We start from the raw sequence: 57,671 nt of genomic DNA, 5'->3' as shown, positions 1-57,671 counted from the left end.
AGTTAAATTATAATTTCACTTAACATTTGATGACAAATAAAAAAGCGCATTCACTTCAAAGGTACACCTCTTACAAGATATATCTTTCTTTGAAATGAAAACGCCATTGTTTTCTACAAAATTATATATTTTTCTTATTAATGTTATTAGTTTACTATCATCGATTTTCTATGTCAATATAAAATGTAAAATTTTTTTCATATTGTATTGATATTTGTATTTTTATATTTCAATTCACAAGTACTATGTATATTATCATGAAATTTCATTATAATTTCTTCAAGGAATAAAAAAGATACTTATAATAACTTTTCAATTATTATAGATATCTTCGTTTTCTATAATCTTCACTTACCATAGTTTTCTTTTCAATTAGATTATTTGCTCTCTATTTTCAGTTGAAAATTCTTCTCCTGGATTAATATCTAAAACAACACGTCTAGGCTCTGCAATTGATATTTCATGCTGGCATTCCCATTCATCATTTTCTGAAATTCCTTGTATTATTTTTATATCTGCAACAGCATCTCCCTTATCAAAAATATAGTATCCATAAGAATATAAAATGTTTGCTATTTCATTTGGATCTAAATTTTTAAAATGACATTGTAAATCATATAATCCTATTGCTGAAAGACCTAGTGTATCCATCAAATATTCTTTTTCATTTCCTTCAATATTAAAAAGCCTCACATTTAATATACCAAATAAAGGGTCATAATCATCATCTAATGGATTATTTTTTAAATAATCCTCTCTGCTTATTACTTGTTCTGAAATGTAATAATTTATTCCTTCACATTGTATTAATTCTACTATAGCATAAAGTGCTTTTTGAAAAAGTTCTATTCTTTTAGCATAATCTAGCCCAACAGCCATTGTATCTGTTACTAAAACATTATATTTACACTTTGCAATTAATTCTTTCTTATTATCATAATTCCATGATTGCTCTAATGATCTTTTCAATTTCTCATTTTGTGAATCTTCATCACATAAGCTAATTGTTATAGCAACAGGAAGACTTGCATTTTTATATTCCATAATGTACTCTAAAAACCCAAATGTAATTGATGTCTCTTGTTTAGATATAATTTCAATTTTTCCACAATACTTTTTTAAATTTTCTAATAAATTATCTTCTAAATTAATTGGTTGTTCTTCCATCCAAAGTTCAACGCCATACATTGCTACAAAAGCATCTGGTTCATCTTCTAATTTTCCTTCATCATTTACTTCAAATTTATTCATTACACAAACCTTCTTTCTTATTTGAATATATACTTTCATCTATTTGCATATAACCATGCTTGGCACACATAAAAAAGTTGTCTCAAAATATAATTACTTTGAGACAACTCTGCCTATTAAATATTAAATTAACAGTATTATACCATTATCTATATAAATTTAATACAAAAATAATCCTCTATATTTGATTTTTCTTCTGAAATATTACACACTTATATATTATTAGCCCCTTTAGTTGCAGGACCTTCCACCCAGTTTCCTTCATAATCAAACCTTGAGCCATGACAAGGACAATCCCAGGTTAATTCATCTGCATTCCAATGAAGTTCACAGCCTAAATGCGGACACTTTGTTGATATAGCAAATATCCTTCCATCATTATTCTTATATACTCCTGCCTTTTGACCTTTATATTCTATTATTCCCCCATGACCCTTTTCAATATTCCCCGTATGTTCTTCTGGAATATCAATTCTTTGAGCTATAAAATTCTTTGCTGTTATTACTAAATCCTTAGCTGCAGTTTTCATAGATGCAGACATATCAAAACGTCTTGGAGAAAATATTTCTGAAAAATCATTTTCCTTTTCAAGAATAATATCACTTATAATCATTGCAGATACCATCGAACTTGTCATTCCCCATTTCTTAAATCCAGTTGCAACATAAACATTTGGAAGACTTGATGAGTAACGTCCTATATATGGTATATCATCTAGTGTCATACAATCTTGTGCTGACCAATGATATTTTTCTATAGAATTAGGATATAGTTCTTTGGCCGCTTTTCTTAATTCCTCATAAGCTCCGCCCGACTCATTCTCCCCTGTTCGTTGAGCTGATCCTCCAAATAGCAACAAGTTTTTATAATTTCTAAAAGAATATCCTTTTTTATCACCAGATTTATACATGCCATCTACTTCTTGCGCATTTTCCAATGCAATAACATATGACCTTTCTTGATGCATTCTCATGAAATAATACCCTGGAACATTTAAAAATGGATAATGTGTTGCAACTATAATATGACTTGCTTTAATTTCTCCACCTTCTACAATTACTTTATTTTCTTTAATATCTATAGCTCTAGTATTTTCATATATAGTTAACTTTTCAGAAATTGGCTTTAGAAATTTTAATGGATTAAATTGAGCTTGATTTTTAAATTTTAATGCACTTTTAATCTCAAAAGGAAGGTTTACTGACTCTGCTAATTCTGCATCAATCCCTAACTTTTTAGCTGCATTATATTCTTTTTCAATATTTTCAGCACTTTCTAGAGAATATACATATGAATCTTTACATTCAAAATCACATTCTATTTTTTCTTCATCTATTATTTCCTTATACCTCTTTATAGCAAGTTCATTTGCCTTAGCATATTGCCTAGCTCCTTCTTCTCCAAATTCCTTAAATAAAGTATCATAAATTAATTTATGCTGACTTGTTATTTTGGCTGTAGTATTCTTTGTATTTCCACTTGCAATGCTTTTTGCATCAATAACTACTACATTTCTTCCACTTTTGTTAAGCATATATGCTGTTAACAATCCAGTAATGCCTGCACCTATAATAACAATGTCACATTCTAAATTTTGATCTAATTTTTCTCTTTCTTTAAACTTTACTTCTGAACTCCATATACTTTCCACAATATTCACCTCGTCATTAGTGTCCCTTACTTCTCTAATAATATACAATTAATTAATACTGAATGATTTGTGTTGAAATTCTATACATGAAAAAATTAGGGTTTGCTTTGCAAACCCTAATTATCTATAAACTCCATATTCCAATTGAAATATCCTGTTTCCTCATTCTTTTCGTATTTAAAATATGCTGAAAAAGTATTTCCCTTTTTACTTTTCAAATTTCTAAAGCCTACTTTGCCGTTTTTAAGTAAAAGTTCTACCATTTCTTTTGATACGTTTTTTCCAAAGGATCTAATATATTTATCATCCTTCCAAATAGTGAACTTACAACCATTTTTCCAATTGCTGCAACCAAAACTTTTTTCACCTTCAACTACTGGATTTCCACATACAGGACAAGCTCCAACGCTTTCAGTTCCCTTTGGTATTTCTACTTTAAATCTCGATAGAGCACCAGTATCATTTTTTATTAACTCTACAGATTTTACAGTAAAGTCAATTATCAACTTCATGAAATCGCTTTTAGCAAATTTACCTTTTTCAATATCTGATAGAGTTTTTTCTAATCTTCCTGTATATTCTAAATCAAGTAAATCCCTTACTGGAAATATTTCAACAATATTTCTACCAAGTTCTGTACACATAAGGCTTTTTCCTTTTGTTTTTAAGTACCCTATATCTTTTAGTTTTTTTATAGTTTCAGCTCTAGTTGCAGGCGTTCCTATACTAAAACCACTTAAAATAGCCTGCATCATTTCATCTGAATCTTCATCTTTATCTTCAAGGCCCTTTCCGCAGGTTTCCATAACTCTTAGTAAAGTCTTTTCAGTATGATATTTAGGTGGTTTCTTAGTAACCGCATTTACCTTAGCTTCTATAATATCAACATTTTCATTTATTTCAACTTTTGGGAGGATTACATCTTTACTTTCTATTTTTTCTACTACCTTCCAGCCTTCAACCAGCTTTACTTTTCCTTTTGAAATAAATTCACCATTAACCTCTGGATTATTAACCTTTAAGGTTACTTTTGTTTCTTCAAACTCAGCTATAGGCATAAACTGCATTATGAATCTGTTCTTTATAGCTTCATATACTATATTTTCATCTGCTGACAAACCTGTTGGCTTAATATATGTTGGTGTTATAGCACTATGGCTTTCAACCTTTGAGCTATCAAAAATTCTTTTAGAGGTGGTAAATTTAATATCCTTCTCATAAGGTAATCCTGACTTTAAGGTATCTAAAACTTTTTTAGCTCTGTCTTTTAAACTTTCTTCTAACACTACACTTGCTGTTCTTGGATAAGTTGTGAATTTCTTTTCATAAAGAGATTGTGCAACCTTAAGAACTTTATCAGAGGTCCACCCCTTGTATTTACTAGTAATATATCCTTGTAAATTAGATAAATTAAATAAATATGGAGGATATTCTTTTTTTAACTCTGTCTGCTTGTCAACAATCCTAGCCGTTGCCCCTTTGAGTAAAGGTAGAAGTTTATCAAGATCTTCTTTTTGCTCAAATTTCTCAGATTCATTTTCATAATATAATCCTTCAAATTCTTCATTTCCTGAATTCTTGAAATTTGATACCAATTTATAATAAGTAGTTGCTGTAAAATTTTCTATCTCTTTGTCTCTATCATAAATGATCTTTAATGTAGGAAGAAGAACCCTTCCTATATTAATAGTCTTATTTTCTTCAAACTTATATTTTAAAGTACTTACTGAAGTTAGATTTATTCCAATAATCCAATCACTCCATTGCCTTCCTATCCCTGCATCTTGAAGTGGCTGCATTTCTTTATTATCTTTTAATGCTTCCATCCCATTTTTAACTTCATCAGGTGTCCATTCATTTAAAAGTAATCTGTATATTGGTTTTTTCACATCAAAATAACCAAATAATTCATCAGCTATAACTTGACCTTCCCTATCAAAGTCAGTAGCTGAAATTATTCCATCAACCTCTTCTTTATCAATTAGAGCTTTAATTATTCCAAGCTGCTTTTTAGCACCCTTATCTTCTGCTGTTCTATCTATACTATCACATTTTACTTTATATAAAAAATTTTCAGGAATAAATGGAAATTTTTCAAATCTCCATCCCTTCATGCTTTCATCATAATCTTTTGCATCATAAAGCTGTATGAGATGTCCAAATGCCCATGTTATATAATAACCATTACCTTCAAAATATCCATCTTTTCTAGTTTTTATTTTAAATGCATCAGCAATATTTTTAGCAACAGATGGCTTTTCTGCAATTATAACCTTCGCCATAATATCTTTTCCTCCTTATTACTTTCAGCATTATCTATCTTATCATTAAATCAAATTTTAAACCAGCATAAATCTATTTACAATTGTCAATTATAAATTAATGTTAATATCTTCAAGTTTTCGATATATATAATTAATATTTTACATATCAATTCAAGAAATTCAGAAAGACAAGTGTATATAAAATAAGTGAAAATGCAACATTCTCCTTAAAGCTTTCATAGTTAACTGACATGACAATTAAACATTGATAATTATAGCATATATGCGCGCAATGAAAAAAATAATAGGCCAACACTACACTGGTCTACTACTTTTTCACTATACTCACTCTCAACAACTGTAAATTGTACACTGTGAACTGTAAATTGCCCTAAACTCTGTTTCTCTTTTCACCTCTATTAAATGCACTTATATTTTCAAGCAAGTCAGCAAATAATCTATTTCTAGCTTCCTCACTTGCCCAAGCTATATGAGGGGTTAAAACTAATCTTTCTTTATTTTTAGTTTTCAAAAGTGGATTATCTCCTGGAATTGGCTCTACTTTAAATACATCTAAAGCCGCTCCTCCTATTATTTCTTCATCTAAAGCTCTAGACAAATCTTCATCGACTACTATAGGCCCTCTTCCAACATTAATTAATACTGCATCTTTTCTCATTTTAGTAAAGGCTTCGTAATTAAATAATCCTTCTGTTTTCTCATTTAGAGGAGCATGGATAGAAATTATATCACATTGCTTTAACAATGATTCAAATTCCACTCTAGCATAATCAGAATCTGCATTTTTGCCTGAAGTTGAGTAATACACTACCCTTGCGCCAAAGGCCTGAGCAATTCTTGCAACTCTCTTTCCAATGTTTCCAAGACCTACTATTCCCCATACCTTTCCACATAAATCTCTATATGGTACTTCTATATTAGTAAACATATTATGTTTAGAATATTCTCCTGACTTAACAAAATGATCGAAATAACTAATATTATCATATAAGTGTAATAACATTGCAAAAGTATGTTGAGCCACTGTAGTTGTCGAATACCCACTAACATTAGTTACTGTAATATTTTTTTCTTTGCAATATTTTATATCTATATTATTAAAGCCCGTTGCCATTTCGCATATTAATTCTAATTCAGAAGCCTCTTTTAAGTTGTCTTCATTTAAAGCCACTTTATTAGTTAATACTATATTTGCATCTTTAATTCTTTCTGCAACCTCTTCTTTTAAAGTTAAATCATAATAAACTACTTGGCCAAATTCGTTCAATTTAATATAGTCTACATTACCTAATGTTTTACCATCTAATACTACTATTTTTTTCATATTCAATCCCCTTTCTAACTTTAAAATACTCAAATTATTATACAAATAAATCCCTAAATCTTAACTTAACTATATTAATAATACAAGAATTTAAGGCAAATGTAAACTTTAACTTCCTTATTTTTACATATCAAAAAATAAGACTTATAAATACAAAACAAAGTTTTATATTTGTAAGTCCTAAGTAAAATTTATTATAGATATCCAACTTATAAATGGAATATACATGCATCATTGAGAAATTATAATCGTAACACTACACTAGAAATTAGATACCTATTTGTGCAAGCGGCATATGAAATTAAGCTGTGATGGTTGTTAGTGGAAGGTTGTTCCATTTTCTGCTTGTCATAAATTTATTTTAGGAACATGCAGAAATGGGTGCAACCTTCCACTTAGAACCTATCCAGCGAAAATTTCACTAGTCCGCTGTAATAAATATGTGTTTAATTTCGGTAAGTTCCGCATATGTCTGATTCTCGCTTTTGGTATCTTTATTATTCTACTGATGCTGGTTTTATATTCCAAATTTCATCTGAATATTGTTTTATAGTCCTATCACTTGAGAATACTCCAGAACTATAAAGATTTGCAAAACATTTCTTCGCCCATTTCTTTTTATCCTTATAATCTTCAAATACCTTTTCCTGTGCTTCCTTAAATAGTTCAAAATCAGCAAGTAAATAGTATTGGTCTCTTTCCTCTATTAATGCATTGTATAAATCTTCAAAATATCCAGTTCCGCCATCATCTAAAGTACCATTAATTAATGTATCCACAACTCTCTTTATGCTTTCATTTTGGTGATAATATTCTTTAGGATCATAGTCATGCTTAATCTTTTCAATATCCTCAACTTTAAGACCAAAAATATAATTATTTTCTTCTCCACTAGCCTCAACAATTTCTATATTGGCTCCATCATAAGTTCCAAATGTAGGTGTTGCATTTAACATAAACTTCATATTTCCAGTTCCAGAAGCCTCTTTCCCTGCAGTAGAAATTTGTTTAGATAAATCAGAACCTGGGAAAAGTTTTTGCGCATAGGAAACTCTATAATTATGTACAAATACAACTTTAATTTTCTTAGATGCTTGTTCATCTCTATCAATTAGTCTTGCTATTTCATTGATAAATTTAACAATTCCTTTAGCTCGTCTATACCCTGGAAATGCCTTAGCACCAAATATGAATGTAGTTTTAGGAATATCTAAATCTGGATTTTCCTTAATTCTGTAATATAAATCTAAAATGTATAAAGCATTTAATAATTGTCTCTTATATTCATGCAATCTCTTAATTTGAATATCAAAGAATGAATCAGGATCAATAATAATTCCCTCTTCCTGCTTAATGAATTCAGCTAACTGAACTTTCTTTTCACGTTTTATTTCCATTAATGTTTTCAATACTTGATCATCGTCACTATATTCTTCTAGATTCTTAAGTAAAGATAAATCTTTAACCCAATCCTCATTGCCTAATAAATCAGTGATAAATTCTGATAACTCTGAATTACAAAGTCTAAGCCATCTTCTTGGTGTGATACCATTTGTTTTATTTTGAAATTTGTTTGGATATAAATTATACCAGTTGTTTAATTCTACCTTCTTCAATATTTCAGTATGAAGAGCAGCAACACCATTTACAGCTCTACTCACATAAATAGCTAAATTAGCCATTCTAATTTGATTATTAGCAACAATTCTAAAGTTCCAAATTTCTCCTTCATCATAGCCCTTTTGTCTTAATTCATTCATTAATGCATCGTCAATTTCATATGCAATTTGTAGAAGCCTTGGGAATAATCTTTCTATTAATCTAATGTCCCATTTTTCTAAAGCCTCTGCAAGTATAGTATGATTTGTGTACCCAAAAAATTCTTTTACTATTGCTAAAGCGCTTACGAATTCAACATTTTCTTCATCTACCAATATTCTCATAAATTCAAGAATAGATATTGTTGGATGTGTATCATTTAATTGTGCAACATTATTTTTTGCAAATTCTGAGAAATCACTTCCAAATTTTGTTTTATGCTTTTTAATTATATCTTTCATTGATGCACTTGAGAAAAAGTATTGTTGTCTAAGCCTTAATATTTTTCCTGCTTCTGCTGTATCATTAGGATATAACACTCTTGAAATATCTTCTGCTTTATTTCTAGCTGATACTGCCTCAATATATTGTTGATTATTAAATAAATTAAAATCAAACTCCCTTAATGCTTCACATTGCCATAATCTCAATGTATTAATATTTTTAGTCTTATACCCAATTATAGGTACATCATAAGGAACAGCCTTTACTGTCATATCAGAAAATTTAATTATTTGAATTTCATCGTCTTTTCTGATACTCCAGGCTTCTCCAAATTTTAACCAAGTATCTTCACATTCAGTTTGAAATCCATTTTCTATATTTTGCTTAAATAATCCATTGCTATATCTTATACCATAACCAACTAAAGGCATATTTAATGTTGCTGCTGACTCTACAAAACATGCAGCAAGTCTACCAAGACCACCATTTCCAAGTCCAGCATCTTCTTCAATTTCTTCTATTCTATTTAAATCTATTTTTAACTCTGCTAATACTTCCTTAACTTCATCATATAAACCTAAATTAATCAAATTGTTTCCTAGTGCTCTTCCCATTAGATATTCTGCTGATAAATAATAAGCCATCCTACCTCTATTATAAGTATCACTAGTTTCATTCCAATCATCAACAATCTCTTCTAATATCGTTAATGACAATGCATTAAAAATCTCATAATCTTTTGCATCTTTAAGTTTTACTCCATGTTTTACTTTTAAATATCTTTCTATACCTTCTACAATTCTTTTCTTCTCCAATACTATTCACACCTTCCATAAAGTTTAGTCATTCTACGTATTTTTTTTGCTAATTCATCACTAAGTGTGCCTTCTTCCATTCTCCACACCCAATTATTTCCTATAGTAGAAGGCAAATTAATCCTCGTTTCATTACCAAGATTTAAAAAATCCTGCATAAGTGCAATCGAAGTATCTGCAACACTGCTCCATACACCTCTAATAAATCCCCAGTTGTACCCCTCCTCTTCAGTTAATTTTAAATATTTAATTGCATTTTGCACTTCTTTCTTACTTCCTGTTGTTTCAACCCATCCTCGTACAGTATCATTATCGTGAGTTCCTGTATAGGCTACACAATTTTTCTCATAGTTATGTGGTAAATATAAATTCTTGCTACCACCAGAAAAAGCAAAAGCTAAAACTTTCATTCCTGGAAAGCCAGTCTTATCTTTAAATTTTCTAGTTGCTTTTGTTAATATTCCTAAATCTTCTGCTATTATATTCACATCTCCAAGTTCACTTTTTATTGCATCAAACAACTTCATCTCAGGTCCCTTTACCCATTCTCCATTTTGAGCTGTTTCTGAACCATAAGGTATAGACCAATAAGCCTCAAAACCTCTAAAATGATCTATTCTAATTACATCATATAGCTTTAGGCTATGTTTAATCCTGCTTATCCACCACCTATACTCAGTCTCTTCGAGATAATCCCAATTATAAATGGGATTCCCCCAAAGCTGCCCTGTTTCTGAAAATGCATCTGGAGGACATCCCGCAACCTTCTTTGGAATCAAGGTCTCTTCTTCCAATTGAAATAACTTAGGATTACTCCATAAATCAGCACTATCTTCTGCTACATATATTGGTATATCACCTATAATTTTAATTCCCAATTTATTAACATATTTTTTCAATTCATCCCATTGATTAAAAAATTCATACTGTATAAATTTCCAAAAAGCAATTTCATCTGCAAGCAACTGTTTATAATTTTCCAAAGTCTTATCAACTCTTAACCTAATATCATTCTCCCAAGTTTGAAAACTCTTCAAATCAAATTCAGTTTTCAAAGCCATAAAAAAAGAATAATCCTCTAACCAAAAAGCTTCTGCTTCTTGAAAATGATTAAAATTCTGATCATCATACTTTTTAAAATTTTTATATGCTAATCTTAATACTTTCATTTTTTCTATAAATATTGTTTCATAAGAAATATTATTTTGATTATTTCCAAATTTCCGCTTATTATAATCACTTTTCCTTAACAACTTTTTACTAGCTAATACATCAAAATCAATAAAATATGGATTTCCAGCAAATGCTGAAAATGATTGATACGGTGAATCACCATAACTTGTTTGACCAATCGGAAGTATCTGCCAATAACTTTGTCCTGCTTTCTTTAAAAAATCTGCAAACTCATAAGCTTCCTTTCCAAATGTCCCAATCCCGTATTTTCCTGGTAATGATGCAATATGCATTATTATTCCACTACCTCTTTTCATTTTCATTCCTCCCACCCTTAATACCCAATAATAAAATTTCTAGTAAATCTGTATTACTTATTTATTGAATCAATGCAAAAAAGAAAAGCCCAAATACTATAACTATATTTTCAAAGTATCTGGATATATTTTTCATAATTATGGTAATATTTTACTATTATTATTTAAACTTATAATATTATATTCGTATCATGTTTAAATAAACTAATTTATTTTGTCTGAATTTAATAATATTTTAACAAATTCAGAATATTTATACAATATTTTTTCCATATTTTATTATTTTCGTGTTTTAATCACTTACCTATTCTTAATTTCTCATACGACAAAAAAACCTTTTCAATAAAATTTTTAATATTTTATTGAAAAGGACTTATTCTAACTTATATTTTATTTCTTTGTTTCCAAATAAAAAATGCCATTTTAAATAAAACTGCATCATTAAATTTTCTTATGTCATAACCAGTATACTTTTCTATTTTGTCCAATCTGTAAATTAAAGTATTTCTGTGAACATATAAACCTTTTGATGCTTCACTCAAGTTCAAATCTAGTTTTAAGAAAACTTCTATAGTCTTAATCATATCGTCGTCTAATTTAGAAAAGCTTTTGTCAAAGTCACTTAATATCTTTTCTTTTGTTTCTTGATTTAACTTATCCATAATTTCTTCAAACAAAAGGCTATTAGGACTAAATACCATTGTTGTTAAATTATATTTTCTCGCTAAATTAATTTTATTAACATTTTCATTATATAAATTAAGTATAGTTTCATATTCTTCAATAGGGGAATAACTTAGATAACATTTTTCATAAAGGGAAACGTATATTGTTTCACTTATACTAGAAATATGTTCATTTATATCCTCAAAAGCTCCTATTAAAACTATAGTATCTTCATAATTTAAAATAATAACATCTATGTCATTATATATATTTTTTAGCACATCCAAAGCTTCGATTAATTTATCCTGTAAATTAATCGTAATTAAATATGTATCATCTTTTATTTCAGGCATAATTTCTTTTATCTTATCTCTAGATACGCTTAATTTTTGCAACAATTGATTAAGAATTTTTTCTCTCTTATTTGTATCCTCTTTATATTTATCTCTAACACAAAACTCTAATAACTTTATGGAATTTTTATAACTTTGTTCTACTACTATTACAAAATTCTTTAATCCTATTGAAAATCTGTTTTCCAGTAATTCTCCTTTAAGATTATTGGGATGAGATTTAAATACAATTTCATCATCTGCATAAACTTCAAAAGGTATTTCACAGTTTTCATATATTTCTTGTAGATATTTTTCTAATCCCTTCACACATTTTCACCTCTATTTTTAATTATTAATGCATAATGCACAATTCACATATTTCAATTATCCATTGTGAATTGTGCATTTTTAATTAATTTAGCTAGACTATAAAAATCGAACTAAAAAATTATTTTTAATTACACTTTATATTAACATATTCTCAATTCTGTTTCTTTGTCAAATACATGAATATTTTCATGTTCTACAAATAATTTAATTTTGTCTTTAGGTTCACATTCAGTACTTCCATCAACTCTTGCTGTCATATTATTATTTCCTGATTTAAAGTAAATATAACTTTCAGCTCCCATACGTTCAACAACTTCTACATCTCCAGTCAATGTTGCTGCAGGATTGCTTTCAATTAACTCTTTACTATCATCTAAATGTTCTGGTCTAATACCAAATACTACTTCCTTATTAGCATAACCTTTTTCTTTTAATATTGCTGCCTTTTCTTGAGGTAATAATATATTATTTTCTTCAAATTTGCAATATAATTTTCCGTCATTTTCTGCAACTGTACCAGTAACTAAATTCATTTGAGGGCTTCCAATAAATCCTGCAACAAATAAATTAGTTGGTGTATTGTAGATGTTAAGTGGTGTATCTACTTGTTGAATTATACCATCTTTCATTACTACAATTCTAGTACCCATTGTTAATGCTTCAACTTGGTCATGAGTTACGTAAATAAATGTTGTTCCTAAACTTTGGTAAAGTTTTGAAATTTCTGTTCTCATTTGAACTCTTAATTTTGCATCAAGATTTGATAAAGGCTCGTCCATTAAGAATACCTTTGGTTCTCTGACAATAGCACGTCCTAATGCAACTCTTTGTCTTTGACCTCCTGATAAAGCCTTTGGTTTTCTTTCTAATAAATGTTCAATATCTAATCTCTTTGCTGCTTCTCTAACTTTTTTATCTATTTCATCTTTTGGAGCTTTTCTTAATTTTAAAGCAAAAGCCATGTTATCATAAACTGTCATATGTGGATATAACGCATAGTTTTGGAATACCATCGCTATATCTCTTTCTTTAGGTTCTACATCATTAACAAGTTTTCCGCCAATATATAATTCACCTTTTGATATTTCTTCAAGTCCTGCAATCATTCTTAAAGTTGTTGACTTACCACAACCTGATGGTCCAACAAAAACTATAAATTCTTTATCTGCAATTTCTAGGTTAAAATCTTTTACTGCAGTTACATCTCCTTCATAAATTTTATAAATATGTCTTAATGATAAATCTGCCATACTTACTTCCTCCCTTTATATATATAACTTTAATTTATATTTCATTAATCTTTGCTACAAAATTATTTTACTACATGCAATCATTTATATACTATACTGAGAATTTACAAAACTCTATTATCTTTTTTGTGAAATAATATAAAAAGCAGTATATCTAAGACATCTAGATATATCATCGAATTAAATATAGCTTGTATTAGGTTAAAATGAAGTTCAAAACTACGTCTTAACCTCACTTATCCTAAAGCATACTTTCAAACATTTTTACTACATCTAATAGTCCATATCCCCACTGTGGATTTGGATAAACCTCCCCACCTCTCTCATCAACCCCTCTCTGAATGTATGTCTTTATAGTTTGAGAGTATATATTAGGATCATTCCCCTCAACAATCCCCCATTGAAACAGCATAGCACATGCTCCAGCAAGCACCGCAGCAGATACACTTGTACCATTAACAACGGCAGTAGTATTATTTGGTGCTACTGTAAGTGCATTAACTCCACCAGCTGCAACATCTATTCTATCAACATAATCTTCTAAAAATGCCATTCCAGAATATTCTACAACCGTGTTATTATTCTGGTTATATGCTGCTGCAGTAAGTATGTAGGTTGATGTTGCTGGATTCATAATTGTTCCATAAGGATCAGAAGGAATAAATGCAGTTCCTCCAATACTTAAACCTGTTGGAGGCATCCATAAATTAAATTTTCCATCTAAAATTGATTCCCCCGTTAATCTAAATTTCCAAATCCCTTCTTTTATATTTCGAAATCTAATAGTAAAAGATTGATCTCCTGTCATTTCTTCTGGAAAATATGAGTTTATTAGTATAGTTGTATTTTCAAACAAAAAGGAATAGGTATTTACACCATTAATCAAAACTCTAATTTTCCCAGTATTTTCTCCAGAGGGTGATACTAGTTCCAAAGACATTATATTAGGCGAATCAACCCAAATTTGAATCAAACTATTTTTTTGCTCTGGTGATATATACATTTGTATTATTCTAGAATCATTCACTTGTGGTATTACTCCAGAAGCATGACAAGCACTTGCTCCTTGATTTCCCGAGCCTGTAACAAAAGCAACTCCACTCTTTGATGATACAGAATCTATATACTGCTCTAAAATTCCATTTCCCTTATGACTTCCTAAGTTACTTCCAAGAGGAAAATATATCACAATTGGTTTATTGGTAGTTAATGAATATCTATATAAAAATTCTATTGCTGGAAAAATAGAAAACAAATCATATGTAGGAACCATTAAATTAAATCGTTTCATTATTGTTATATATTCTATTAATTTTATGACTACAAAATCACAATCTGGAACCATGCCTTTTAAATTTGGATTTTTTCCTCGTGCCCCAATTATCCCAGCCATGTTTGTCCCGTGACCAACTTCATCTTTACTAGGGACAATTTCATAAGGAGATTGTCCATTTCTAGATGCAGCTATTGCTTGTTGTATTTGATCTTTATTATAAACTGTTCCAAATGGGACAATGCTCTGTTCATTTTTTTGAATTGGTTCTATTGTTTGATCCCAAATATATTCAATTTTTGTTTCTCCATTTTCTTTTATAAATTCTTCTTCTAAATAATCAATACCTGTATCTATTATTGCTACAGTTACTCCCCTTCCTGTCAATCTTAAAGGCAATTCTAATTGCAAAAATTCTGCTTGTGATGCTTGAACTGGTGAACTTTCTTGGAGTGTAAATAAATCGATAGGTGCAACATATACTATTGTTGTAAATATCTGACCTTCAATGTTTAATTGAACTTCCTTGTTTGTCGATACTATAGCATATTTTCCATTAATTATTGTTACATAATATCCTGGCACTTTAGTAACTTCTTCAATTATATTTCCTTCATATTCAACAACATAATGATAATAATTTGGATCAGAAAATAAATTTTGTGGTGCTCTAAAATTATTCTTCACTTAACTTCCCCCATATCTTTCCTCAGGAATCCTTATAAATAGATCATTGATATAATATTCTTTAAATTGATAATCTTTACTTACCTCATTGTTTAAATAATTACAATTTTCTGTATTGCCTTTACTCCTCCTATAGGTTCCAGCAATAGTATTAAAAGTTCCTAACAAATCAAAATCTCCATAACCAATTTCTCTGCTTGGATATTTTATAGATATATTTCTGTTGGCACCATACATTAAATAACTTCTCACTTTTTTTGTATATATAGTTCTATCATTTCCATCAATAATGCCCCATTGCAATAAAAGTGCACAGGCTCCAGTAACTACTGCTGAGGCTGCCGAGCTTCCTGAAAATGTAGTTGTCCCGCCTAAAACTTTTGTTGTTATTATATTTACCCCTATTGTTGCAATATCTGGATTAATTAAATTATTCGTATTAAAACCTTTCCCTGAAGCTGCAATTAAAGCATTGTTATTTCCATAATAAGCTACCGTAATTACATTAACTGCTTCCGATGGCATTGTTAATGTAGTATATGGATCAGATTCTAAAAATATTGTATTTTCGGGTAATGTACCTTTAGGAGAAAGCCATATATCATATCTTCCATTAGTTATATAGTTTCCTATTAAACTAAATCTCCATATTCCTGGTTTTATATTAGAAAATTCAATAAAAATCACTTCATGTCCAGTGAAATGTTCAGGATTATAATATCTGACTATCATATCTGTATCTAGAAATACAAATTTTACTGGTGCTATTTTATTAACTTTTGCTTGAATTATTGCTGAAGCTTCTCCAGTTGGTGATATTACATTTATTGATGCAATATTAGGCCTTCTTACCCATATATACATAGAAAAATATTTCATTTCCTTTGATACTCTTAAATCCACTACTTTGGTATCTCCAACATTTTTAATATAGCCAGATGCATGTCCTTGGGAATCACCTTCATTTCCAACTCCAGCCACAAAACATAATCCTCTACTGCTACCTATAGATGTAACGTATCTAGAAATTAAATTAGTACCATCATGACTTCCTTCTGAACTTCCGACTCCAAGATAAATTACCATAGGTTGTTTACGTTCCATTGCAAATCTTCTTAAATACTCTATTCCACCTACAATTTCAGAAGCATTGTATACGGGAATACTTTGCAGTCCATTCTCTGTCAACTGTCTTTTAAAATTGGCAGATTCAACAAGTTTCACTATTACAAAATCACAGTCTTGTGCTATTCCTTGGAAGCCTTTATTATATCCTCTTGCTCCTATAATTCCAGCTGCTTTAGTCCCATGACCAACTTCATCTCTAGAAGGTACAATTGCATATGGATCATTATTATTTCTGCGTGCAATAATCGCATTATTTATTTGTTCATTTGAATATGTCTGTCCAATATATACTGTCTTATCAGAGCTATTTGAAATGCTTTGATCCCATATGCTTATTACCCTTGATGTATCATCTTCTCTTATAAACTCCTCATTTAAATAGTCTATACCAGTATCCACTATTCCAACCAATACACCTCTTCCAGTTAAATTTAAATATGGATTAATTTTAATATTATTTATGTTATCTACAGATATTGGCGAAATATCTTGTAATACATACATAATTCTAAAATCAAAAAAAACAATTTCTGGCACTTCCTTTAAGAGTCTATCAAAATCTTTAGCTTTTACTGATACTACTCCTATTGTGTCTGTAATTGTATCCCCACAAGCATAAGTTATTTTATCTATTCTTTCTTTAAAATTTCCTTTATATTCTATTAAGTAATTTGCTGTATTGGGATCGTAATAAAACTTACATTCACGTGAAGTAGACATATTTATCTCCTAATATTAATTAGCTTCAATACTATTTATATTTTCATATTAATTATTTAATGATTGAAATTCTGATATAATAAAAAAATCGCAGGCGACTGTGGGAGCCGTAGATTTTTAATATTAAGTTCCGTATTGTGCTTCGCACTCTTTTTATAGGTGCGCATCTGCCTTTTCGAACGCATGTGAGAAAAATGTGCACCTTAGAAAGAGCAGCTATGCTGCATATGAGAACATTTTATGCAGGCGAATATGATTTGTTTTTTATTCTTTTCTTATACACAACTCAGTTAAATAGTCTTTTTTATATATTATCATCATATTTTACTGCATTATAAATTCCTAAAAGAATAAAAAAATCATATTGAATCACAAAACTCTTTAAGTTTCTTGTAATTCAATATGATATATAACTATCTTTTTAATGTTTATTTCTTCGTGATTCCAATCCTCCAAAGTTCAGGACCTTGCTCTAAATAATTCCACTCAAATTTATTTGGAAACATTACATTAAAATGATCATAAAGTGGACGTGGGTCATGATCATTTACCAATTCCATTGTCTCACCAATATTTATATTTTCAAAAGTTTTTAAAATAGTAGTTCTTTTATCTTTTGGTTCGTATATTCTAACATCTACAGTTGCTGCAAAATTAGACATCTGAATTCCTCCTTATTATTTTTCAACTAATTCTAAAATGAATCCTAACTACAAGCGTAATTAGGATTCTTTATTATAAATAATACTTTAGTTATTAATAGGGTGCATTTTTAATTAATATTATTCTCTTATGCTTCCATGAACATTTTCATGTCATCTTCTACATTAGTGATTCCACCAATTCCAAAGTTATCAACTAATACTTTAGCTACATTTGCTGAAAGGAAGGCTGGAAGTGTTGGCCCTAAGTGAATGTTCTTAACTCCTAAGTGTAATAATGATAATAATACTATTACAGCTTTTTGTTCATACCAAGCTATGTTGTATGATATAGGTAATTCATTAACACTCTTTAATCCAAATACTTCTTGAAGCTTAAGTGCTATAACAACTAATGAATATGAATCATTACATTGTCCTGCATCTAATACTCTTGGAATTCCCCCAATATCACCTAAGTTTAATTTATTATATTTATATTTTGCACAACCTGCTGTTAATATAACTGTATCCATTGGTAACTTTTGTGCAAATTCTGTGTAGTAATCTCTTGATTTTGCTCTTCCATCGCAACCTGCCATTACAAAGAATCTCTTTATAGCACCAGTTTTAACAGCATCTACAACTTTATCAGCTAAAGCTAATACTTGATTGTGAGCAAATCCACCAACTATTTGTCCTTTTTCAATCTCTGTAGGTGCCTTGCACTTCTTAGCCATTTCTATAACTTTAGAGAAATCTTTTGTTCCATCTGCTTTAGCTTCTATATGAGCACATCCTGGCATTCCTGTAGCACCTGTTGTAAATAATCTATTCTTGTAAGAATCCTTTGGTATAACTATACAATTTGTAGTCATAACAATTGGTCCATTGAATTTTTCAAATTCTTCTTTTTGTTTCCACCATGCATTTCCATAGTTTCCTGCAAAATGTTCGTACTTCTTAAATTTTGGATAATATTGTCCTGCAAGCATTTCACCATGAGTATAAACATCTACCCCTGTTCCTTTTGTTTGCTCAAGTAACATTTCTAAATCTTTTAAATCATGTCCTGAAATTAATATTCCTGGGTTAGTTCTAACACCAATATCAACAGTTGTTATTTCAGGATGTCCATAAGTTTCAGTATTAGCTTTATCAAGTAATGCCATACCATCTACACCAAACTTACCAGCTTCTAAAGCTAACGCTACTAAATCATCAACAGTTAAAGTATCATCTATTGTAGCTGCTAAGGCTTTTGCCATAAATGCATGAACTTCATCATTATCATATTTTAAATTCATTGCATGCTTCATATAAGCAGATAATCCCTTTAATCCGTAAGTGATAAGTTCTCTTAAGCTTCGTATATCTTCATTTTCTGTTGCAAGCACACCAACTTTTTCAGCTTTTGCATCAAATTCTATGGTATTATCAGCTGTCCAAGCTGCTGCTTCTGGCATAATCATTTCAGTAGTCTGCATTCCAAACATCTTCTTGAAGAAACCACCAGTTAATTTTACTTCTCCAACTTTTCCACCAGAACTAATTACTTTAGCTTTTAAAACTTCTCTTATATTTAAAGTTTCTTTTACTCTGTCTAAAATAGAATCTCTATCAAAATTAGCATTTGTAATTGTTGTAAATAAATTTTCTACTATAAATTTATCAACTTTACTATCTTTAACTCCAACTTTTCTTCCTTCATTGCTTACAATAGCTAATCCTTTAGTTACATATATTAATAAATCTTGAGCTTTTGCTACATTTTCATCTTTACCGCAAACCCCTACCTTAGTACAGCCCTTACATCCAGCTGTTTCTTGACATTGATAACAAAACATTGACATTTAATAATTCCACCTTTCAATTTTAAATATATATTCTAACTTATTTTAATTTTATTAATCAGCTCTTTGCTATGCTTTTATATTACTAAAACACTATGATTTATTCTGTAACAATGGTTACAAAGAAAAAAATAAAGACGGTATTTTTCACCGTCTTATAGCCAAAAGCCATTTTATAATTAAATTATTTTAATTTTTTCCCTACTGCAGCAAGATATATAACAAACTCTTCATCGCCATCAAGCTCTAAAAGTTCATCTATCATTTTTTGATCATATATACCTATAGCACAAGTTCCAGCACCAACAGATTCACTTGCTAGATAAAGATTTTGACATACATGTCCTATATCTATTAGAATTTTTTTATGAGCCGTAATATCAAATTTCCACTCAGAACGATATGGTGTTGTGCTCCATGCAAATATAACTGCTGCTTTTTTAGCAAAATTAGGCACAAAAGGTTGGTCAAGAGTGATTGCATCTATTTTAGAATCTATTCCTTCTGATTCAAATATAAATAAAAGTCTGTGCTCTATTGGATCATATCTATATACTCCTTTTTTTATTCCTTCTACATTCATAATGAATAAATATGTTTCAAAAGAATGTGTAGCACCGCTACATGGAACTGTTCTTAAAATAAGTCCTACTTTATTTGTACCAGTAATTCCTTGAGTTGCCCATAATAAATATGATAATTCTTCAATACTCATAGCTTCATCAGAATAAAATCTCGTACTTCTTCTTTCAGCAATACATTTGTAGATATTTGGATTTTTTAAAACCTCCTTATTTACTTGTGGTAAAGCAACAACTTCACACAATTTATCATATGGCTTTGTAGCATCTGGCTGTGGTATTCCTTTCATTTTATCTGTTTTTATGTTCTTAAATTCATTAAAGTTAGATTTTAAAAATTTTCTCTGCTCTTCATACCTTCCCATATTACTTTCCCTCCCTATTTCCAAAATTAAAATATTATTCTATAAAAAATAGCTATAACAACATATGCTATAGCTATTTTCTTTATAAATTATTTATTTAGTGCAACTAATAAGTCTTCTAAATTTAATCCATGCACTTGTGAAGCATCTTCAATTGTTTCTGCTTGAGAAGAAGGGCATCCAACACATCCCATTCCAAAACTCATTAAGATTTGAGCTGCATCTTCCTTTATTCTTAAAATTTCTCCAATTGTTAAGTCTTTAGTTATCATTATTAATCCTCTCCTTTACTTAATTGTAGTTATAAATTTACTTTATCTTATGCTTATATTTACGTTAATTAATTTAAATATTATATGTTTATGTTCTATAGCCTTATTATATTGATTTTCTAATTTTAAGTCTGTAACTTTTGTTACATGATTGATTTAATTGCATTTTTTATTTCTTCATAACCAGTACATCTACAAATATTCGATTGGAGCCATTCTTGTATTACATAATCATTTGCATCTGGATGTATATTAGCTAAAGCATGACAGACCATTAAAAAGCCTGAGGTACAATACCCACATTGAAATCCCCATTTTTCTGCAAAGGCTTTTTGTATTGGAGCATCTTCTAACCCTTCAACTGTCATTATTTTTTTCCCAATTGCCTCCACCGTAAGCATTAAACATGACTTTATTGGCCATCCATCAACGAGAATAGTGCACGAACCACAATCTCCATTTTCACAGCTTGGTTTAGCCCCTGTAAGTCCTAATTCATTCCTAAGAGTATTTAGCAATATATCTGATGGTTTTGCTGCAACTTCCTTATTTTCTCCATTTATATTCAACGTCATTATAGTTTTACCTAGAATATTAACCACTTAATCTTCCTCCATTTTCTCTAATACTTCTAAAAGCATTTTTTGAAGCATAAATTTTCTATATTCAGCTGAACCAGATAAATCATTTAGTATTAAGACTGGCATATTACAGATAATATTATTAATTCTTTCATTCACAGATAAACTTTTATCATTCAAATAATCTTCAATTACAGAAGATCTAAACGGATAATCACAAACTCCACTAAAAGCTATATTTATTTTCTTATCAACTTTAATGACTGCAAGCGTTATTAGTGGATAATCAATCTTATCATTTTTAGTTCTTTTTGCATGTAAATACTTTAAATCAAGATATTTATCTTCTACTATTACTTTTACGATGAAATCTCCAGGATCTAGTTTTGCCCTTTTATCAAATACATCTTTAAACGCAACTTGCTTTCTACCACTTAATCCTGCTATAACTACTTGACTATTACAGATTAAAAGTGGAAGTACAGATTCCCTATATATAATTGTACCTGCTATATTTCCTCCAAGAGTAATTTTATCTTGAATTGTATGATCTGCAATTCTTTTAACCGTTAGACTAAGCAAAGGAAATAAATTTGCTTCTGCTATTTGAGTAAGAGTGACGGCAGCTCCTATAATAAGTTTATTTTCATCTAACTCCATAACATTACATTCCGCAATGCCTTTTATATCAATTACTGCTTCTGTATATATGTTATAAGCTCTTGCCATACTTATTATCTCTGTGCCGCCACCATAATATAATGGTTTCTTTCCTTTATTATTTAATTCTTTATAAAGATTAACAGTCTCTTCTACCGTTTCTGGTTTATAATATTCAAAATCAAAGGGTATCATATTTTCCTCCTGTCTTAGCCTTCCAAATGACTTCTGGAGTTATAGGTAAACTATTAAATTCATGTTCTGCTGCAATGGAAATTGCATTTGCAAATGCTGCTGGTATTGCTATTATGCCATGTTCAGCAAATCCACGTGCTCCAAATGGCGCATCAATTTGTGGTGTTTCAATAAAATCAATTATATATTCTGGATTTTCACCAAATCTCATTGGCTTATATGTACGAAAAGTTGTATTTTGAAGTATAGCATTGCTATCATATATAAAAGCTTCTCTAGTGGCTAACCCAAATCCCATATTTATTCCTCCCATTACTAATCCTCTTGAAGTCTTTGGATTAATCAATTTACCCGCATCTATAACAGTAATTGCTTTTATAAGTCTATAGGTATAAGTTTTAGGATCATATTCAATTTCAACTCCCTGAACTCCTACAGTCCAAGCTGGTCCTGGTTTGCCTTTTCCACTTTCCTTATCTAAACCAGTGATATGACTCATTATATAACTGCCACGTCCAAGTATCTGTCCTTCCACAGCAAGGCCATTTGCTTCTTGATGTCCTCTAACTAAATCTTTAAATGAAACATATATCTCTGGATTTTGCTTTAAATAGACCTTTTCATTTTCAACTTCCAAATCTTCAGGTGGAGATTTCATAATAGTAGCAGCCAAACTTTTTAATTGCCTTATAATATCTTCTGCTGCTCTTATTACTGCTCTTCCTGCCATAAATGTGGTCATACTTGCAACAGTTTTCCAATGTTCTGGAGAAACTTGAGTATCTACTCCCATAAATAAATGAATTTTGCCTACATCCATTTTCAATTTTTCAGCAAGAATCTGTGCTAATGTCGTTTTAGTTCCTTGACCAATTTCAACTGCTCCACTATTAAGATTTATACTTCCATCTGTATTAAATGTAATTAAAACTCCAGATACAGCATTAGTAGGTGAATTAGATGTTTTCCAAAAGCAGCCTATCCCCTTCGCTTTAATCATTCCTTCTTCTGTTTTTGTTATTTGACCTTCATCCCATTTAGCTAGTTCCTTTAATTTATTAATGCAACCTAATAAACTTCCTATGTTACTTTCACTTGTCTTTACTTGCGTCTGAGTATATTGACCAGGTATTATGGCATTTTTAATTCTCAACTCTAATGGATCCATATTAAGTTTCTTTGCTAATCTATCCATCATTCTCTCCATGCAAAAAGTATATTCTGCATGACCAAAACCACGATAAGAAGTAGCATAGGTATGATTTGTATATACACATATTGAATCACACCATATATTATCAATATTATATGGACCTGAACAATCTACAGCTATAGCTTTAGCCATACGTGGCCCAATATCCGCATAAGCTCCTCCATCAACCATATAATTTGCTTCAAGAACTGTAATAATTCCATCTTTTGTGGCACCTAATTTTAAATTTGCTTCAACTCCTATTTTGCAGGGTGAAGTTTTTATATCTTCTTCTCTTGAATTTGCTATTTTTACAGTTTTTCCATTAACGGCCTTTGCTGCAAGATATGCTATTATCTCCAACTGCATTGGAGCTTTGCCTCCAAAACCTCCTCCTACAAATGGAACTTTAACAATTATATTTCCTTCTGGAATATTATAATATTTACTCAATAATTTTTTTACTGAATAAGGAGCTTGTGAAGAAGTGTAAATTACAACTCTTCCATCTGGCATAATTTCTGCTTTAGCACTTCTGGTTTCCATTGCTGCATGATCTGATTGTGGAAGTGAAAATTTTTCACACACTGCAACTTCACTTTCTTCCCATCCTTTTCTTAAGTCCCCTTTTCTTATTTTTATTCTATGAGAAATATTTGTATTTTCTTCTGGGTACACTTCCTGAACTGCATGTTTATAACTGCTTAACTTTTCATGAATAAGAACAGCATCTGCTTTTACTGCCTCACTCACTGAGTTAATAACAGTTAATGGTTCATATTCTACTTTTATTAATTTTAAAGCCTTCATTGCATTCTGTTCACTATTTGCAACTACTACTGCAACTGGTTCACCATAATAACGAACCTTATCGATTGCTATTGGAGGTCTATCCTCTATCATTGTTCCACAAAGTACTGGACAATAGTCCCCTGTAATTACAGCTTGAACACCTAATGCTTTCTGAGCTTCTGATATATCTATTGATTTAATTTTTGCATGAGCATATCGACTCGTAAGTATTTTTGCATGTAATATTCCAGTCTGAATCAAATCATCTGTATACTTTGCCTTTCCTGTTACTTTATCAAAGGCTTCCTTTCTAGGTATACTTACCCCAATTCCATTTGTTTCAGCCAAGTGCCTTTACCTCCCTCTATTCCATATACATATTCATTAACAATCTTTGCAAGCTTAACTATTTTCTATTTTTTCCATTAATCAATTATCTATTCACTGTTTTTCTTCTATATAAAAAGCATAGTTTATTTTGATTAAAAGAATGATAGATAACAAATCACAAAAATTTTGTAATTGAATAAAGAATAATTATTTATTAATTGGAAAATATAATTCTAATTCATCACTGTTATCTAGTAACTATAGATATCCAATTTAAGAATCAAACTTATAAATGGAATATACATGCATCATTGAGAAATTATAATCGTGACACTACACTAGAAATCAGATACATTTTTCTGGAAGCAGGCATGTGAAATTGAGCTGATGATGGTTCTTAATGGGGGCTTGTTTCATTTCAGCTTGTCTAGATTTTACATCTGGAACACGCTGAAATGATGACAAGCCGTCATTTAGAACCTTACAGCGAAAATTTCACTAGTCCTGTGGAAGATAAATGCATCTGATTTCGGTAATTGTTGCATAAGTCTAATTCTCTCTTTGGATATCTTTAGAAAATAAATTGAGGTGATAGCTTGAAAAAAATATTAATTACTGGCTGTGGTTCTGGCCTTGGATTTGAAGCAGCAATTGCTTTAGCTAATAGAGGACACTATGTATATGCAACGACGCATACTGAAGAGCAGGCAAACAAGTTAAACTCTCTAAATAAACGTTATAATCTTCCCCTTGAAAGTTTTAAATTAGATGTGCTATGCAAGAATGATAAAATGAAGGTACTTAAATTAAAAATTGATGTATTAATAAATAATGCTGCAATTGGAGATTCTGGTTCAGTAGCTGAAATAGATATTAATAAATATAGAGAGATATTTGAAACTAATGTTTTTGGTCCAATTGATTTAACTCAGCTTGTTTTAAAGCAAATGATTTCTAATAAAGAAGGACGAATAATTTTTTTGTCCTCCTTAGCAGGACGTTCCCCCTTACCATTCTTATCCCCTTATTGCGCAACTAAATTTGCACTTGAAGCCATAGTCCCTTCTTTGAATGAAGAATTGCAAGTACTACATGATGTTAATATTCCTGTTATATTAATTGAACCAGGAAGTTATGCAACAGGATTTAACCAAAAAAATATAGCTAAGCAGTTTGGCTGGATGAAAATTGATTCTTACTTTAAGAATTGTATACAACAACTTGAAAAAAAGCAGTATACATACTTTAAGCTTACTGAATCTACTAATATAAATTCTATTATTAATGAATATATTAAAGCAGTTGAAGATAAACATCCAAAGAAAAGATATATTGCTCCTACTTCTCAAAAAATCTTAATTAAAATTAAAAATACTTTTAGTAATAAATAAAAAATCCTTCTATAAATGCTTTTATAGAAGGACATTTTTTATATTTGTGAATCAATCATAGTTGAGATTATAATTTTAATTATTTTTAATTAACTAATACTTTTTATGCGTGAACACCTTCAGCACTTTGAGCTGCTTGTTCATTCTTATAATTCATAGCATCTAACTTCTTAAAGAATGGAAGATATATGAAAAATGACATTACTAAAACTAAGAATTGTAATATTGCAGTTCTAACTCCACCTACTAAAAGTCCTGAAATTATTGGAGGAGTTGTCCATGGAACCATTACTCCACCAAATGGTGGTACTATACCAGTTGCTATTGCAAAATAAAGAATCAATCCCGATAACATTGGTGTAATGATAAATGGTAATGCCATAAATGGATTCATTACTATTGGTGTTCCAAAGGTGATTGGTTCATTTATATTAAATATTGCTGGTAAAATTGCTAGCTTACCTAATTGTTTACATTGAGCTGATTTTGAGAATATTAACATGGCTGTTACAAGACCTATTGTCATACCAGCTCCTGTTACTGTCATAAATTGATCTAAAAACTGTTGAGTTACTATATGAGCACCATTTGCTACTGTTAACTCTTTTCCACTTGTAACTATAGCTGCATTATCTAATGTATTTGATGTTAATAGACTTCCCATTATACCACCTACAATTGTTGAACCATGAACTCCAAACCACCATAAAAATGGAATGGCAAATCCCATGAATAATACTCCACCCAATGAATCTGTCATACCTTGTAACGGTGTTTGTATTACTTTATATATAAACTCAATTAATGTTGTTTGTAGTCCCCAATGGAATATTGAAAAGACTACGGTTGCTCCAAGTATTATAACTGCTGCTGGAATTAATGCTGCGAATGAGTTAGCAACCCCTTGAGGTACACCTGCAGGCATTTTAATTGTTATCTTCTTTTCCATAAACCATGAATAAACTGCACCTACTATTAATCCTATTATAATTGCAGTTACCATTCCTTTTCCACCACACCATGCTGTTGGTATAACATCTCCTACTGTTTCTCCATCTTTAGTTATTACTGAAGAACTAGTTGTTAGTACAAAAACAACAAAGGCTATTACACCTGCTGAAAAAGGTTCATGTCCTTCATTTTTAGCATAAATATAAGCTATTCCCATTGTTCCCATAAGTGCAATTATATTAAAAGTAGCTCCAAATGCTTTCCATAATGGGTCTGTCCATCCTGCCCCTAATGTCACTGCTAACCAATCATTTAAAGGTTGATATGGTAATTGTGCTAGTAGTAGAAATACTGAACCTATTAATGTTAATGGTAATGTAAATAAAATACCATCCTTTAATGCAATAACTCCTTTTAAATTAACAAACTTCATAACAACAGGTATTACTTTTTCATTTAAATTGTCTTGAAATGATGACATAATAATTCCTCCTAAAGTTAATTATATATACTTAATGTTTCAAATCACATATAACTTCATAGCGCGCTTTATAAAGTTAATAATAGATCTGTAAACTAAATAAGTCTTGTTTGATTAAATATTTTCGCCTCTCTCTTCTATTATCTTTTTATACCAGTAACCTGATAATTTAATCTTTCTATTTAAATTATCTTTATGATCTACATATATAAATCCATATTGCTTTTTAAATCCATTTAACCAACTTAATAAATCGATTGCAGACCATGCATAATAGCCCTTAAGATTTATATTTTCTTCAATAGCCTTTTTTACAGCTTTTAAATGGGATTCAATATATTTTATTCTTGGAATATCTACTATTTCACCTTCAATAATAGGATCCTCATCTCCTAAACCATTTTCTGTAATATACATTTTTATATCCCCATAACTTTCTTTTAACATCCTAAGTCCATCTAAAAATGCATCTGGAGCAATCTCCCATCCCCATTTTGTATAGGTCTTATCCTCCATCATTACTGTTTTGTAAACACCATCAAACGAAGCATTACCTGGAGCTCCAGTAGAATTTTCTCTACTTCTTTCACTATTTTCATTTTGTATGTCATTTTTAGCAACTCTTTTTGGCTGATAATAATTAAGACCTATAAAATCATTTTTAGGCGCTGCTTCCTTAATCACTGACAGTTCAGCCTCTGTCCAATCTGGCGTCCAATCATTTTTTTCTAATTGTTTTACTACATATTCTGGATAATTTCCTTTTAATACTGGATCATAATACCAATTTATATCATGTTGATTAGCATGGTATGTTGCTTTTATATTCTCTTCTGCATCATCTACACTAAAGGCAGGAGAAAATACATGAGTTATTCCTATTTCACCAAATTGCTTCATTTCTTTATAGTTTTGTACTGCTTTAGCATGGGCTGTAAAAACATTATGAGTGACTTGAAAATACTTTTTAGGGTTATTTTTAATACCTGGTGGGTGTGCTCCGGCTAAATATCCTAATGCTGCAAAAACAACAGTTTCATTAAAGGTTATCCAATGCTTTACCCTATCCCCAAATGCATCAAAACATATATCTGCGTACTTTACAAAGGCATCAATAGTTTTCTTATTAGTCCATCCTCCTTCTTCCTCTAAGTTATTAGGCATATCCCAATGATATAAGGTTACAAAGGGAACTATTCCATACTTTAAGCATTCATCTATTATATTGTTATAAAATTCAATTCCTTTTTGATTTATTTCTCCATCACCATTTGGAATTATTCTAGGCCAAGAAACAGAAAATCTATATGATTCTAATCCAATTTCCGCCATAAGTTTTATATCTTCTTTATATCTGTGATAATGGTCTACAGCCACATCACCATTAGTTCCTTCAAAAGTTTTTCCTGGTATCTTGGAGAATACATCCCAATTCGATATACCTTTTCCATCCTCATTGTATGCTCCTTCTACTTGATATGAAGCAGATGCTGCTCCAAATAGAAAGTCTTTAGAAAATTTCATAGTTTAATTCTCCTTTAAATTTAATTTATTTATTACTCTTCTCAATTCAATTATTTGTTCAATTAAATTCTTCTCCGTTATTGCTGTCATCAAATGGTCCTGTGCATGAACAAATAAAACTGAAATATTTATTTTTTCACCATTTGCTTCTTTATGAAGAAACATTGTTTGTCCATCATGAGCTAATGCTAACGCATCATTTGCTAATTGCATTTCTTTTTCAGCTTCTTCATAAGTCCCTTCATTTACATAGTTAAGAGCCATATACGCATGATTTTTACAATCTCCTGCATTAACAATAATGTTCATAATTGCCATTTCTAATTCTTCCATTGCGCTCTCCTCCACTTTTTATTTTTCATTTGCGAATATTATACAAAGCAATCCAAATGCCAAACACTGAAAAAAAATTATAAAATATTATAATGTAAATAATTTCATCTTCCTAAATACTATTCAAAAGCTTCATAATTTCAATATTTTTCACAATTACTATATATTAAAAATATTTCTTAAAAATATTTTTATTTTTGAAAATATTTTTAAGAAGTATTTATCTTTTATATACATTTCTTATACTGTTTGAAAACCATCCAGTAGTGTTTTAATGTTTTAGTACTTTTAGCGCTAGTGTTTATAATATTATTGTAGTGTTTGTTTTTCATTCAAACGCTATACAATCATTACTTTCTCCAAATAAAAAACACATTATCTATTAAATCTATAATTAAAATAAATTTAATAGATAATGTGTTTTTATTTTCATTGCCCGTAAGAGATATGTTGGGCATAATAGTTAATCAAAATCTCCAAAAATACCATTACCACTGGTTGATTATTATATGCACCTGGTCTATAAAATTGTCCAACAGATGGTAGCTGAAAATAAAAATTAGCTTTATTTCTTAAAAGAGCTACATCATTTGTTGTTATTATTACAGTCGTTATTCCATTTTCATAAGCTTCTATAACTTGTTTATTAATTTCCTTACTTCTTCCACTATCAGTTATAGCAATTAGCATATCACCTTCTTCTGCTAAGCTACAACTTTCATCTATTTCAAACTTATTATCTAATGCCTCAATATTTCTACCATATTTAAAAATACGATATCTTAAATATTTAGCTGCCAATCCTGATGATCCAATTCCTATTACTCTAATATTCTTGCTATTCTTCATTTGCAATACAATTTTTTTAATTTCTTGTTCATCTAAGATATTTTCAAGAATGCTTAAAACTGATAAATATGTTGTAATACTTCTATTAACAATATGTTCTTCATTATCTTTTTCTTCTTTATTAAAGTAACTAGAAAAATCATATCTAAATTCTACATATCCTTTATACCCTAACTTTTTACAAAATCTTGTTATTGCTGAATTTGATACTTTAAGGTGATCTGAAAGTACTACAATTGTACTGTCCATAATCAAAGTTGGGTCAGACATCAATTTATTATAAATTTCAAGTTCAACTTTTGTATATGTAGAAGCCATTGATTTCATCAAACTAATTGGATCCAAATTTCCACCCCCATAATATTACTCCTTATTTATTGCATTATATCAATATTATAAGAAAAAAACTATACTCTACGTACTAAATCTAATTTATGTAAATTTCCAAACGGCAAATATCCTGCCAAATCCTTTATAAACAAAAAAAAGCAAGGGAAACTTAAGTGAAAATACAACTAGTGTATTCCTCAAATCCTTGCAATTACTTGTTGCGAGATAAGCCATAAGCCGAGTTCTGTACTAAGCAATCATCTATCTAGGCTTACTGTTACCAGTAAGCTCAAGCGACGCACCCAGAGGCGGGACGGGCAGCCCCTCATATGCCTCTCTATTCGGTCTTGCTCCAAGTGGGGTTTACATAGCCGCGAAGTCTCCAACGCGCTGGTGAGCTCTTACCATCACCTTTCCACCCTTACCTAAGAAAACTTAGGCGGTATATCTCTGTTGCACTTTCCTTCAAGTCGCCTTGACTGGACGTTATCCAGCACCCTGCCCTATGGAGCTCGGACTTTCCTCTCCTAGATCTAAGTCTAGCAGTGATTGCATGTCTCACTCGCAGACTATATGTTAACACAATTTTAACTAATATGCAAATGTTTTATAATAACTAAATTGCATTTTTTTACTATATTAATATAAATATCACTAATAATAATATTATTATTATTATTCCATATAGACTTACACCACAAAATAATAGTGTCAATAATATTATTCCTGCCACAATCAATTTAGGATAAAGCAAACATAATAATGGATTTTTATTAAAGAAAAATGGTGAAAATCCATTTCCCCAGCCCCAAGTCTTTCTTTTTGAGCTTCCTCCCCTAAAAAAATTTCTTACAGCTCTTTTGCTATGTTTAAAAAAATGTCCAAATTCTTTTTTAAAATCCTCTCCCGATTTATTATCTTCATCATTTCTACTCATGCTACACCACATATTATTATTACAATAATATTATATGCATAATTCTAATAAATTAGGAATATGAAAATAAATAACAAGTAAAAAATTGCCAATGTAAGTTCCGATGTTGCAGCATAGCTGCTCTTTTTATAGGTGCATGTTCTCAATAAATTAGTTAAGTACACTCAAGAAAATAATAAACAAAAACTCGCTAATATGAGTTCCGATATTGCAGAATAGTTCCGGATTGCAGCATAGCTGCTCTTTTCTAAAATTGATCCGTATTGCAGCATAGCTGCTCTTTTTAAAGGTGTATAATTTATATATATCGAATTTAAGAATCAAACTTATAAATGGAATATACATGCATCATTAAAAAATTATAATCGCAACTCTATACTAGAAATTAAATACATATTTGTGCAAGCGGCATATGAAATTAAGCTGTGATGGTTATTAGTGGAAGGTTGTTCCATTTTCTGCTTGTCATAAATTTACTTTAGGAACATGCAGAAATGGGTGCAACCTTCCACTTAGAACCCATCCAGCGAAAATTTCATAAGTCCGCTGTAATAAATATGTATCTAATTTCGGTAAGTTTCGCGTAAGTCTAATTCTTACGTTGTGTATCTATATAAATTCAAAGGGGTCATTGCACCTATTAGATTGAACAAATTCTATGTCCTTAAATTTAACCTTCAAAAATTCTAAAGAATTTATAAAAGCAATGAATTCAGTTGAAAAGTGTCCAGCATCGATTATACTTATTCCCATTTCTTTAAAATCAGAAGCAAAATGATAAGTTATGTCTCCTGAGATTATGCATTCAGCTCCAAGACTTTTTGCTTTGTAAAAATAATCTCCTCCGCTTCCATTAATTATTGCTAAAGTTTTAATTTTATTATTTCCTCTTACAACTCTCATGCTTTTTATATTTAATTTATTTTTAACATTTTGTATAATTTCATCCAATAAAATTTCTTCTTCAAACTTTATAAGCCTTCCTGTTCCTGCGCCAGGACAATTTTTAAATTCAGTTGGTTCTATTATTTTATATGAGTTATATCCTAATATACTCACCAAAATATCATTGATTCCATCCTTAGTGCTATCTAAATTCGTATGACAAGAATAAAGTGCAATATCCTTTTGAATTAATTTTATAATCTTATCTCCTTGCAAATCACCTGCTGTGATACTTTTAGGCTTTTTAAAAAGTAAAGGATGGTGAGATATTATTAACTGTGCATTTAGTTCTACTGCTTCCTCTATAACTTCTTTTGTACAATCCAAAGCTAATAAAACTTTTTTAACTTCCTTTTCTTCATCTCCTACCATTAAGCCTACATTATCATAGTCTTCCTTCAAAAATTCAGGTGCAACTTTTTCAATTTCATTTCCTATATCTAATACCTTAGTCAATAATTCCACCCCCTAAAAGTTTTTTAATATTTTTTCTAATTTTTCATTTTTGTCTTTTAATTCATTCCGTCTCATTATTGCATGTTCAGTATTATCAGTAATAAATTCTATTACCTTTTTATTTTTTTCTATTTTACTTTCTATATAAGCTTTTAGCAAAGGTAATTTTTTATTTAACATTAGAGGACTTATTTCATAAAATAAATTTTCTAATGAAATATAATCACCTTTTTTATATCTTACTTTAAATAATTCATAGTACTTATTATCATCTAAACAAATATCTTCATCAAGGATTTCATAATTATTTGTATATAAATATTCTCTTAACACTTCAGGATTTTGGGCTGGTTGAAGTATTAAGTATTCCAATTTTTTCACTTTATCAAAGTCATTTTCTAATATATCTCTAATTAGATTTCCACCCATTCCAGCTATTATAACAGCTTGTGCTTCATTATTTTTTAAAGGCTGCAAACCGCCTCCAAGTCTTAAATCTACTTTATCTGAAACACCATCTAAAGCTGCATTAATCTTAGCTTTTTTTAAAGGATCTTTGTTTATATCAGATGCAATAACTTTTTGAGCAATATTATTTTTCACTAAATAAATTGGAATATATCCATGATCAGTTCCTATATCCATTATTACTTGAACTTTATCTACCTTTTCAATAATCCAAGTTAATCTTTTACTTAATTCCATGCTTTACCTCTTTCAAAAATATAATCAAAATATACATGTTACAAAAGAATTATTCAAAATCCAAAAATTTCAAAAAGAAGTCAATATCCATTGATCATTGATGCCCTGAAAGGGTACCCTATGGTGAATTGAACATTTATAAATGTAACACATATAAATAACATTAAAACTTTTAATGCACAATGAACATTTTACAAGTCACAATTAAGGATTTATATTCATTACTTAATCCCTAATTGCGAATTATTCATTGTGCATTGTGCATTAATTTATAGGCTTTTCTAATATTCTAAAATATTTAATTCAGCTTACTACTTTTAAAAATATCTTCTTAAGTTTTTAGTCTAAATAATCTTTTAACTTTTTACTTCTTGATGGATGTCTTAGCTTTCTTAAAGCTTTCGCTTCAATTTGTCTAATTCTTTCTCTTGTTACGTTAAATTCTTTACCTACTTCTTCAAGAGTTCTTGCTCTTCCATCATCAAGTCCAAATCTCAATCTTAATACTTTTTCTTCTCTAGGTGTTAACGTATCTAATACGTTTATTAATTGTTCTTTAAGCATTGTAAATGCAGCTGCTTCAGCTGGTGCTGGTGCCTCATCATCTGGAATAAAATCTCCTAAATGTGAATCTTCTTCTTCACCTATTGGTGTTTCCAACGAAACTGGCTCTTGAGCAATTTTTTGAATTTCACGAACTTTATCTACTGGAAGCTCCATAACCTTTGAAATTTCTTCTGGAAAAGGATCTCTTCCTAGTTCTTGTAATAATTGCCTTTGCACTCTTATAAGCTTATTTATAGTTTCTACCATATGAACAGGAATTCTGATTGTTCTTGCTTGATCTGCAATAGCTCTTGTTATTGCTTGCCTAATCCACCATGTAGCATAAGTTGAAAACTTAAAGCCTTTCCTATAATCAAATTTTTCTACAGCTTTTATAAGCCCTAAGTTTCCTTCTTGTATCAAATCTAAGAACAACATTCCTCTTCCAACATATCTTTTTGCAATACTAACAACTAATCTTAAATTAGCTTCTGCTAATTTCTTTTTAGCTTTTTGATTACCTTCTTCTATTTCTCTAGCATAAATCATTTCTTGTTCAGAAGACAATAAAGGTACTTTTCCAATTTCTTTTAGATACATTCTTACTGGATCGTCTATCGCAATACCTTCTGGTACAGATAAATCTATTTCTTCTTCTTCAACAGTATTATCAGAAGGTTCTTCTCCTATAATCTCAACGCCTGTCATTTCTAAAACTTCATATATTTTTTCTATTTGTTCTGGACTTAAATCAATATGATCCATTGTTTCCATAATTTCTTTATATGTTAATGAACCATTTTTCTTTCCTTTGTCAATCAAGTCTTTTACAGCAGCCATTTTAGCATTTTTATCTTTTTTATCATCTTTTGGTTTTATTGCTTTTCCATTTGTTTTTTGTTCCATATTGTTATTGCCTCCTTCCGTCATAACCTTTAACCTCTCTCCTCAACCTTCAGTTCCTTCGATAATTTAGCAAGTTCTATTGCAATCTTTATAGATTCTTCTATTTTACCTTCTTTTTCAAACTTGTTTTGTTCCTTTTTTAAAGAATCAATTTGTAACTTAAGTTTAAATTTTTTAACTTCCTTTAGGTAATCGCTTATCAATCTACTTTTATCAGCAAACTCCAGAATTTCGTGTTCTTTTATTTTTGTTAATTCTTTGGAACTTTCTACATCATCACATCTATTCTCTATATACGATTCTATATTAATAGTATCCTCATTTTTACCTTCTAATATTAATGAATAAATTTTATTATGAGATTTCATTACAAAATCTCCAACCTTTATGATGTCTTTAAGTTCATCATAAAATTCATCATTAAGCATTAATTTTAATAAAGCTCTTTCAGCTTTTAAGTATGCTGGTTCTACATATAATTTTGTTCCATAAATTCCCTTTTTATTCACAAAATTATCTTCTTTTTGTTTTTTCGTTAATACTTGCGAAAGTAAGTCATATAACGCCTGCTCTTTAATCGATGTTTCTTCAGAAATCTTCTTTATATATACGTCTTTTTCTATTGGATTTAAGTCTGCTAAAATTTCAGCAAATTTTTCTCCATATTCTATTAAGTCGTTTTGATTTTTAAGATCGATTCCTTGGGCTGCTCGCTTAATTTTATAATCAATTAATGGTAAAGCCTCATTTATTAATCTTAAAAATGCATCTTTTCCGTTATTTCTCACAAATTCATCTGGATCTTTTCCTTCTGGTACTGTTAACACTTTCACATCAAGTCCAGCACTTCTTAAAATTTCTAATCCTCTTAATGTAGCAGTTTGCCCTGCAACATCAGCATCATAAGAAATTATTACTTTATTTACATATCTTCTTAAAAGTCTTACTTGATTTACGGTAAGTGCAGTTCCTAGAGATGCAACGGCATTTGTTATACCGTATTGGTGAAGTGCTATTAGATCCATATATCCTTCTACAATAATGATATAGTCCTCTTGTAGCTTATTTTTAACTGCAAAATTCAGTCCATAAAGATTAATTCCCTTTTGGAAAACCATGGTCTCTGGTGAATTTAAATATTTTGGTTTTGAATCATCTAAAACCCTGCCTCCAAAGCCAATTACTTTTCCTCTAACATCAAATACTGGAAACATAACACGATTTCTAAATTTATCATATATATTTCCACTTTTTTCACTTTTAGAAACTAATCCAGCTTCAAGTAACAAATCATTTTTATATCCTTTTCTTCTTAAATAATTTATTACTCCCTGCCACTCATCATTGGAATACCCTAATCCAAATCGCTTTATAGTTTCCTCTTTAATTCCTCGTTTAAGGAAATAATCTTTTGCTGTTCTATTCCTTTGTAAATTAGAAAAATAATATCTAGCTGCTTCTACATTTATTTTATATAAAAGTTCTTTTTTTCTAGAAATTTTACTATTTTCTGAATTTTCTATTTGCAATGGAATATTTGCCTTAGCAGCTAGGTATTTTGCTGCTTCTACAAAAGTGAGTTTCTTATATTTCATAACGAATGTAAATACATTTCCTGCTTCTCCACATGAAAAACATTTATATATTTGCTTTTCACTAGAAACACTAAATGATGGGGATTTATCATTATGAAATGGACATAACCCCATATAATTTCTGCCTGATTTTTTTAACCTTACATCTTCTGAAATAATATCAACAATATCATTCTGTTCTTTTATTTTCTGAATTACTTCTTCTGATACTTGCAAGGAGACATCTCCTTCCATTCTGCTTTTTCGCCAGTTATATATTATTCGACACGTTAATGAGTTTCCCTTCTATAATTTAAATAAAATTTAAAATTTATTTTTTTAGTTAACTCATTTAAGTAATATTCATCAAAAAATATTACTATGTATTAATTAATTCGTTTTTAAATAATAAAATCCTTTTTTATTTAAAATGATTTTATTATTTTAATTAATTTATTACTAATTTAGGCACAAATAAATTATTAAATAATGCTAAACAATAATCATCACTCATTCCTGCAACATAATCCGCAACACCTCTCTTAAGGCTTTCTGCTTTAGATATTTTTAAATACATATCTGGCATCTTTTCTGGATTTTTCTCGAAATATTTTATTATTTCATCTAATATAAATTTAGCTTTATTTCTCTCAACCTTTAAGGTATCCCCTAAATATATATTTTTAAACATAAACTTTCTAAGTTCTACCATTGCTTCATTAATTTCTTTACTCATTCCAACTTCTTTTTTACCATTATTTATGTTCTCATTTGAAGTTTTAACAAAATCTTTAATTAGAGTATTTAATCTTTCAGCTGAGTTATTACCTAAAACTCTGACTATTTCTTTTGGAATCTCTTCCTTTGTCAACAAACCTGCCCTTATTGAATCATCAATATCATGATTTAAATATGCCATTTTATCACTAAACTTAACTACCACACCTTCTAAAGTAATTATGTCTTTAACAGTACCAAGACCGCTATGATTTAATATTCCATTAATCACTTCTTTAGTTAAATTGAGGCCTAATCCATTATTTTCAAGCTTTGTAACTACCCTTACACTTTGTTCATTATGCCTAAATCCATTTTCTAAATAATCATTAAGAACTTCTTCTCCATTATGAGCAAATGCAACATGCCCTAAATCATGTCCTAAAGCTATAGCTTCAATTAGATTTTCATTTAACCCAATTCCAACCCCTATAGTTCTTGCAACTTGTGACACTTCTAAAGTATGAGTCAGCCTAGTTCTGTAATGATCTCCAAAAGTTTTTATATATACTTGCGTTTTATGTTTAAGACGCCTAAAAGATTTGCTTTGAATTATTCTATCTCTATCAACCATATAACATGTTCTTATGTCATCTTCTGTTTCTTCTATATTTCTTCCTAAAGTGTTTTTGGAAAATGCTGCTTCTTTAATCAATGTCAAGTTTTCAAAATTCTGAATTTTTTCTCTTACATCCATACATTTTCACCTCACTTTATGTATTCTACCTTTTTCATCATTTCCCTTTAATTTTTAGCCATATTTATTATTTGCAAATAATTAAAAAATAATATCTAAATTAATTAAAAATTTATTTTTAATAACACTCTTTAAGTATATTACTAATATTATTTTAATATTATTTAATAAAACAACTTTTCTTAATAGAAAATTTGTTTTATTAAATATTCACCATATAAAGGAGTGTTTTAATGGGGACTGAAATTTTATCTTTACAAGAATCTAATCTTTCACCTGAAATTATAAAGCAATATGTTTTGCCATACTATAGATTAGAGAACGCCCTTGTGTCAGTAATCAAATTTAAAGATACAGATAAGCAAAGAGCTGTATATAAAGTTCGTTTTAAAGAAAAAAATTATTGTTTAAAAAAAGTTTATTATAATATAAATGATTTACTTTATGTATATTCTGCCATCGAATGGTTATATAGAAACAACATAAGAGTCCCTAAACTTTTACCCACTATTGATAACAATAGATTTGTATCTTACCAAGGTATGCTTTTTATATTGACACCATGGATTGAAGGTGAAAAGTGCAATTTCGATAACATAAATCATGTTTTAATATCTGTCAAAAAACTTTCCACTATTCACTCACTGTCACGTAATTTTCAGCCTATTTTAGGAGGTTCTCAAAGAGAAGGATTTGATGATTTTTACATATCAACCTTAAAGCATTTTCAAGATTTGCTGAAAGCTTCGAATGAAGCATTTAAGTTTAAAGATACCTTTTCGAGATATTTTATTTCAAGTTTTGAAACAAATTTGCGTCTTGCACAAATTTCATTAGATATATCAAATAAAATTGATAATTCCAAGTTAAGTAAGTCTCTATGTCACGGTGATTATGTAAACAAAAATTTAATTTTCCCTCCTGATTCAGACCCGTGGATAATAGATTTTGACAAATGTAAAATGGATTATAGTTCAAAAGACTTGTCATATTTCATGCGTAGATTACTTAAACGTGAAAATACAAAATGGAATGTTGATTTAGCCTTATCAATATTAAAAACTTATAATGAATCTGCTCCATTAAATGAATCAGACTTAAGATATATATTATCTTATGTTTGTTTCCCACAAAAATATTGGAGAATATCAAGGGATTACTATAATAATATAAATAAATGTAATAAATCGGCTTTCTTAACTTTACTTTCAAATACAATTTCAAAATCAGATTCTCAATATGAATTTGCTTTAGAAATAATTAATGCTGTACAAAAAAATTTTAATGCAAATTTATAAAATTGACACTGAAAAACAAAGCTTTTTCAGTGTCCTAATTACTAATTTGTTTATATATAAAATTGTACAACTTACTAATTTTAATGTTAAAAATAATCCGAAAAATATGGTTTTTCTACTGGTATTAATTGTTCAAGAATTCTCAACATATAATATTCTGTTTTTATTCTTCCACACTCATATAGAAATGTAGGGCGCTTATAGCCCATTAACATAGTGGTTAAGGTTTGAATATCCATTTCTACCAAATTAGCTGCATATATGTCATCAGTCTTTTCGCAAATTGTTTCTTCCTCTTCCCAGTAAAGCATAAACACTCCATTATTCCATTCAGCAATTGGATCATTTATTTTTAAACTTATTTTTATCTTTTGAGATATCTCTAAGAATGTATATTGTAATATAAATTCTTTTACATTTATAATTCTTGCCATAAAATATGGCTCAATAGTTTCAACTATTTCACTATCTTCAAATAAAAATGCCATTGGTTCTCCTGAGAAATTATTTCCTTTTACTTCGCTTACCATAGAATAATGCGCACTTATATAATTCCAAATTCCATGCCGTGCTTCAGTATTTAAATAAACCATTTCTTTAATATAAAAGGTGTCATTCCTTATATAGTAAATAAGATAACCAAGTGGTTTATGATTTTTAGTATAATAAATAGCTGCAATAATATCATCACTATCCCAACGCCAATATTCATCCCAAGCTAATTTATCCCTAATCATTGCTCCATGGCGCTGCATAGAATAATAATCATGTACATTTAAGAGATCTTCACATTCTAAGTCTACCCTCTCCATCATACCATCTACAGGTCTTTTTTTAGGTAGCTGAGAATCTTTTATTCTAAAAGTTATTTTATCTGAAATAATTTCCCAACCATGTTTTCTATACAGAGGAATTGAGTAAGGATATAAGAATGAAATATATTGCCCCTCTTTCTGCATGTGAAAAATTGCATGTTTTATTAAGGAATGTATTAAGCCTTTACCTGTATACTCTGGATAAGTAGCAACTCCAGTTACTCCTCCCATTTTACAGATATTATCATGAATATTAACTTTCATTGAATATACCACAATCATCGAAGCTAATCTGTCATGATAAAACCACCCAAGCACATATGCATTTTTAAGAATAGGCATCTTTGCATGCATAATTTGATCCTCTGTCCATCCAGTATGCAAAAGTTCATCCATTGTTATCTGAAAAGCATAACGTAAAAGGCCATTAAACTGCTCTAAATCATCTTCAGTTAATTTTCGCATTTTAAAATCACCATATGCTTCAATGAAATTATCCTTATTTTCCATAACTCCTCCATGTTTTATATCAAAAATCAATACCAAATATAAGTATATAATTTATTATACCTTAATACTCACTATTATAGTTTACATTTTATAGAAAAATAAGAGATTAGAACTTAACTTATAATTTTCAAGTTCCAATCTCTTAATTTTTTTATACTAAAAATTTATTTATTCTAACTCATTTCCATTGGTTCCAATAACTTTTTTATACCAATTGAAAGATTTTTTCTTTGTTCTCTTAAGTGTGCCATTTCCATTATCATCTTTATCAATATAAATGAAACCGTATCTTTTCTTCATTTCACCTGTACCAGAACTAACCAAATCAATAGCAGACCACATGGTATATCCAAATAAATCCACATTATTTTCTATAGCTTTATTCATTTCTACAATATGGCTTTTTAAATAACTAATTCTATAATCATCATTAATACATCCATTATCATCTATTTCATCAACCGCACCTAATCCATTTTCTACAATAAATAACGGAATTTTATATCTATCATAAATTTTATTTAATGTATATCGAAGTCCTTTGGGATCAATCTGCCATCCCCATTCACTTGCCTGCAAATATGGATTTTTCACTCCGCCCAGTAAATTTCCAAGCGTAGTCTCATGCCCTTCTTCTGTTGTTATACAATTGCTCATATAATAGGAAAATGAATAAAAATCAACGCATCCTTCTTTTAAAATCCTCTCATCATCTTCTTCAAAAGTAATATCAATATTATTCTTTTTAAAATAATCCTCTATATAATATGGATACACACCTCTCACTTGCACATCTGCGCAAAAATTATTGATAATATTATCTAATTCTTGTTGAAGAAGTAAATCTTCTGGTCTGCAAGTTAAAGGATACATAGTAATATGTGCAATCATACAGCCAACTTTAAAATCCGGATTAATTTCATGTGCTACTTTTACAGCCCTTGCACTTGCTAAAAACACATTATGTAGAGCCTGAAAACGTACTTGGATATTATCTAAAGGATTTGCAATCTCCTCATCTTCCTGATGCAATATTCCTAATACCTCCAAGTTTCCCATTGGCATAGTCCCAAAATTAATTTCATTAAATGTAAGCCAATATTTAACTTTATCTTTATAACGTTCAAATACAGTCTTAGCATAGCGCTCAAAAAATATAACAACCTTACGATTTGTAAATCCTTGATATTCCTTTACTAAATTATATGGAATTTCAAAATGACTCAAGGTTACCAAAGGCTCAATTCCATATTTTTTACACTCATCAAATACATCATCATAAAATTGTAAGCCTTCTTCATTTGGCAGAAAATCATCTCCATTTGGAAAAATACGGCTCCAAGCTATTGATAAACGAAAAACTTTAAAGCCCATTTCTGCAAATAATGCAATATCTTCTTTATAATGGTGATAAAAGTCCACTGCTTCGTGACTTGGATAATTTACTTCTGAGAGTATCTTAGAAGTAAATTTTCTATTTTTATTAATTGAACCTGCTGTTAAGTGATCACATATACTTTCTTTTTTACCAGCTTCATTCCATGCACCTTCACATTGGTTTGCGGCTACAGCGCCACCCCATAAAAATTCCTTCGGAAACATTTTAATTCCTCCTTCCTCCTAATTATAGTAAGACTATTAAATCTTTGCCTGCATTAATAGAAGAATTGCTATTTACTACTACAATATCTAAATAATCGTTTGTATTTGTTACTAAAATTGGTGTATCCAATGAATACCCTTCCTTTATAATAGCTTCTTTATCAAAAGTAATTAATAAATCACCTTTTTTTATCTTATCCCCCTGTTTTACATGGGTTTCAAAATATTTTCCTTCCAATTGTACTGTGTCCATTCCAATATGAATTAATACCTCACACCCCTTATCAGATAGTAACCCAATTGCATGTTTAGTTGGGAACATTGCCATTACTGTTCCATCAAATGGAGATATAACTTTTCCTTCATTTGGTTCTATAGCTACTCCCTTGCCCATGGCTCCGTTTGCAAACGCTGCATCTTTAACTTGGTCTAAAGATTTTAAAGTACCAGTCATTGGAGAAGCAATAACTTCTTTCCCATTTTTATCTTCATCTTTTTTAGTGATTTCCGTTGTAATATTTTCTCTATCTTTAAACTTAATAAACGCTACAACAAATCCAATTACAAATGAAACAGCAGTAACAATTAAACACTTAACTAAACTTGCCCCTGGTTGTTCAGGATCTAATAATGCAGGTATTTCAAAAATCCCCATCCCAGCCATTATATGATATTTAAGTCCAAAGAAAGCAGTCATTCCTCCAGCAATTGCACCACAAATACATGAAAGTATAAATTGTTCTATTCTTGGTAACAAGATTCCATAAATTGCTGGTTCAGTTACACCAAAGAAGCCTGATACCCAAGCTGGTAAAGCAATTTGTTTTAAGGCCTTATCTTTTGTCTTTAACCAAATTGCAAAAACCATACCAGTAGTACTAAAGGTTACAAATGTAGTGAATCCCAAAATTGGGTCAGGAATACCAGCTGCAATATTAGCAACACATAGGAAAACTAAAACAATATGAACTCCAAAAATAATTAATACCTGCCACAATCCACCAACAAAAACTCCGGCCAAGATAGGATTTAATTGGTACACATATAAAACTGTATCAGATACTATTTGTGCAAGCATATTTGCAAATGGACCTATAACAACAAAGCCTAATGGAACTGAAATCAATAATACAAGCATTGGAGTAATAAATGTTTTAACCATATCAGGAATTACACGATTAAAAAAAGTTTCTAATGGCTTTGCAATTGCAACAATCAATATAACTGGTAATAGCGTTGAAGTATAATTTGCATTAACCACACGTCCAAATAACTGCATATCTACATTATTGATTGTTGGATAACATAAGGAAGCACCAATAATTAATCCTAAGAAAGGATTCATATTAATTTTCTTTGCAGTATTATATCCAATTACAATTGGTAGAAAATAAAATATAGAATCGCCAATTGCATTTAATAACAAATAAATTCCATCAGTATTAGAATATAATCCAAGATAAGATATAATAGAGTTCAAGCCTTTTAACATACCACATGCACATAATAATGCTATTGAAGGCATCATTATACCTGTAATTAAGTCTAAAGCTTTTTCTTTTAAGGTCATTTTCTTTTCTTGAGGCGCAGGTGAAGCTGAAGAAATATTTGCAGCCTTACAAACTTCTTCATATACCTGTGGTACATGATTTCCTATAACAACCTGATACTGCCCAGCACTATGCATTACAGTAATCACACCATCCATACCTTTCAAAACCTCATCATTTGCAAGACTTTCGTCTTTCAAATTAAATCTCAACCTAGTAACACAATGTAATAGGCTAATTATGTTGTCCTTTCCACCAACATTTTTAATAATGTCTTTTGCTAATGATTCATACTTTCCCATTTTAATTCCTCCATTTTTCTTTTTTATTTGAAATATGAAGGTATAGCCAACTTAATGTCACCATCCAGTCATAAGACAGCCTTATAAACAATTCTTTCAATATGAATAGTCAAATATAATTTTTCATCATTAGATATATCATAATCATACTTTGTTTTAATGAACTTACTTATCTTCTCAGCACATTCATATGAATTCACATACTTTGTTTTTACTGCATAAAGCAAGTCATCTTGTGCATCATCAAGATAAGTTTTTCCTTCCAATAGTCTTTGCGCAAAAAATTTCAAGTGAGTAACGAAACGATAATAATATACTGAATCTTCATTAAAATAAATATGAAAATTATATTTTACTATATTAGATATTTCTGATATTATTTCTGTAATTTTCTGCATATCTTCAGCATTTTCACTCAATACTGATTCAACAATATGTATTGCTGTAAATCCAGCCTCATCATCAGGCAGTCTCACTGAAAATCGCTCTTCTATCATATCAAGAGCCTTCAATCCAATTTTATATTCATCTTTGTAGAATCTTTTTATATCCCATAGAATAGCATTTTTTACTGAAATGCCATCTTGGTAACGTTTTACTGCTGCATATAAGTGATCAATTAGAGAAATATAAATCGTATCGTTTAAGGTCTTATCTAAAGCTTTAGCAGCATAGTTTATAATTTCCTCACCCAATTCAATATATTCAGATGGAATATATGTCATCATTTCTTGAAACTTATTATTAACCTCTGGATCAGATAATATAAATACTTTATCTATCTTGCTTACGTCGACTTCTTCACCACACTTTTTCTTGAATGCAAGCCCACAGCCCATAACAATTTTTTCTACACCTTTTTCATCTTTAATTACTACAGCATTGTTATTAAAAATTTTATAAATTACCATCATACACCACCCTTTATAGTAATTTTATTTTATCCATTTAGTATTAAATATAAGTATTATACTAGCATTCCGATGTTTCACTTTTGTATAAAAAAATACCTGCTTATATTTCATTACGAATAATATTTCATAATAATATATAAACAGGTATAGCTTGCTCGTGCAATCACCATCCACTAACTTTATTATAGTATAACAAATAACTTTTGACAATATAAATTTTAGCAAAGATTTATTTAAACAAATAATAATTAAATAGGGTATTGTACTTAAAATCAATAATGAAATTAAGTTACAATACCCTATATTTTCTAATTAGTTATATAAACACGATATCCACTAGTATTATTTGTATTTGGAATTGACACATTAATGGTTCCATTAGTCACTGGATAACTCTTTGAAAAAACTAAATTCGTACCACTTACAGGAGTATCTTTACTTTTCCAATCTACTTTTTCTACTTTAACATTTGCAGATGCTCCAATAAAGGATGGAAGTTTATTTATACTTACATTAACAGTTCCATCATTAACACCACCTAAAAGTACACTTACATACTTATTATTTGAATCAACACAAGCAAAACCATCTACTCCATTGCTATTATCATTTTGAGGTGTTACATTAACCATACTGCCTGTCATATCTCCATACCATTTATAAAACCACCAGCCAGCACCTTTTTGTGTATCAGAGGCCATAAGACTTCCTAATCTACCTGGTGCACCTGTCCACCACCATGAAATGCAAGCAGAATCTACTTTATTACGTTCAAATTTCGCAATAAAAGGTGCTGATGCGCCTGGCTGTCCCTCAGCATTATGATCACTATCACAATATTCATTTATTGAAATTTTCTTTGCTGGTATTCCAAGTGTCTTTTCTAATGAATTCAAATCTTTAATGTCATTAGAAATATTTTTACTTCCACCAAGTTCATGCCAGCAAATTACATCTGGAACACAATTATTAGCCTTACAAAAAGCTAGAAAATCATTCATCCTGTTATGATTATAGTAAGAATAAGAAGGTCCTATAATTTGGGCTGTTGAATCTAAGGAACGTATCAATTTATAAGTTTTAAGCCACAAGTCATTAAAGCTTACTGAAGTACTTTTCCAGGTACCATCTGGTTCATTCCATATTTCATATCCATAAAAATCTGAGTATCCAGAAGCTTTCTTTTTATTAATTACATTAGTGACTTTACCAATCCAATCATCCATGTTTGTAAAAGCATACGGCCACTTTGGATATATATCTGCTAGCCTAATCATGACTTTTCCAGTTGTATTAGTAAGCCTTCCAGCCACTGGTATAGCTGCTCCTATTGGTTGCTGATTTTGCGATCCAGCTAAAGCTGGATTTGTGAAAACATTTGGCTTAAGAGGTGCTACAATCTGTGAAATATCACTTGGTTTACTCTCAGTAATTCCATAGAGCGATCCACTTGCGCAATGAGTTACTCCCCTAATTGTAGTTCCACAATCAACGTTTAAAGTACTAGCTGCAAAAACTGGTTTTCCTGGAATTACACCTGCCGTTAAAATAATTGACAAGCTTAATACCATTCCAATAAATTTCTTTTTCATACATTAATTCTCCCCTTCCATTGTTACATTTATATTTTTTTCTCATTATTTAATTTTTCTATTTACCACCTCCCTTCATCCATAAAGTTTATCTTTTTCTTATAGTTCTCTTACCCACACCGTCATCTCACCAACATTCCGATTTGCCCATGCATAATATGGAATGAATTTTATAGTAGAAGGTATATATTCTTCCTCTGCTTCATATCTATAAAGTTTATTTAACCATTTTTCACTATTTACAAGGCGTTTTCCCTCGGTTTTTATCACTACGATACTACCTAGCAAGCTTGAATCAAAACTTTCTTCAAATTTAGCTTCTTTTGGTAAATATATTTCATGGAGATTAGAACCATTATCTGCTTCCTCTAAACAATAAACTAAAGGACCTCTTTGTATTGCAACTTTGCCTATATCTGCTCTTACCAATGGATTTGCTTTCATTCTTAAAATAGGCATTTTTAGAATAAGTACAATTTCATCAGAAGGATTCCATTCCCTTTTAAGCATTACATATCCATTAAGCGTTCTTTCCTCTATATCTACAACTTGATTATTCACCTTAATTTTAGCCTCTGGGCACCAGCTTGGTATTCTTAAAGCCAATGTAAATTTTATTTCTTCCTCAGTAAGCAATTTTATTTTTATTTCTTCCTTCCACGGATAATCTGTTTCTTGAATAAGCTTTATCTCATTGTCTGCTAAACTTATAGACGCTTCTCCGCCAATATATAAGTTAGTATATATAGTTTCTTCATTTACAGTATAAATATATTGACCAAGTGACGTTAAAGTTCTTGTTATATTAGGAGGGCAGCATGCACAAGTAAACCATTTTTGTCTTCTTGGTTTAACATGGTGCTTTGTTGGATTTTTTTCACAAGCTTCTGGACTTACCTCAAGTGGATTTACATAAAAGAAACTCTTACCATCCTGTGCCATTCCTCCAATTATAGTATTATAAAAAGCTCTCTCCATTACATCTGCATATTCACTTTTTGGCTCAATCATCAACATTCTATGAGCAAAAAAAGCTAAACCAACAGAAGCACAGGTTTCTCCATAAACCATATCATTAGGAAGATCATAATCAAAAGTAAAGGATTCTCCTATGGAAGTTGAACCAATCCCTCCAGTTATGTACATCCTTTTTAAAATAATATTTTTCCAAAGCTTCTTACAAGCTTTGAATAATTCTACATCTCCAGTTTCTGCAGCTACATCAGTCATAGCCATGCACATATATACAACCCTTACAGCATGACCTTCCGCCGATTCCTGTTGTCTAACTGGCAAATGTGTTTGAAAATAGGTTTTTCCCCACTCTCTTTTTACTCCACCTTGCCAAAAATCTTTTCTTCCTCTTTCTTCCCATTGCATATCAAAAAAATCTGGTTCTGCTCCACGTTCATCTAAGAAATATTTGCTTAAATTAAGATACTTCTTATTCCCGGTAACTTTATAAAGCTTAAAAAGTGCTAATTCTACTTCTTCATGTCCATCATAACCATGAATTTTACCTTCTTCTGGACCAAATGTATCACTGATATAATCGGCAAACTTACATGCTATATCTAAAACCTTTCTCTTATTTGTAGCATTATAATAGGCTACTGCGGCTTCAAAAAAGTGACCAGCGCAGTATAATTCATGGCATTCAGCTAAATTCCTCCATCTATTTTCTGGTTCCTTTAAAATAAAATATGTGTTTAAATATCCATCTGGTCTCTGCGCCATTTCCAAAATATCAATAACATCATCAGCATTTTTTTCTAGCTCTGGATCAGGATGAGTTTGAATACTAAAACCTACTGCTTCAAGCCACTTTGATACATCACTATCTTGAAATACCATCCCATGAAACTCTCCAGTTTCAATTCCTGCAGCTATACGAAAATTTTTTAGTGCATGGCTGGGTTCTGCATCTGGAATCCTATCATTAATAGCCTCCCATTGGTATGGTATAACTACTTCTCTTGCAAGCTTTCTATAGTGTGACCAAAAATTATCCTTTATTTTTACATTACTTAGTGGGATTTCTTTTGTCACTTTTCTTAGTCCACTACTATTTTCAAATAAATCTTTCATACTTTATTCCTCCTGCAGTACTGCTATAGAATATCCGCGTCATTTTTAAGAAATACTGGAATAATCTCAAGTGGGGCATCATAATTAATCCATTGTCCTCCAGTTAATATTTGTCCATTATTTACATCCTTCCACTTAGCACCTTCTGGTAGATACACTTTTCTTGATGTGCTACCTTTATAAAGTATTGGTGCCACAAGAATCTCTGGACCAAACATATACTGATCTCCAATATCCCAACAAAGCTTATCATGAGAAAAGTCATAAAATAATGGTCTCATAACTGGAGTTCCTTTTTCATGTGCCTCTTGCATGATTTTAGTAATATAAGGCTTCATTTTTTCACGGATAAACATATATTTTTTAAAGATCTCATATGCTTCTTCACCATAACTCCATACTTCATTAGCTGCACCACTAGCACATAAACCTCCACCACTAGTTCCAAGAGGTTCAGAGTGCGGTTCACGGTCACCATGTAATCTGAAAACAGGACAGAATACTCCATATTCAAACCAACGGATTATACATTCTCTAAAATCAGGCTCATCTGGATTTCCACCATGAAAGCCTCCTATATCTGTTGTCCACCAGGGTATACCTGCTATACCCATATTTAATCCAGCAGCAAATTGATTTCTTAAAGATTCAAAACTTGAATCGATATCTCCAGACCATACAAGAGCACCATAGCGTTGGCTTCCTGCCCAAGCACATCTAAGTAAATTAATAATATTTTCTTGGCCTTCTTCTTTCATACCATCAAAAAAAGTCTTTGCATACATTGCTGGGTAAATGTTACCTATTTGTTCATTTGGTCCCAAATAATATCTATAGTTATCAAAATCATAAACAGAATACTCAGGTTCTGCTTCATCAAGCCAAAATATTTTTATACCTTTATCATAATAATTTTTCTTGGCTGTTTTCCAAACAAAATCGCGGGAATCTGGATTTGTAGCATCATAAAAAACAGTATCTCCTAAAAAGTCCATTGTTGTTCTAATTCCTCTATCAGTCCTTACTAAATAACCCTTTTCACGCATCTTATCATAATTTTCACTTGTTTTATCTACTGTTGGCCATATAGAGACCATTAATTCAATTCCCATAGTCTTAAGTTCTTTAATCATAGCATCAGGATCAGGCCAATAGTCTAAATCAAATTTCCATTCTCCTTGCTTTGGCCAATGAAAGAAGTCAATAACTATAACTGAAATAGGAAGACCTCTCCTTTTATATTCACGAGCTACTTCCAATAATTCATCTTGGGTTTGATATCTTAATTTACATTGCCAAAATCCCATAGCGTAATCTGGCATCATTGGAACTGTTCCAGTAGCTTTTGCATAAGCTTCTTCTATTTCTGCTGGATTATCTCCAGCTGTTATCCAATAATCTAACTGCTTTGTTGAATTAGCTACCCACTCAGTAATATTCCTTCCAAAAATAACCTTTCCAATACCAGGGTTATTCCATAATAATCCATAACCTAAATTAGATAATACGAAAGGTACACTAGCTTGTGAATTTCTCTGTGCAAGCTCTAATATACAATTTTTTAAATCTAAATTAGGTTGCTGATATTGTCCCATACCAAATAACTTTTCATTAGGATTTGACTCAAATCTCATGGTCAAGGTATAGTCACCACCAAGGATAGGCTTAAATTCGCGTGCATCAATATTTAACGCGCTACAAAACGTCTTTATATTATTTCTATTTCTTACGTATTCCTCTAAAAGAATATCACCTTTTTGATTATAAAAAGTAAGCTTTCCACCTGCATCAATCTCAGCTCTAATTTTTCCATTTTGTATGCATGCTTCATTACCATCAACCTTAATTTTAACGTCATTACTACTCTTTTGTGGCAATAAAGCCCACTCATTATCTATAAGTTCCGCCTGTTTTATACTGCGTATACGAAAGCTGTTTTCCCCACAAGGTTCAATATATAGTTTTTCAGAATCATACTGACGAATTAATTTATTTCCTTCTACTTTAAAAAAGCTATCATTATCAAAATTAAGCTTATTTTCAGAATCCATGTTTTTCACTCCAATCTTAATCAAATTTGAATCTTTGCATTGGATACTTCATGAAATTACACTTTATGACTTTAATTTAAAATTACATTAATCCAAATCTTTATTCTAACGATTACATAACTATAATAACTATCCCTTAACAGCACCATTAGTTAATCCGCCAATTATATATTTTTGAAGGAATATAAATATTAAAACAACAGGTAAAACCAAAAGTACTCCATAAGCCATTATGGCATTCCATTGTATTCCATACTTACCCATAAAATTATATATACTAGCTGTCATTGTCCTCTTTTCAGGACTAGTCAAAAATGTAAGAGAGTAAGCTAAATCTCCCCAAGCATATAGAAAAGAAAAGGCTCCAGTCATTATTAATCCAGGGTAAGATATTGGAAGCATTATTTTAGTAAAAGCAGTAAAGGTATTACAGCCATCTATTTTAGCTGAATCTTCAAGTTCCTTTGGTAATGCCAGAAAATAGGTTCTCAAAATAAGTACTACAAACGGCACAGATATAGTTGCATCTGATAGTATAGGAGCCCAAATATTATCTAGCAAATGTAAATTCTTATACACTAAAAACATTGGTGTTAATATCAATGCAACTGGAAGCATTTGTGTAGTTAAAAATATTATAATAAATAGCTTTTTTCCTCTCATTCTAAACCTTGCTAACCCATATGCTGCCGGGATAGCCAGTACACATGACAAAACCATTGAAGTAAAAGCAACTTTACAGCTATTTAAAAAGGCAACTAAAATATTATTTTTATCAGTAAATTGTGATGTGTAGCTTTCTAAAGTAAATTCTTTAGGTATGAAAGTTGGAGGTGATGCAAAAATTTCAGCGTTAGTTTTAAATGAACTTACTATAATCCAATAAATTGGAAAAAGCATAATACATGCTATTAAAATTGATACGCAACACAATATTATATTCTTCTGTTTATCTTTAAGCACTATATTCTTCATTATCCCATCACCTCATCTTCCTTTATTAATGAAAGATATCCTAAACTTACACAGAATAAAATTGCAAATAATATATTAGCAACAGTAGCACCCTTGCTGAATGAAAATTGTGTGAACGATAATTTATATGCAAAGGTAGACATTAACTCAGTACTATTTACTGGCCCACCATTGGTCATAACAAATACTAAATCAAATACCTTAAAAGTATATATAAAACCAAGAACTAAAACAGATAAAATTGCTGGTTTTAATGATGGCAATGTTACTTTAAAGAATCTTTGAAAAACATTAGCTCCATCAACTTTAGCAGCTTCATATAATGAGTAAGGAATATTACTTAACCCAGTTGTTAATAAAAGCATATTAAAAGGAATTCCAACCCACGAATTAGTCAATATAACCGAAAACATAGATGTTTTACTATCTATTATCCATCCAATGGGTGCTGAAATTAAATGAGCTTTCATTAACAACTCATTTATTATTCCGCCACTAGTACTGTACATAAATTTAAATAATAGCGCAGTTACTGTCATTGGTATAAGATAACTTACTACCATAAGTCCTCTGAGGGGTTCAGCTATTTTAAACTTCATATTAAAAAGTAAAGCTAAGCCTAATCCTATAATGAATTGTATTGATATACTTCCTAATGTGAAAACTAAGGTATTCCAAATACTGATTGTTAGTGTAGGATCCTGAAATACTTCAATATAATTTTTAAATCCAACAAAAGGTTTAATTGGCTGACTAAAGGTTGTTACATTTACATCTCTAAAACTTAATATAAAATTATAAATAATTGGGTACCCAACAAAAGCTAACATAAATATTAATGCTGGTAACACAAATAAATATCCTTTTCTTTCTTCTCTAATAAATTCACTACTATATTTACTTTTCAAAACTGTTCCACCTACCTTGCTTCAATTTCAAGATGCCTTTAAATAAGTTCAAAGGCATCTTAATTATATTAAGTTTTATTTTTTATTTAACACATCATCAATCTTAACTTGGGCATCTTTTGCTGCTTGTTCCGGTGCCTTTGCATTTGTAAAGCTTTCCTGTAATGCAGTGGACATAGCATCAGATATTTCAGGCCATTTTGGATGTGGTCCTCTTGGCATAGCATATTGTAATTCATCTAAAAATACACTCATAATTGGATCTTTAGTTATCTTATCATTACTTTCAGCAATATCTTTTCTTGGAGGAATATAACCAAAATCTGCACAATATTCATTCATATTATCTTTTTGTTGAGTAAATTTTATAAAATCCCAAGCTTCTGCTTCATGATGTCCTTTAATAATTCCCCAGTTTTCTCCACCTAAATCTGATGCAAATACTTTATCTTTAGGAATTTTTACAACTCCCCACTTTAAGTTTGGTGCATCTTTCTTAACTGTATCTATAATCCATGGCCCATCTGTAATTATAGCTGCTTTATTGGTTACGAATTGTTTTTCTAAATCATTTTGTGTCCAATTTATAACTTCTTTACTCATTGATCCATCTTTTATAAGATCAGTAAGATATTGAAGAGAACTTATACCTGCTTGACTACCAATTTCGTTGAATTTAGCTCCAGTAGAAAGTAGCCATGGAAGATACTGAAAAGTGCCTTCTTCATTTTTAGGCGTAGCTATTGCTAAACCATAAGTATCTCCTTTGGTCAATTTTTTTGCTGCATCCTTTAATTCAGCATAAGTTGTTGGCGGCTCTACACCTGCTGCACTTAGCATGTCCTTATTATAGAATAAGGCTAAATCATTACTTCCAAGTGGAATCCCATAATACTTTCCATCTAATTGACATGATGAAATTGGCCCTGGATAAAATTGATCCTTACCTTCATAAGAATTCATCTTATCAGTAATATCTGCAAATAATCCCATTGCTGAAAATGAAGCCATATCTGGATTATCAACTAAACCAATATCAGGTAATTTATCAGCAACAAGTCCTATTGTAAACTGCTTAGTAAGTTCAGCCCTTGGTACAAATTCAACCTTAACTTCTACCTTATCTTGAGACTTATTATACTTATCAGCAAGATTTTCCATAGCCTTTTGTTGCTGTTGTCCATCAAAATAATGCCATACTGTAAGCGTTGTCTTTTCGGCCGTATCACTTTTTCCTGCAGATGTAGTTGTTGTACTACTTCCACATCCAATGAATATACTTGCTGACATAACCGTAGCTACTAAACAAGTTAACAATCTTTTAGTTTTCTTCATTTTATTTACCTCCTAAATTTTTATCTATAATAACATTATCTACAATATAATCTTACTCCTTGAAAACGTATTCTAAAATTCTATTATCATAAAAAAAGTGTAAAATTATAACATCAATTTTACACCTTCTTACTTAATAAAACTTCATGTATTCTTTTGGTGACATACCTGTTGATTCCTTAAAAACTTTACAAAAATATTTAGAATCACTATATCCAACCTTCTCAGCTACCTCATAAATCTTAATTTTACTCGTTGTTAATAATTCCTTAGATTTATCAATTCTAAATTCTCTTAAATAATCTGAAAAACTTTTTCCTAACTCCTTTGTAAATAATCGACTTAAATATTCTGGTGTTATACTCATTCCACTTGCTATTTCTTCTAGAGAAATTTTATCACTATAATACTCTTTTATATAATTAATTGTCTTTCTGACAATTAGTGAATATGGTATGAGTTCTTCATTGTTTTTTTTACATGCTTTCCCAATTATATAATTCAATCGTTCTTCTAACTCACAAAATGTACAGCTCATTTTAATAGTATCTAGGATTCCTTCATTATTAAATTCTGTATAAAGATCATTATTACAACTTTTAGAGACACTCAGAATTGAAAAAATATATTTACTGCAAACCTCAATAACATTTATTGGATCATAAATATCTGATTTCAAATATGAAATAAATTTTTTATTAGCGTCTACTAGTTTTATCTTATCATTACTTTTTATTGCCTTTAAAACTTCATTTTCTATTTCTCTAGGATAATTGCACTGACATATTTTTAATTTAGAAATCAATGCTTCATATATGATTTCATCATTACCAAGTACAATTGGCCATCTAGACAATTTCTGAAGTTTGCTAAATGATTTACCAATTTCACTAATATCATTCATATTAATAACACTTATAGTAGTTCTATAAAATCCACGTGCTTTAAATGAGAATAATAAATTATACTTTAATATCTTTACAAGCTCCTCAAAAGCTATTTGGGTATTTATCAAAATTGGTAGATATCTATATTCCTTTAATACTGAATAATATACAACTTCAATTTTATATTTTTCCATAAAATCATTCATTTCCTTGGATCTTAATTCAATTTCATCTTCATATTTATCTCCTAAATACAAATTTACAAGATAAATATTTTTTTCTTTATCCAATTTACTTTCAATAATCTTATATAGCTCCTTTAGGTTATTACTTTTATTTAATAATATTTGTCCTAGGATTTCTTCCTTAATCATCTCATCATCAAAAGTTACAGATTTTTCTTTTTTTAAATTAAATTTTCTTTCAATCTGTTCCATACTACTTTTTAAAGCACTATAGGTTATTGGTTTTAATAAATATTCCTCTACCCCTATTCTTATACTTTTTTGGGCATACTTAAAATCAGAATATCCACTTAATATAATAATATACGGATTCTGACCATCTTCTTTTATTTTTTCAAGCATATCTAATCCATTTAATTTTGGCATTTCTATATCAGTAAATATGAGATCTGGTTTGTGTTCTTTTGCTAAAATTAGCCCTTGTTCTCCATCGGAAGCTTTTCCACAAACAATATAGTTATTATTAATCTTTCCTAATAAATTCCCTAATCCTTCTCTAGCATTAATCTCATCTTCTACAATCAAAATTTTCATAAGTCTCCCTCCTAAAACTGCAATGAAATGAGCAATGTTATTATAGTTCCTTCTCCTTCAAAACTCTCTATGTTAATTTCAGCATTATCACCATAATAAATTTTTATTCTGTCATATACATTTTTTAATCCTATATTTTCATCTTCATCCTTTCCTAATTTTATGTTTTTAATTATTCTTTCAAGTTTTTCTTCTGAGATACCATTCCCATTATCCCCCACTATAATTTTTATAAAATTATTTTGAAATTTATTAATATTAACTTTTAAGATTCCTCCATCATTATGTCCTTTAAACCCATGAATAATTGAATTTTCAATTAATGGCTGTAATATTAATTTGTGAATTCTACATCTTAAAATCTCTTCACTTACATTTAAATCCAACTCAAAGCTGTTATTAAATCTAATCTGTTGTAAGTATACATATTTTTTAAGCCATTCAACCTCGTCATAAATAGTAACTTCTTTATTTATATCTCCGATACTATATCGTAGTATTTGTGCAAAATTTCCTATGGTATCACTAACTTCATAATTTTCATTTTTAATTGCCATCCAATTTATACAATCCAAAGTATTATATAAAAAATGCGGATTAATCTGTGCTACAATTGCCTTTATCTCAGCTTCTCTTCTTTTGTTTGATATTTCAATAATATAATTACTTTGCTTTTTAATATCTTCCACTAAGATATTTATTGTTGATAACATTTCATTGAACTCCTCACCAATAAATGCTAACTCATCTTCTGTATCGAGTTCTATCTTCACGTTAAAGTTACCTTTTTTAGCTTTTTTCATACCACTAACAATGATTTTAACTGATTCATAGAATTTATTTGAAAATATTATAATAACACCCATTACTATTATTACTATCACAGCCAATAATGCTAATGTTAAGTTTCTTAATAGGTTGACTTCATAAAACAAATTATCCTTGTCAACAATATTGATTACCTTCCATCCAACACTTTCTATGGAAATACTACTAACTGAAATATTTCTATTTGTAAAATTAGGTATTGAATATACTAATTCATTTAACGTTTCATAGCTATCTTTATCACTAATCTCTTTACTAGTATAATCTTTTACAAAAGTTCCGATATACCTTTTGTCTTTAAATGATATAACTCTTCCTTCATCATCAATTACAACTGAACACATATTTATTTTATCTTCTGATGAATTTTTCTTATCCATATTCACATTACATACATCTGATAAGACCTGCTCATCAAAACTCATAATAATTATACCAACCTCTTCCTTAGTCCTAATATCTCTAACTTTTAATCCCATATGAAACATATACTCCGACTTCCCGCCAATATAACTATTAGCAGTGGTAGGTAAAATAACTGGCGTATTACTATTTAAAATTTTAAAGTAAATTTCAGCTTTAGAAGAATCACTATATGCATTCCAAACTCTGTTATTTATGCCTTGATTACTTTTATCATAATATACGTTTCTTCCATCCTTCCCCACGAAAGTTATAGCTCTTATCTGACTTCTAGAATATGAGTAAGATCCAAAAATATCTCTAATTTTATTAATTGATGCTGCTTTTTCAAATTCATCACCATTGTTGAACATATTCTCTAGCCCCAAACAATCATTATCTACTGTAATCCTATACAAAGTATCTTTATAATAATTCATATCTGTTTCTATATTAGTTTTTACGTAAAATAGATTTCTATCTGTGAGGCTTGTAATTTTTTTTTCTAGATAATGCTGCGATAGCTTGTACAAAAATACTTGACTAAAAATAATTGGTATAATAGAAATAATTATAAATATAGTTAGTAATTTTGCCTTTATACTATAACGTTTCCAATTTGAATACCCTTTAATATTATTTTTTATATAATTAAAAAGTTTCATTATAATATCTCCTTAGATATATGTTATATACTTTAAATTCTAAATATGTTAAATATA

Annotated in this window: 41 protein-coding genes and 1 other RNA gene; 2 read left to right on the top strand and 40 right to left on the bottom strand. The window is 29.9% G+C overall.

Features of this window, described 5'->3' with window-relative positions; genetic code table 11:
- Nucleotides 1–372: 372 nt before the first annotated feature.
- The 17 genes from L3B98_RS01225 to L3B98_RS01145 all read right to left on the bottom strand — a co-directional run bounded on the left by L3B98_RS01225 (nucleotide 373) and on the right by L3B98_RS01145 (nucleotide 24,729).
- Entirely contained in the window at nucleotides 373–1,251 is an 879-nt protein-coding gene (locus L3B98_RS01225; protein WP_238915240.1) for a DUF4261 domain-containing protein, read from the bottom strand.
- A gap of 212 nt (nucleotides 1,252–1,463) precedes the next feature.
- Nucleotides 1,464–2,903, bottom strand: a complete 1,440-nt coding sequence (locus L3B98_RS01220; protein ID WP_238915239.1) for an FAD-dependent oxidoreductase — start codon at nucleotides 2,901–2,903, stop codon at nucleotides 1,464–1,466.
- A gap of 116 nt (nucleotides 2,904–3,019) precedes the next feature.
- Nucleotides 3,020–5,185 carry a type IA DNA topoisomerase gene (locus L3B98_RS01215; protein ID WP_238915237.1) on the bottom strand — a complete coding sequence of 722 codons (2,166 nt, stop codon included), beginning with the start codon at nucleotides 5,183–5,185 and terminating at the stop codon, nucleotides 3,020–3,022.
- A gap of 373 nt (nucleotides 5,186–5,558) precedes the next feature.
- Complete coding sequence (locus L3B98_RS01210; RefSeq protein ID WP_238915235.1) at nucleotides 5,559–6,512, bottom strand: D-2-hydroxyacid dehydrogenase; 954 nt, start codon at nucleotides 6,510–6,512, stop codon at nucleotides 5,559–5,561.
- Nucleotides 6,513–7,009: 497 nt separating this feature from the next.
- Complete coding sequence (locus L3B98_RS01205; protein ID WP_238915233.1) at nucleotides 7,010–9,370, bottom strand: glycogen/starch/alpha-glucan phosphorylase; 2,361 nt, start codon at nucleotides 9,368–9,370, stop codon at nucleotides 7,010–7,012.
- 2 nt (nucleotides 9,371–9,372) lie between these two features.
- Nucleotides 9,373–10,860 (bottom strand): 4-alpha-glucanotransferase, encoded by a 1,488-nt coding sequence (malQ, locus tag L3B98_RS01200; protein WP_238915232.1) that lies wholly within the window; start codon nucleotides 10,858–10,860, stop codon nucleotides 9,373–9,375.
- A gap of 383 nt (nucleotides 10,861–11,243) precedes the next feature.
- On the bottom strand, nucleotides 11,244–12,188 hold the full coding sequence (locus L3B98_RS01195) for a helix-turn-helix domain-containing protein (protein ID WP_015391080.1): 945 nt from the start codon (nucleotides 12,186–12,188) through the stop codon (nucleotides 11,244–11,246).
- A 143-nt stretch (nucleotides 12,189–12,331) separates the two neighbouring features.
- The gene (gene ugpC / locus L3B98_RS01190) at nucleotides 12,332–13,441 is read right to left on the bottom strand and encodes a sn-glycerol-3-phosphate ABC transporter ATP-binding protein UgpC (RefSeq protein WP_015391079.1); all 1,110 of its coding nucleotides are present in this window, start codon (nucleotides 13,439–13,441) and stop codon (nucleotides 12,332–12,334) included.
- A gap of 241 nt (nucleotides 13,442–13,682) precedes the next feature.
- A complete protein-coding gene (locus L3B98_RS01185; protein WP_015391078.1) occupies nucleotides 13,683–15,401 on the bottom strand; it encodes a S8 family peptidase in 1,719 nt (572 codons plus the stop codon).
- A complete protein-coding gene (locus L3B98_RS01180; protein ID WP_238915230.1) occupies nucleotides 15,402–17,249 on the bottom strand; it encodes a S8 family peptidase in 1,848 nt (615 codons plus the stop codon).
- Between the two features lie 428 nt (nucleotides 17,250–17,677).
- On the bottom strand, nucleotides 17,678–17,911 hold the full coding sequence (locus tag L3B98_RS01175) for a DUF2249 domain-containing protein (RefSeq protein WP_077360837.1): 234 nt from the start codon (nucleotides 17,909–17,911) through the stop codon (nucleotides 17,678–17,680).
- Between the two features lie 128 nt (nucleotides 17,912–18,039).
- Nucleotides 18,040–19,743, bottom strand: a complete 1,704-nt coding sequence (hcp, locus tag L3B98_RS01170; RefSeq protein WP_077360834.1) for a hydroxylamine reductase — start codon at nucleotides 19,741–19,743, stop codon at nucleotides 18,040–18,042.
- 184 nt (nucleotides 19,744–19,927) lie between these two features.
- Nucleotides 19,928–20,689, bottom strand: a complete 762-nt coding sequence (locus L3B98_RS01165) for a SagB/ThcOx family dehydrogenase (RefSeq protein ID WP_238915228.1) — start codon at nucleotides 20,687–20,689, stop codon at nucleotides 19,928–19,930.
- A gap of 89 nt (nucleotides 20,690–20,778) precedes the next feature.
- Entirely contained in the window at nucleotides 20,779–20,961 is a 183-nt protein-coding gene (locus L3B98_RS01160) for a DUF1858 domain-containing protein (protein WP_015391073.1), read from the bottom strand.
- 143 nt (nucleotides 20,962–21,104) lie between these two features.
- Complete coding sequence (locus L3B98_RS01155; protein WP_238915227.1) at nucleotides 21,105–21,563, bottom strand: (2Fe-2S)-binding protein; 459 nt, start codon at nucleotides 21,561–21,563, stop codon at nucleotides 21,105–21,107.
- Nucleotides 21,564–22,397 carry an FAD binding domain-containing protein gene (locus L3B98_RS01150; protein WP_238915226.1) on the bottom strand — a complete coding sequence of 278 codons (834 nt, stop codon included), beginning with the start codon at nucleotides 22,395–22,397 and terminating at the stop codon, nucleotides 21,564–21,566.
- Nucleotides 22,384–24,729: a xanthine dehydrogenase family protein molybdopterin-binding subunit gene (locus tag L3B98_RS01145; RefSeq protein ID WP_238915225.1), complete on the bottom strand. Its 2,346-nt coding sequence runs from the start codon at nucleotides 24,727–24,729 to the stop codon at nucleotides 22,384–22,386. The genes L3B98_RS01150 and L3B98_RS01145 overlap by 14 nt, the downstream gene beginning before the upstream one ends.
- Nucleotides 24,730–25,307: 578 nt before the next feature.
- Here L3B98_RS01145 and L3B98_RS01140 point away from each other — a divergent pair.
- On the top strand, nucleotides 25,308–26,102 hold the full coding sequence (locus L3B98_RS01140; RefSeq protein ID WP_238915223.1) for an SDR family NAD(P)-dependent oxidoreductase: 795 nt from the start codon (nucleotides 25,308–25,310) through the stop codon (nucleotides 26,100–26,102).
- 103 nt (nucleotides 26,103–26,205) lie between these two features.
- Here the strand turns inward: L3B98_RS01140 and L3B98_RS01135 are convergent, their stop codons facing one another.
- From L3B98_RS01135 to L3B98_RS01085, 11 genes are all read right to left on the bottom strand, one after another.
- A complete protein-coding gene (locus tag L3B98_RS01135) occupies nucleotides 26,206–27,534 on the bottom strand; it encodes a PTS sugar transporter subunit IIC (protein ID WP_238915221.1) in 1,329 nt (442 codons plus the stop codon).
- A 114-nt stretch (nucleotides 27,535–27,648) separates the two neighbouring features.
- The gene (locus L3B98_RS01130; RefSeq protein ID WP_238915219.1) at nucleotides 27,649–29,058 is read right to left on the bottom strand and encodes a GH1 family beta-glucosidase; all 1,410 of its coding nucleotides are present in this window, start codon (nucleotides 29,056–29,058) and stop codon (nucleotides 27,649–27,651) included.
- 3 nt (nucleotides 29,059–29,061) lie between these two features.
- Nucleotides 29,062–29,391 carry a PTS lactose/cellobiose transporter subunit IIA gene (locus L3B98_RS01125; protein ID WP_015391066.1) on the bottom strand — a complete coding sequence of 110 codons (330 nt, stop codon included), beginning with the start codon at nucleotides 29,389–29,391 and terminating at the stop codon, nucleotides 29,062–29,064.
- Between the two features lie 429 nt (nucleotides 29,392–29,820).
- Nucleotides 29,821–30,585 (bottom strand): MurR/RpiR family transcriptional regulator, encoded by a 765-nt coding sequence (locus L3B98_RS01120; protein ID WP_015391065.1) that lies wholly within the window; start codon nucleotides 30,583–30,585, stop codon nucleotides 29,821–29,823.
- 202 nt (nucleotides 30,586–30,787) lie between these two features.
- Nucleotides 30,788–31,135: RNase P RNA component class A (gene rnpB, locus L3B98_RS01115), an RNA gene on the bottom strand.
- Nucleotides 31,136–31,204: 69 nt separating this feature from the next.
- Nucleotides 31,205–31,507 (bottom strand): hypothetical protein, encoded by a 303-nt coding sequence (locus L3B98_RS01110; RefSeq protein WP_238915218.1) that lies wholly within the window; start codon nucleotides 31,505–31,507, stop codon nucleotides 31,205–31,207.
- Between the two features lie 609 nt (nucleotides 31,508–32,116).
- Entirely contained in the window at nucleotides 32,117–32,908 is a 792-nt protein-coding gene (locus L3B98_RS01105) for a Nif3-like dinuclear metal center hexameric protein (RefSeq protein WP_077360824.1), read from the bottom strand.
- 12 nt (nucleotides 32,909–32,920) lie between these two features.
- Nucleotides 32,921–33,613 carry a class I SAM-dependent methyltransferase gene (locus L3B98_RS01100; protein ID WP_238915216.1) on the bottom strand — a complete coding sequence of 231 codons (693 nt, stop codon included), beginning with the start codon at nucleotides 33,611–33,613 and terminating at the stop codon, nucleotides 32,921–32,923.
- 339 nt (nucleotides 33,614–33,952) lie between these two features.
- A complete protein-coding gene (rpoD, locus tag L3B98_RS01095; RefSeq protein WP_015391061.1) occupies nucleotides 33,953–35,089 on the bottom strand; it encodes an RNA polymerase sigma factor RpoD in 1,137 nt (378 codons plus the stop codon).
- 5 nt (nucleotides 35,090–35,094) lie between these two features.
- Nucleotides 35,095–36,876 carry a DNA primase gene (gene dnaG / locus L3B98_RS01090; RefSeq protein WP_015391060.1) on the bottom strand — a complete coding sequence of 594 codons (1,782 nt, stop codon included), beginning with the start codon at nucleotides 36,874–36,876 and terminating at the stop codon, nucleotides 35,095–35,097.
- Between the two features lie 211 nt (nucleotides 36,877–37,087).
- Nucleotides 37,088–38,113: a deoxyguanosinetriphosphate triphosphohydrolase gene (locus L3B98_RS01085; protein ID WP_015391059.1), complete on the bottom strand. Its 1,026-nt coding sequence runs from the start codon at nucleotides 38,111–38,113 to the stop codon at nucleotides 37,088–37,090.
- A gap of 233 nt (nucleotides 38,114–38,346) precedes the next feature.
- On the opposite strand from L3B98_RS01085, the gene L3B98_RS01080 reads away from it, so the two are divergent.
- Nucleotides 38,347–39,411 (top strand): CotS family spore coat protein, encoded by a 1,065-nt coding sequence (locus L3B98_RS01080; RefSeq protein ID WP_015391058.1) that lies wholly within the window; start codon nucleotides 38,347–38,349, stop codon nucleotides 39,409–39,411.
- 86 nt (nucleotides 39,412–39,497) lie between these two features.
- Here L3B98_RS01080 and L3B98_RS01075 read toward each other — a convergent pair whose 3' ends face one another.
- The 12 genes from L3B98_RS01075 to L3B98_RS01020 all read right to left on the bottom strand — a co-directional run bounded on the left by L3B98_RS01075 (nucleotide 39,498) and on the right by L3B98_RS01020 (nucleotide 57,614).
- Entirely contained in the window at nucleotides 39,498–40,736 is a 1,239-nt protein-coding gene (locus L3B98_RS01075) for a GNAT family N-acetyltransferase (protein WP_015391057.1), read from the bottom strand.
- 168 nt (nucleotides 40,737–40,904) lie between these two features.
- Complete coding sequence (locus L3B98_RS01070; RefSeq protein ID WP_238915214.1) at nucleotides 40,905–42,338, bottom strand: 6-phospho-beta-glucosidase; 1,434 nt, start codon at nucleotides 42,336–42,338, stop codon at nucleotides 40,905–40,907.
- 22 nt (nucleotides 42,339–42,360) lie between these two features.
- Nucleotides 42,361–44,190 carry a beta-glucoside-specific PTS transporter subunit IIABC gene (locus L3B98_RS01065; protein WP_238915212.1) on the bottom strand — a complete coding sequence of 610 codons (1,830 nt, stop codon included), beginning with the start codon at nucleotides 44,188–44,190 and terminating at the stop codon, nucleotides 42,361–42,363.
- Nucleotides 44,191–44,258: 68 nt separating this feature from the next.
- Nucleotides 44,259–45,101 (bottom strand): PRD domain-containing protein, encoded by an 843-nt coding sequence (locus L3B98_RS01060; protein ID WP_238915211.1) that lies wholly within the window; start codon nucleotides 45,099–45,101, stop codon nucleotides 44,259–44,261.
- 311 nt (nucleotides 45,102–45,412) lie between these two features.
- Nucleotides 45,413–46,696, bottom strand: coding sequence for a beta-xylosidase (locus tag L3B98_RS01055; protein WP_238915207.1), 1,284 nt, complete (start codon nucleotides 46,694–46,696; stop codon nucleotides 45,413–45,415).
- Nucleotides 46,697–46,795: 99 nt separating this feature from the next.
- Nucleotides 46,796–48,784: a beta-L-arabinofuranosidase domain-containing protein gene (locus tag L3B98_RS01050; RefSeq protein ID WP_238915206.1), complete on the bottom strand. Its 1,989-nt coding sequence runs from the start codon at nucleotides 48,782–48,784 to the stop codon at nucleotides 46,796–46,798.
- 23 nt (nucleotides 48,785–48,807) lie between these two features.
- Nucleotides 48,808–50,835, bottom strand: coding sequence for a glycoside hydrolase family 31 protein (locus L3B98_RS01045; protein WP_238915203.1), 2,028 nt, complete (start codon nucleotides 50,833–50,835; stop codon nucleotides 48,808–48,810).
- A gap of 129 nt (nucleotides 50,836–50,964) precedes the next feature.
- Nucleotides 50,965–51,810 (bottom strand): carbohydrate ABC transporter permease, encoded by an 846-nt coding sequence (locus L3B98_RS01040; RefSeq protein ID WP_077360805.1) that lies wholly within the window; start codon nucleotides 51,808–51,810, stop codon nucleotides 50,965–50,967.
- Entirely contained in the window at nucleotides 51,810–52,718 is a 909-nt protein-coding gene (locus L3B98_RS01035) for a sugar ABC transporter permease (protein ID WP_015391049.1), read from the bottom strand. The genes L3B98_RS01040 and L3B98_RS01035 overlap by 1 nt, the downstream gene beginning before the upstream one ends.
- A 75-nt stretch (nucleotides 52,719–52,793) precedes the next feature.
- The gene (locus L3B98_RS01030) at nucleotides 52,794–54,053 is read right to left on the bottom strand and encodes an ABC transporter substrate-binding protein (RefSeq protein WP_238915202.1); all 1,260 of its coding nucleotides are present in this window, start codon (nucleotides 54,051–54,053) and stop codon (nucleotides 52,794–52,796) included.
- A gap of 133 nt (nucleotides 54,054–54,186) precedes the next feature.
- Nucleotides 54,187–55,719, bottom strand: coding sequence for a response regulator (locus L3B98_RS01025; RefSeq protein WP_238915201.1), 1,533 nt, complete (start codon nucleotides 55,717–55,719; stop codon nucleotides 54,187–54,189).
- An 11-nt stretch (nucleotides 55,720–55,730) separates the two neighbouring features.
- On the bottom strand, nucleotides 55,731–57,614 hold the full coding sequence (locus tag L3B98_RS01020) for a histidine kinase (RefSeq protein WP_238915200.1): 1,884 nt from the start codon (nucleotides 57,612–57,614) through the stop codon (nucleotides 55,731–55,733).
- Nucleotides 57,615–57,671: the final 57 nt, after the last annotated feature.

It is taken from the genome of Clostridium sp. YIM B02555 (assembly GCF_022320955.1).
Taxonomy (GTDB): domain Bacteria; phylum Bacillota; class Clostridia; order Clostridiales; family Clostridiaceae; genus Clostridium; species Clostridium saccharoperbutylacetonicum.
The sequence above is the reverse complement of the archived record's forward strand: the minus strand, read 5'-3'. Positions and strand labels throughout refer to the sequence as shown.

Bases quoted from the DNA above. Each gene is read 5' to 3' on its own strand.
- rpoD (WP_015391061.1), bottom strand. From the start codon at position 35,089: ATGACGGAAGGAGGCAATAACAATATGGAACAAAAAACAAATGGAAAA.
- L3B98_RS01050 (WP_238915206.1), bottom strand. From the start codon at position 48,784: ATGAAAGATTTATTTGAAAATAGTAGTGGACTAAGAAAAGTGACAAAA.
- ugpC (WP_015391079.1), bottom strand. From the start codon at position 13,441: ATGGCAGATTTATCATTAAGACATATTTATAAAATTTATGAAGGAGAT.
- malQ (WP_238915232.1), bottom strand. From the start codon at position 10,860: ATGAAAAGAGGTAGTGGAATAATAATGCATATTGCATCATTACCAGGA.
- L3B98_RS01060 (WP_238915211.1), bottom strand. From the start codon at position 45,101: ATGGTAATTTATAAAATTTTTAATAACAATGCTGTAGTAATTAAAGAT.
- L3B98_RS01030 (WP_238915202.1), bottom strand. From the start codon at position 54,053: ATGAAGAAAACTAAAAGATTGTTAACTTGTTTAGTAGCTACGGTTATG.
- L3B98_RS01125 (WP_015391066.1), bottom strand. From the start codon at position 29,391: ATGGAAGAATTAGAAATGGCAATTATGAACATTATTGTTAATGCAGGA.
- L3B98_RS01040 (WP_077360805.1), bottom strand. From the start codon at position 51,810: ATGAAGAATATAGTGCTTAAAGATAAACAGAAGAATATAATATTGTGT.
- L3B98_RS01160 (WP_015391073.1), bottom strand. From the start codon at position 20,961: ATGATAACTAAAGACTTAACAATTGGAGAAATTTTAAGAATAAAGGAA.
- L3B98_RS01215 (WP_238915237.1), bottom strand. From the start codon at position 5,185: ATGGCGAAGGTTATAATTGCAGAAAAGCCATCTGTTGCTAAAAATATT.
- L3B98_RS01025 (WP_238915201.1), bottom strand. From the start codon at position 55,719: ATGAAAATTTTGATTGTAGAAGATGAGATTAATGCTAGAGAAGGATTA.
- L3B98_RS01065 (WP_238915212.1), bottom strand. From the start codon at position 44,190: ATGGGAAAGTATGAATCATTAGCAAAAGACATTATTAAAAATGTTGGT.
- L3B98_RS01020 (WP_238915200.1), bottom strand. From the start codon at position 57,614: ATGAAACTTTTTAATTATATAAAAAATAATATTAAAGGGTATTCAAAT.
- L3B98_RS01110 (WP_238915218.1), bottom strand. From the start codon at position 31,507: ATGAGTAGAAATGATGAAGATAATAAATCGGGAGAGGATTTTAAAAAA.
- L3B98_RS01135 (WP_238915221.1), bottom strand. From the start codon at position 27,534: ATGTCATCATTTCAAGACAATTTAAATGAAAAAGTAATACCTGTTGTT.
- L3B98_RS01130 (WP_238915219.1), bottom strand. From the start codon at position 29,058: ATGAAATTTTCTAAAGACTTTCTATTTGGAGCAGCATCTGCTTCATAT.
- L3B98_RS01085 (WP_015391059.1), bottom strand. From the start codon at position 38,113: ATGGATGTAAGAGAAAAAATTCAGAATTTTGAAAACTTGACATTGATT.
- L3B98_RS01180 (WP_238915230.1), bottom strand. From the start codon at position 17,249: ATGTCTACTTCACGTGAATGTAAGTTTTATTACGATCCCAATACAGCA.
- L3B98_RS01055 (WP_238915207.1), bottom strand. From the start codon at position 46,696: ATGAAAAAGAAATTTATTGGAATGGTATTAAGCTTGTCAATTATTTTA.
- L3B98_RS01070 (WP_238915214.1), bottom strand. From the start codon at position 42,338: ATGTTTCCGAAGGAATTTTTATGGGGTGGCGCTGTAGCCGCAAACCAA.
- L3B98_RS01075 (WP_015391057.1), bottom strand. From the start codon at position 40,736: ATGGAAAATAAGGATAATTTCATTGAAGCATATGGTGATTTTAAAATG.
- L3B98_RS01175 (WP_077360837.1), bottom strand. From the start codon at position 17,911: ATGTCTAATTTTGCAGCAACTGTAGATGTTAGAATATACGAACCAAAA.
- L3B98_RS01210 (WP_238915235.1), bottom strand. From the start codon at position 6,512: ATGAAAAAAATAGTAGTATTAGATGGTAAAACATTAGGTAATGTAGAC.
- L3B98_RS01100 (WP_238915216.1), bottom strand. From the start codon at position 33,613: ATGGAATTAAGTAAAAGATTAACTTGGATTATTGAAAAGGTAGATAAA.
- L3B98_RS01225 (WP_238915240.1), bottom strand. From the start codon at position 1,251: ATGAATAAATTTGAAGTAAATGATGAAGGAAAATTAGAAGATGAACCA.
- L3B98_RS01045 (WP_238915203.1), bottom strand. From the start codon at position 50,835: ATGGATTCTGAAAATAAGCTTAATTTTGATAATGATAGCTTTTTTAAA.
- L3B98_RS01150 (WP_238915226.1), bottom strand. From the start codon at position 22,397: ATGATACCCTTTGATTTTGAATATTATAAACCAGAAACGGTAGAAGAG.
- hcp (WP_077360834.1), bottom strand. From the start codon at position 19,743: ATGTCAATGTTTTGTTATCAATGTCAAGAAACAGCTGGATGTAAGGGC.
- L3B98_RS01165 (WP_238915228.1), bottom strand. From the start codon at position 20,689: ATGGGAAGGTATGAAGAGCAGAGAAAATTTTTAAAATCTAACTTTAAT.
- L3B98_RS01080 (WP_015391058.1), top strand. From the start codon at position 38,347: ATGGGGACTGAAATTTTATCTTTACAAGAATCTAATCTTTCACCTGAA.